The 46027-nt window shown below is 69.7% G+C and carries 43 protein-coding genes and 1 pseudogene; 22 read left to right on the top strand and 22 right to left on the bottom strand.

Translation table 11 applies throughout. The features are described 5' to 3' along the window. Window positions 1–575: 575 nt before the first annotated feature. From ACWJI7_RS13305 to ACWJI7_RS13290, 4 genes are read right to left on the bottom strand one after another with little or no spacing between them, the layout of a single operon-like run. Window positions 576–2216 carry a DUF2079 domain-containing protein gene (locus ACWJI7_RS13305; protein ID WP_479938587.1) on the bottom strand — a complete coding sequence of 547 codons (1641 nt, stop codon included), beginning with the start codon at window positions 2214–2216 and terminating at the stop codon, window positions 576–578. Then, complete coding sequence (locus ACWJI7_RS13300; RefSeq protein WP_479938586.1) at window positions 2206–3876, bottom strand: phospholipid carrier-dependent glycosyltransferase; 1671 nt, start codon at window positions 3874–3876, stop codon at window positions 2206–2208. The genes ACWJI7_RS13305 and ACWJI7_RS13300 overlap by 11 nt, the downstream gene beginning before the upstream one ends. Before the next feature lie 26 nt (window positions 3877–3902). Further along, the gene (locus tag ACWJI7_RS13295) at window positions 3903–5414 is read right to left on the bottom strand and encodes an ArnT family glycosyltransferase (RefSeq protein WP_479938585.1); all 1512 of its coding nucleotides are present in this window, start codon (window positions 5412–5414) and stop codon (window positions 3903–3905) included. 58 nt (window positions 5415–5472) lie between these two features. Beyond that, window positions 5473–7416, bottom strand: coding sequence for a glycosyltransferase family 39 protein (locus ACWJI7_RS13290; protein WP_479938584.1), 1944 nt, complete (start codon window positions 7414–7416; stop codon window positions 5473–5475). A gap of 299 nt (window positions 7417–7715) precedes the next feature. On the opposite strand from ACWJI7_RS13290, the gene ACWJI7_RS13285 reads away from it, so the two are divergent. The 3 genes from ACWJI7_RS13285 to ACWJI7_RS13275 all read left to right on the top strand — a co-directional run bounded on the left by ACWJI7_RS13285 (window position 7716) and on the right by ACWJI7_RS13275 (window position 12189). Further along, window positions 7716–9374 (top strand): iron uptake porin, encoded by a 1659-nt coding sequence (locus tag ACWJI7_RS13285; RefSeq protein WP_479938582.1) that lies wholly within the window; start codon window positions 7716–7718, stop codon window positions 9372–9374. A gap of 311 nt (window positions 9375–9685) precedes the next feature. Then, window positions 9686–11371, top strand: a complete 1686-nt coding sequence (locus tag ACWJI7_RS13280; protein WP_479938581.1) for an iron uptake porin — start codon at window positions 9686–9688, stop codon at window positions 11369–11371. 143 nt (window positions 11372–11514) lie between these two features. Next, the gene (locus ACWJI7_RS13275; protein ID WP_479938579.1) at window positions 11515–12189 is read left to right on the top strand and encodes a J domain-containing protein; all 675 of its coding nucleotides are present in this window, start codon (window positions 11515–11517) and stop codon (window positions 12187–12189) included. A gap of 15 nt (window positions 12190–12204) precedes the next feature. On the opposite strand, the gene ndhO is transcribed toward ACWJI7_RS13275, so the two are convergent. Next, window positions 12205–12456 carry an NAD(P)H-quinone oxidoreductase subunit O gene (gene ndhO, locus ACWJI7_RS13270; protein ID WP_479938577.1) on the bottom strand — a complete coding sequence of 84 codons (252 nt, stop codon included), beginning with the start codon at window positions 12454–12456 and terminating at the stop codon, window positions 12205–12207. Window positions 12457–12510: 54 nt separating this feature from the next. Between ndhO and ACWJI7_RS13265 the strand changes: the two genes are divergently transcribed. Both ACWJI7_RS13265 and ACWJI7_RS13260 read left to right on the top strand, forming a co-directional pair. After that, complete coding sequence (locus ACWJI7_RS13265; protein WP_479938576.1) at window positions 12511–13767, top strand: cation:proton antiporter domain-containing protein; 1257 nt, start codon at window positions 12511–12513, stop codon at window positions 13765–13767. 30 nt (window positions 13768–13797) lie between these two features. Continuing rightward, entirely contained in the window at window positions 13798–14736 is a 939-nt protein-coding gene (locus ACWJI7_RS13260) for a TIGR01777 family oxidoreductase (RefSeq protein ID WP_479938589.1), read from the top strand. Here the strand turns inward: ACWJI7_RS13260 and ACWJI7_RS13255 are convergent. From ACWJI7_RS13255 to ACWJI7_RS13240, 4 genes are all read right to left on the bottom strand, one after another. Next, entirely contained in the window at window positions 14672–14956 is a 285-nt protein-coding gene (locus ACWJI7_RS13255) for a hypothetical protein (protein ID WP_479938574.1), read from the bottom strand. The two genes, ACWJI7_RS13260 and ACWJI7_RS13255, sit on opposite strands and share 65 nt — an antisense overlap. Beyond that, window positions 14949–16181 carry a lipid-A-disaccharide synthase-related protein gene (locus tag ACWJI7_RS13250; RefSeq protein WP_479938572.1) on the bottom strand — a complete coding sequence of 411 codons (1233 nt, stop codon included), beginning with the start codon at window positions 16179–16181 and terminating at the stop codon, window positions 14949–14951. The genes ACWJI7_RS13255 and ACWJI7_RS13250 overlap by 8 nt, the downstream gene beginning before the upstream one ends. Next, entirely contained in the window at window positions 16178–16606 is a 429-nt protein-coding gene (locus tag ACWJI7_RS13245; RefSeq protein WP_479938570.1) for a hypothetical protein, read from the bottom strand. The genes ACWJI7_RS13250 and ACWJI7_RS13245 overlap by 4 nt, the downstream gene beginning before the upstream one ends. 87 nt (window positions 16607–16693) lie before the next feature. Then, entirely contained in the window at window positions 16694–17146 is a 453-nt protein-coding gene (locus ACWJI7_RS13240) for a HesB/IscA family protein (protein WP_479938568.1), read from the bottom strand. A gap of 121 nt (window positions 17147–17267) precedes the next feature. On the opposite strand from ACWJI7_RS13240, the gene zds reads away from it, so the two are divergent. From zds to ACWJI7_RS13225, 3 genes are read left to right on the top strand one after another with little or no spacing between them, the layout of a single operon-like run. Further along, on the top strand, window positions 17268–18752 hold the full coding sequence (gene zds, locus ACWJI7_RS13235) for a 9,9'-di-cis-zeta-carotene desaturase (RefSeq protein WP_479938588.1): 1485 nt from the start codon (window positions 17268–17270) through the stop codon (window positions 18750–18752). Window positions 18753–18757: 5 nt separating this feature from the next. Then, a complete protein-coding gene (locus ACWJI7_RS13230) occupies window positions 18758–19204 on the top strand; it encodes an SRPBCC family protein (protein ID WP_479938566.1) in 447 nt (148 codons plus the stop codon). Between the two features lie 5 nt (window positions 19205–19209). Beyond that, window positions 19210–19761, top strand: a complete 552-nt coding sequence (locus tag ACWJI7_RS13225; RefSeq protein WP_479938564.1) for a hypothetical protein — start codon at window positions 19210–19212, stop codon at window positions 19759–19761. Between the two features lie 11 nt (window positions 19762–19772). Here the strand turns inward: ACWJI7_RS13225 and ACWJI7_RS13220 are convergent, their stop codons facing one another. The 5 genes and pseudogenes from ACWJI7_RS13220 to ACWJI7_RS13200 all read right to left on the bottom strand — a co-directional run bounded on the left by ACWJI7_RS13220 (window position 19773) and on the right by ACWJI7_RS13200 (window position 24136). Further along, window positions 19773–20567 carry a uroporphyrinogen-III synthase gene (locus tag ACWJI7_RS13220; RefSeq protein WP_479938562.1) on the bottom strand — a complete coding sequence of 265 codons (795 nt, stop codon included), beginning with the start codon at window positions 20565–20567 and terminating at the stop codon, window positions 19773–19775. 4 nt (window positions 20568–20571) lie between these two features. Continuing rightward, window positions 20572–21765 (bottom strand): glycosyltransferase family 2 protein, encoded by a 1194-nt coding sequence (locus ACWJI7_RS13215; protein ID WP_479938560.1) that lies wholly within the window; start codon window positions 21763–21765, stop codon window positions 20572–20574. 48 nt (window positions 21766–21813) lie between these two features. Then, window positions 21814–23454 carry a glycoside hydrolase family 3 N-terminal domain-containing protein gene (locus tag ACWJI7_RS13210; protein ID WP_479938559.1) on the bottom strand — a complete coding sequence of 547 codons (1641 nt, stop codon included), beginning with the start codon at window positions 23452–23454 and terminating at the stop codon, window positions 21814–21816. 79 nt (window positions 23455–23533) lie between these two features. After that, window positions 23534–23923, bottom strand: a pseudogene (gene rbfA / locus ACWJI7_RS13205) (30S ribosome-binding factor RbfA); the annotation flags it as partial. Window positions 23924–23926: 3 nt separating this feature from the next. Further along, a complete protein-coding gene (locus tag ACWJI7_RS13200) occupies window positions 23927–24136 on the bottom strand; it encodes a DUF751 domain-containing protein (RefSeq protein WP_479938557.1) in 210 nt (69 codons plus the stop codon). Window positions 24137–24221: 85 nt separating this feature from the next. On the opposite strand from ACWJI7_RS13200, the gene ACWJI7_RS13195 reads away from it, so the two are divergent. Further along, entirely contained in the window at window positions 24222–24962 is a 741-nt protein-coding gene (locus ACWJI7_RS13195) for a glutathione S-transferase family protein (RefSeq protein WP_479938555.1), read from the top strand. Between the two features lie 41 nt (window positions 24963–25003). Further along, window positions 25004–25267, top strand: a complete 264-nt coding sequence (locus tag ACWJI7_RS13190) for a CRR7 family NDH-1 assembly protein (RefSeq protein WP_479938553.1) — start codon at window positions 25004–25006, stop codon at window positions 25265–25267. 17 nt (window positions 25268–25284) lie between these two features. Here ACWJI7_RS13190 and ACWJI7_RS13185 read toward each other — a convergent pair whose 3' ends face one another. Beyond that, window positions 25285–25968, bottom strand: a complete 684-nt coding sequence (locus ACWJI7_RS13185; RefSeq protein ID WP_479938551.1) for a shikimate kinase — start codon at window positions 25966–25968, stop codon at window positions 25285–25287. 81 nt (window positions 25969–26049) lie between these two features. On the opposite strand from ACWJI7_RS13185, the gene ACWJI7_RS13180 reads away from it, so the two are divergent. Both ACWJI7_RS13180 and ACWJI7_RS13175 read left to right on the top strand, forming a co-directional pair. Beyond that, window positions 26050–27000 (top strand): 6-pyruvoyl trahydropterin synthase family protein, encoded by a 951-nt coding sequence (locus tag ACWJI7_RS13180; RefSeq protein WP_479938549.1) that lies wholly within the window; start codon window positions 26050–26052, stop codon window positions 26998–27000. A gap of 36 nt (window positions 27001–27036) precedes the next feature. Further along, window positions 27037–27690 (top strand): RibD family protein, encoded by a 654-nt coding sequence (locus tag ACWJI7_RS13175; RefSeq protein WP_479938547.1) that lies wholly within the window; start codon window positions 27037–27039, stop codon window positions 27688–27690. Here the strand turns inward: ACWJI7_RS13175 and ACWJI7_RS13170 are convergent. Further along, window positions 27687–28136 carry a hypothetical protein gene (locus ACWJI7_RS13170; protein WP_479938545.1) on the bottom strand — a complete coding sequence of 150 codons (450 nt, stop codon included), beginning with the start codon at window positions 28134–28136 and terminating at the stop codon, window positions 27687–27689. The genes ACWJI7_RS13175 and ACWJI7_RS13170 overlap by 4 nt on opposite strands. Window positions 28137–28193: 57 nt before the next feature. On the opposite strand from ACWJI7_RS13170, the gene ACWJI7_RS13165 reads away from it, so the two are divergent. After that, window positions 28194–29375 (top strand): GNAT family N-acetyltransferase, encoded by a 1182-nt coding sequence (locus tag ACWJI7_RS13165; RefSeq protein WP_479938544.1) that lies wholly within the window; start codon window positions 28194–28196, stop codon window positions 29373–29375. A 24-nt stretch (window positions 29376–29399) separates the two neighbouring features. Then, window positions 29400–29819 (top strand): DUF4346 domain-containing protein, encoded by a 420-nt coding sequence (locus ACWJI7_RS13160; protein ID WP_479938542.1) that lies wholly within the window; start codon window positions 29400–29402, stop codon window positions 29817–29819. 23 nt (window positions 29820–29842) lie between these two features. On the opposite strand, the gene ACWJI7_RS13155 is transcribed toward ACWJI7_RS13160, so the two are convergent. Next, window positions 29843–31447, bottom strand: a complete 1605-nt coding sequence (locus tag ACWJI7_RS13155) for a B12-binding domain-containing radical SAM protein (protein WP_479938540.1) — start codon at window positions 31445–31447, stop codon at window positions 29843–29845. Window positions 31448–31588: 141 nt separating this feature from the next. Between ACWJI7_RS13155 and ACWJI7_RS13150 the strand changes: the two genes are divergently transcribed. Beyond that, window positions 31589–31681: a cytochrome B6 gene (locus ACWJI7_RS13150; protein ID WP_479938539.1), complete on the top strand. Its 93-nt coding sequence runs from the start codon at window positions 31589–31591 to the stop codon at window positions 31679–31681. Here ACWJI7_RS13150 and ACWJI7_RS13145 read toward each other — a convergent pair. Together ACWJI7_RS13145 and rimO are read right to left on the bottom strand one after the other, a co-directional pair. After that, a complete protein-coding gene (locus ACWJI7_RS13145; protein ID WP_479938538.1) occupies window positions 31668–32918 on the bottom strand; it encodes an MFS transporter in 1251 nt (416 codons plus the stop codon). The genes ACWJI7_RS13150 and ACWJI7_RS13145 overlap by 14 nt on opposite strands. Further along, the gene (rimO, locus tag ACWJI7_RS13140; RefSeq protein WP_479938536.1) at window positions 32915–34336 is read right to left on the bottom strand and encodes a 30S ribosomal protein S12 methylthiotransferase RimO; all 1422 of its coding nucleotides are present in this window, start codon (window positions 34334–34336) and stop codon (window positions 32915–32917) included. Before rimO ends, ACWJI7_RS13145 begins: the two co-directional genes overlap by 4 nt. A 195-nt stretch (window positions 34337–34531) precedes the next feature. Between rimO and ACWJI7_RS13135 the strand changes: the two genes are divergently transcribed. Both ACWJI7_RS13135 and ACWJI7_RS13130 read left to right on the top strand, forming a co-directional pair. Continuing rightward, a complete protein-coding gene (locus ACWJI7_RS13135) occupies window positions 34532–35392 on the top strand; it encodes a BtpA family protein (RefSeq protein ID WP_479938534.1) in 861 nt (286 codons plus the stop codon). Further along, a complete protein-coding gene (locus tag ACWJI7_RS13130) occupies window positions 35389–36315 on the top strand; it encodes a vitamin K epoxide reductase family protein (protein WP_479938532.1) in 927 nt (308 codons plus the stop codon). Before ACWJI7_RS13135 ends, ACWJI7_RS13130 begins: the two co-directional genes overlap by 4 nt. Here ACWJI7_RS13130 and nadB read toward each other — a convergent pair whose 3' ends face one another. The 3 genes from nadB to ACWJI7_RS13115 all read right to left on the bottom strand — a co-directional run bounded on the left by nadB (window position 36316) and on the right by ACWJI7_RS13115 (window position 39431). Next, window positions 36316–37995, bottom strand: a complete 1680-nt coding sequence (gene nadB / locus ACWJI7_RS13125) for an L-aspartate oxidase (protein WP_479938530.1) — start codon at window positions 37993–37995, stop codon at window positions 36316–36318. A 63-nt stretch (window positions 37996–38058) separates the two neighbouring features. Continuing rightward, on the bottom strand, window positions 38059–38436 hold the full coding sequence (gene psbU / locus ACWJI7_RS13120; RefSeq protein WP_479938528.1) for a photosystem II complex extrinsic protein PsbU: 378 nt from the start codon (window positions 38434–38436) through the stop codon (window positions 38059–38061). Between the two features lie 236 nt (window positions 38437–38672). Further along, window positions 38673–39431 (bottom strand): DUF3120 domain-containing protein, encoded by a 759-nt coding sequence (locus ACWJI7_RS13115; RefSeq protein ID WP_479938526.1) that lies wholly within the window; start codon window positions 39429–39431, stop codon window positions 38673–38675. A gap of 106 nt (window positions 39432–39537) precedes the next feature. Here ACWJI7_RS13115 and ACWJI7_RS13110 point away from each other — a divergent pair, with 106 nt between their 5' ends. Genes ACWJI7_RS13110 through ACWJI7_RS13090 form a run of 5 tightly spaced genes read left to right on the top strand, consistent with a single transcriptional unit; the run spans window position 39538 to window position 45967 of the window. Further along, window positions 39538–40404, top strand: coding sequence for an undecaprenyl-diphosphate phosphatase (locus tag ACWJI7_RS13110; RefSeq protein WP_479938524.1), 867 nt, complete (start codon window positions 39538–39540; stop codon window positions 40402–40404). 34 nt (window positions 40405–40438) lie between these two features. Then, window positions 40439–41827, top strand: a complete 1389-nt coding sequence (locus ACWJI7_RS13105) for a TIGR03279 family radical SAM protein (RefSeq protein ID WP_479938522.1) — start codon at window positions 40439–40441, stop codon at window positions 41825–41827. Window positions 41828–41855: 28 nt separating this feature from the next. Then, window positions 41856–43691, top strand: coding sequence for a TolC family protein (locus tag ACWJI7_RS13100; protein WP_479938520.1), 1836 nt, complete (start codon window positions 41856–41858; stop codon window positions 43689–43691). Between the two features lie 57 nt (window positions 43692–43748). Next, complete coding sequence (locus ACWJI7_RS13095) at window positions 43749–45149, top strand: BCD family MFS transporter (protein ID WP_479938518.1); 1401 nt, start codon at window positions 43749–43751, stop codon at window positions 45147–45149. Beyond that, on the top strand, window positions 45146–45967 hold the full coding sequence (locus tag ACWJI7_RS13090; RefSeq protein WP_479938516.1) for an inositol monophosphatase family protein: 822 nt from the start codon (window positions 45146–45148) through the stop codon (window positions 45965–45967). The genes ACWJI7_RS13095 and ACWJI7_RS13090 overlap by 4 nt, the downstream gene beginning before the upstream one ends. Window positions 45968–46027: the final 60 nt, after the last annotated feature.

Below are 46027 nucleotides of genomic sequence, written 5' to 3'. Positions count from 1 at the left end.
CACCGGCTGACCAGCCGCATGAAAACTTCGTCTTCCCTGAAGAGGTTCTGCCCCGGGGTAACGCTCTCTGAATTATGAGGGAGGCCCGAGCCTCCCTGCCTTCGATCACGGCATCTCCCTCGGGAGGTGCTTTTTCATGGGGTGTTGCCTCCCCGGTCTGGCCAGCAGTCCGACCGGAGAGGGCTTATCATGAATCGTCCCGTCAGCAATGATGTGGGCTCGAAGGTTTCGGCCATCGGCCCGAATGCATCGTCGGCTGGCCATGTCCCCCGAGGAGGAGGTGCCCGTGAGTCACAGTTGTTCCATGCAGGGTCTGCCGATTGCGGAGTACGCCGTCTGATCTCAGGCAGTTGAACCCGATGTCATGCGGTTCCGCGTCCATGCGGACCCGGCGAGAGCCCCCGGCGTCATCCTCGTGGTGATTCCGGGGGCATCGTTCTGAATGATTCAGGCTGAATCATTCAGGCTGAATCGAATCATTCAGGCTGGGTGTTTGCGTGGACTGTGCATGCCGCGACAAATCGGAAACGTTCCGGCTTGTCATTTGTGGGGTCCCCAGATGGCTCGAGCGCCGATCAACCGGGCTGGGGAAATCGTGCCAGTTCCGCCTCCAGCTGGCTGCGCTGGTCCGCCCAGGTGCGGCGTACGGCCGGATCATCGGATGCACCCCGCTGCAGCAGCAGGACCCCATCCTCGAGCGCCACCATGCCGTAGGTACCCGAGAGCTCATCCACCCTGTCCAGGCTGAGGGCCAGCTCGACGCGGTCGCCCCGGGAGACGCTCAGATGCCGGCTCAGGATCTCAAGATCCGCCGCCAGCCAGTCCACAGCTCGGGCCTGCTCCTGCCGGTCGAGGTAGCGCCAGCTGCGGGGGAACCGGACCAGCACCTCCCGCTGGGCCAGCAGCGGGACCAGCGGGGTGCTGGCCGCCACGCTGGCTTCGGCCGGGACGGCGGCCAGCACCCGGCGTGCCGCCCGTCCGTGCTGCCAGAGGCGCACCGGAGAGGTATGGATCCATGGGGTCACGCTGTCGGGAATCACGAAGGAGAGGCTGCGGTTCGGATTGCTGCCGATCGTGAACAGCAGGGAGAGCACGATCGCCCCGACCCAGAAGGCCCGCAGCCGGCGCCCACCGAAGGCCAGCGGGTGGGTCTGCCACCACAGCACCGCCCCCGCGAACAGGCCGGGAACCACCAGCAGGGCGTAGCGCACGTTGATCGAGAAGGGCGACGGTTTCCCCCGTGCCAGTAACAGCCCCAGGAAGGGGAGGCCCATCAGCAGCCAGCTGTCCAGAGAGATCAGTGGAACGAACAGCAGGGGCAGACCCTGAGCCAGGAGATAGCGGATGGTTTCTCCCGGTTCATGCAGCACCTCGCCCAGCAGGGCCGTGGGCTGGGCCAGGATCCTGCCCAGCACGTCAAGGCTGCTGGCCTTCTCGTCCCCGCCCAGGAACTGGCCGAAGTTCTCGACCATGAAGCGCCGGGCGTTGTCCTCGCTGAACAGGGGCATCAGCAGGTTGGTCACCACCAGCACCCAGCCGAGACCCACCACACCCAGGGCCAGGGCCAGCGGCCACAGCTCCCGCCGCCGAATCAGCATCCAGAGCGCCACGCCCGCCAGCAGCACCCCGGTGTCCTCCCGGATCATCGGGAGCAGCAGGGCCATCAGGGCCACCAGCCACCAGCTCCGCCGCTCAAGGGCCAGCAGCAGCAGAAAGAAGGCCAGGGGCAGCTGGCAGAGGTCGGTGAAGTTCCCCCAGGTGGGTCCCAGCACCGCGTTGGCTCCGAAGTAGGAACAGGCGAGGAAGGCGGCCAGCCGGGGCTGGCCGACCTGCTTCAACGCCAGGCTGTGAAGCGCCAGGCCGGCGGCGGTCATCAGGCCCACCTGCACCAGCGGCAGGGCCCAGGCCCCGGCCACGGCCACCAGCGGCATCCAGAGCAGCAGGGCCGGCGTGAAGTGCTGGCCGAGGCGGTGGTACCCGAGGGCAGGAAGCTGATCGGCATGCACCACGTTGGTGGAGAGCTGGGAGGAGAGCGTGCTCTCGAAGGGATGCCCCCGCAGCCCGTTCCACATCACCTGGAGAAAGATGCCCTGGTCGTAGGAGGCGGAGAGCACCTCCAGGCGCCACCACTGCAGGGCCAGCCCCGTCACGGCGAAGACGGTGGCGGCCACCAGCACCGCCCGGTGGCTGGCCCTCTCCTCCCGTTCAGCCCTCACCGGCTCGATCCGCTCCGCCGACCCTGCATCGCCAGCGTTGCCAGTCCTGATCACCGAGCACCTCCAGTCGACAGAGTGAACCGTCGCGAAGCAGTATCCGTGCTGGTGGGTCGCCGGCCCTCAGGAGCAGATCGAACGGTCCGTTGATCCTGCTCTCCGGCCGGTCGGGGAGTCGGTGGATCTTCCGTCCGGCATACCAGCCCAGGGAGGGCCTCTGGGCGGCATCGCCCTCCAGATACACCGGAACGGCCGCCCCCCCGCCGGGCGGCAGCGCACTCCGGGCCAGGGCGGCGGGCGGCAGTACGGACCAGCGCTCGTTCAGTTCCCAGTTCCAGAGCGGACCGGTGACCAGCAGCAGCAGGGAGAGGGCCCACCCGCCCGCCAGCACCAGCAGACCGCTCCGCCGCGCCCCCTGTCCCGCTCGCGCCAGCAGCCAACCCCCGAGCAGCAGCCCGAGTCCTCCCGGCACCAGCAGGAAGCCGAAGGGAGCGAGCCGGCTCGCTCCCCCCGCCCCGGCCACCAGGGAGGCTCCCAGCAGCGCCGCCCCCAGCGCGACCCAGAACCAGGGAAGCCGGCCCAGCAGGCCCCCGCTGCGGTCCGGACGAAGCAGGCCGGCGACGGGAACAGCGCAGAGCAGGGCGAAGGGCAGCCAGAGCGGATGGCTGTACCAGGGCAGCTGGGTGCGCAGGGGCAGGATCGAGGCCGCGATCACCAGTTGCAGCACCAGGCACCAGCGGCCCCAGGCCCGATCGCGCTGCCGCCAGGCCATTCCGATGGCGATCGGCCAGAGAGGCAGCCAGGGCCAGCCACCTTCCAGCATCTCGAGCACGGGCACGCGCCAGCCCAGGCGACTGCCTTCCCCGGCGTCCAGCAGCACCCGGGTGATCCCGTCCCCTCCCCAGAGCCAGAGGGCCCCCTGACCGCGCCTGAGCGCGTGATAGCCGTGCCAGGCCAGCCCCGGCAGGAGGCCCGCCAGCACGGCGCCCGAGAGGACCCACCAGCGGCGGCGTCCCGGCGTCGGATCGAGGCCGAGGCCCAACAGTCCGGCCAGCAGCGTGGGCACCAGCATCGGGGCCTTCAGCAGCAGCAGAACGCTGCCCGCCAGCCCGGCGAGCAGCCCGCCGCTGCCGGCGCCCCTGGCCCCGCGGCTGTGCAGGAGTCCCCACCACAGCAGGGCCATGGCGCTCAGCTGGGCCCCGTCCAGCATGGCCAGCCTCCCGTGCCGGACGACCGGCAGCAGGGTGAGCAGGATCAGGGCGGTGGCTTCCGACGCCGTCCTCTGGCCGGGCCTGAGCTGCCACTGCACCAGACCAGCCAGGGGCACCACCGCCGACGAGAGCACCGCCGGTGCCAGCCGCACCACCCACTCGGGTGGCAGGGCGGTGGCCGGGGCCTGGCTGAGCTGGCGCCAGAGGCCGATCGTGCCGGCGATCAGCAGGTGAAGGCCCGGCGGCTTGTTCAGGTACGCCTCGCCCCAGATCGTGGGCAGCAGACCCTGGGGAAGACCGCGCTGGGAAATCTCCAGAGCCACCCGGGCCACGATGCCCTCATCCCAGTCCCGCAGGGACACGTTGCCCAGGCCGGCCAGGGCCAGCACCAGGGCCAGGCCCCAGAGGGCCAGCAGCGGTCGCCAGGGGGGGGGACCCGGGGAGGTGGGCATCGGGCGGGGTCTCCAGGGCTGGGCCTTCAGCCTGCCGGTCGGCTCGCCGCCGGCGCCGCCAGAGGGAGGACGAAGGACGTCCCGCTCTGGCAACCCGCCGGTTGCGCGCACAGCCAGCGGCGAAGACGATCCTTGCGGCCCCCGTCGGGGAAGGAGCCATAACTCTCGATCACGGCGAAGCTCCCGGCCAGGGCCTCGGCCCCCCGGTCCCGCCACTGGGCGGGATCCGCTTCGAGCAGGCCTTCGGGGGACACCAGCCAGCCCTTGCGGTCGGCCAGATAGAGCGCGGTGGGGTCTCTGCCGGTCATCAGCACCACCCGCGCCCCGCGGGGAGTGGCGGCGCGGATGTGCTGGGCGAGCTCCCAGGTGGGGGAGCCGGCGATCCGCTCCCGGCTCCAGTAGTCGACGCCCAGAACCGTGAGACTGACCAGCAGCAGGAGGCTCAGCAGGGCCCAGGCGCCCCGCCGCCAGGCGCCCCGCCGCAGCCGCACCCACCCCTGGCCCAGCAGCGGAGCGGCGAACAGCATCAGGGGCAGCTGGTAGTACTCGTGGACGGCGCTTGATTCGGGGGCCAGGGCGCCGGCCGCCAGCACGGAGGCCAGCCCGAGGGGCAGCACCCGCACCCGCGGCTCCACCGCCGCTCCGGAACCGGCCCGGGCCGGCCAGAGACCAAGCACCAGCAGGGGAACCCCCAGCACTGCCAGATTCCGCACCGCCACCCGCAGCGCCAGCTCGCTCCAGTAGGAGACACCGACCAGGGCGCTCCAGCTGTAGCGGTTGGCCTGGCCGCCCCAGAAGCCGAAGCTGTGTCCGCTGCTGACCCCCAGCCGATGGGCGTGCCAGTACCAGGCGGCCGTGACGGCCGCCGCCGCCAGCGGCACCACCCAGGTGCCGGGGTGGCGCAGGATCCGCCAGCGGCGCTGCTGGCCCCAGAGCCAGAAGAGGGGCAGCCCGAGCCAGAGGAGGGGAAGCACTTTGATCAGGCAGGCCCCACAGAAGGCCAGCCAGGCCACCAGCAGGTCACGGGGGCGTCCCGTGTCCTGCCAGCGGAGGAACCGATCCAGAGCGAGGGCCGCGAGCAGCATCAGGCAGGCCTCCGGTTGCACGGTGCGTCCGTAGAACACCGGGATCGGCAGCACCGCATAGAACAGGCCCCCCCACCAGCCCGCCCGCTCCCCCACCAGCTGCCGACCGATGGCGATCACCAGCGCGATGGTGAGCAGGCTGCAGAGCACCGAGAGTCCGCGGGCCAGCCACTCGTGCACCCCGAACAGCCGGTACAGCAGGGCCACTCCATAGGGATAGAGGGGGAACTCCGCTTCCACCACGCCGTGGCCCGCGCCGCCCCAGTCGATCTGGGGCATCCAGAAGCGCATGCCCTGCTCGGCGAAATTGCGCGCCATGGCCGCCGTGTCGGCCTGGCGCCAGCTGTGGATCCCCAGGATCGGGGCCTGGATGTGAACCAGCCGCAGGCCCGCGCCGATCAGCAGGGGCAGCCAGAGCGGCAGGCGATGGCCGGGCCCGGGGATGGACGCCATGGCTGGAGCGGTGCCTTGGGCAGGCGGCATCAGGGGCACGCCGGCATGGGTCAGGAGATTACCGAGGGGGTGGGGGCGGGGGCGGAGTGGCCAGGGCCTCACGCACGGCGTCGACCGCCTCCGGCAGGGAACGGCGCAGGGAGCCCAGGCGGCCCAGCTGGCCGCTCAGGCCTCCGGCCAGATCGGCCAGGGCCAGGAGCACCGGGTCCGGATGCCGCTGCTCCGCGGCGGCGGCCACCCCCGCCGCCTGGCCCACCCGCCAGTCCGCGAGCAGCACGACCGACCGGTAGGCCCCCGGCCAGGGATTGGTCGGCTCCAGGACCTCCAGCCGGGCGAACCAGCGATCCGCGTCCATCGGTCGGTTCCGCACCACCCCCAGCAGGGCGAGACTCCAGAGGGCATCGCGGTCGTCCGGGTCGGAGCGCAGCTGCCGCATGGCCCACGTCTCCACCCGCGGCTGGTAGAGGAAATGGCCATCGAGCTGGTGCTCGGTGCCGACGGCCTCAAACACCGCCGCCAGCCCCTCCGGCCCCCGCTCCATCCCCCGGGCCAGGGCGATGAAGCGCCGGTCGAACCGCTGGGGAAGCGGGGCGTCGGCCCGGCGCCGCCACAGCTCGATGCGCCGATCCTCGCTCCAGGGCCAGCTGCGGACCCGCTCGAAGCGCCCGTCCCGGCGGACCTGGCGGCTGAGCCGGCGGGACACCTTGCGGCGGGTGCCCTGATCACGGCTGGCCAGCAGCACCCACTCGGCCTCCTGCAGCACCAGCGGGTGTTCCTCCTCCCGTTTGCCGCTTTCGCGGCCCACGATCCGGCCGCCGTTGCGGCGACCGAAGACGGTGACATTGCTCTGATTCACCTCGACGGTGGTGGGGATCACGATCACCGTGGTGGGCTCCTCGCCCTGGTGCCGTCGCAGCTCGCCGATCACCTCCGCCATCGGAAACGGCGGCTCCCGCTTCAGCTGCTCGGCCCGGGCGGAGGCCGTGGCGGCGGCGGTCCCGATCAGGCCCGCCCCCAGCAGGGCCAGGCCGGCCCGCCCCCCCCAGCGGCGCCGAATCCACTCCAGCAGGATCCACCAGCCCCGGGCCAGCAGCAGCACCACCAGCGGCAACACCGGGCTGATGTACCGGGGATCCTTGTTGGGGCTCAAGGTGGTGAGCAGCCAGCCGCTGAGGGCGCAGCCGATCAGCCAGCCCCACCCGTAGGGGGTCCCGGCGCCGGCTGGGGCGCCCTGGAGGCGCCACCGAGCTGTGACGGCGCCGACCACCGCTCCCGCCAGGGCCGGCGCCGGAAGCACCACGCCGAGCTGCTCCCGCCAGATTGCCGGGTACCAGAGCAGGCTGGCCAGACTCAGGGGGTTGGGATCCCCTTCCCGGGCGGCCGATTCGTTCACGGCCCGGTTCGTGCCACCGATCGTGGTGATCCAGTTGTGCCGCAGCCAGGGCAGGCTCAGGCCGATCACCAGGGCGAGGGCCGCCAGCACCTGGAGCCGCCGTCGCCGCTGCCCCAGGCCCTGGGCGGCGGCCCAGAGACAGGGGGCCAGCAGCACCAGCAGCGCGCTCTGCTTGACCAGCACGGCGGCCGCCACGGCCAGGGCCGCGACGATCGCCCGTGGCCAGGTGCCTCCGCCGTGGCGGTCGGGCGCCTGCCAGCGACCCAGCAGCCAGAGCGCCAGCGCGGCCGTGGCGGTAAGGGGGAGGTCCAGGCTGAAATCCACCCGCAGGGCCGCCAGGGCGGGGGTGAGCGTGGTGAGCAGTGCCGCCAGCAGGCCGAAACCGGGGGAGACCAGCTGACGCCCCCAGAGCGCCACCGCGGCCAGCAGCAACGCCTGCCAGAGCGCCAGCGCCCAGCTGGCCTGATCCGGACTGTCCCCGGCCAGGGCCATGACGCTGCCGTTCACCAGGCTGGCCAGGGGTGGGATCTTCGGAGACAGATCGAGCAGCGCCTCCCAGCCCTGCCAGCCCCCTCCGCTCAGCAGCCCCAGGGCACGGCCATGGTCCACCGCGCTGTTGAGGTAATCGGCCTGGTCCCAGCCCGGAAGTCGCTGGTCGAGCCCGAGCCAGATCCGGTCGGCCAGGGTGCCTGTCAGCCAGATCGCCGCCAGGGCGAGCCACCAGGGCCAGGGACGCTCGGCGCGACGATCCGGAACGCTGTTCAGAGCCTCAGGGCCGGGGCGGAGCGAGTCTGAACCAGCAGGGGTTCTGCGGACGTTGTGCGTTCTGTCACAACCCCGCTGGTCTTGGAGGGGTGGGGGGGTGATTCTTCTGGTTGGCGCATTGCGCCATCTCGTGTGAGGATCCCATGAAACTCTTCCAGCAACTGCTGGTTGCACCTGCTGCTCTCGGACTGCTGGCCCCCATGGCCGTGTCCGCCTCCGAGCTCAACCTGGAAGGCATCAATCAGTACGCCGATTCCGAGGAACAGGTCACCAGCATCACCCAGTTCTCCGACGTGCAGCCCACCGAGTGGGCCTACCAGGCGCTTTCGAACCTGATCGAGCGCTATGGCTGCGTCGCCGGCTACCCCGATGGCACTTTCCGTGGCAAGAAGCCGCTGAGCCGCTGGGAAGCCGCCGCCCTGCTCAACGCCTGCCTCGACCGGATCACCGAAGTGACCGACGAGCTGCGCCGCCTGCTCAAGGAATTCGAGAAGGAACTCGCCATCCTGCGGGGCCGGGTCGACAACCTCGAAGCCAAGGTGGGTGAGCTGGAGGCCAACCAGTTCTCCACCACCACCAAGCTCCGCGGTGTCGCCACCTTCACGATCGGTGGCAACAGCTTCGGCGGTTCCGCCCGTCCGTTCAACCAGAACAGCGGCATCCCCGACAGCCTCAATCCGAAGTTTTCTGACACGGCCGCGGCCCAGCAGGGTGCCGTCGCCTTCAACTACAACCTCGACCTCTACCTCGACACCAGCTTCACCGGCAAGGACCTGCTCCGTACCCGTCTGCGGGCCGGTAACTACTCCTCCAGCCCCTGGGGTGCCGCCAACCCCAACAACCTCGTGGGCCTGAACGCCTTTGAGGTGGCCTTCGAGGGTGCCTCCGGTGCCGACTCGGTTGAAGTCAACCGCCTCTTCTACCAGTTCCCCCTGGGCAAGAGCTTCACCGCCACGATCGGTGGCAAGGTCCGTCAGGACGACATGCTCGCCTTCTGGCCGAGCGTCTACCCGGCTGACACCGTTCTCGACATCTTCACCTATGGCGGCGCCCCCGGCGCCTACCCCCTGACCCTCGGTTCCGGTGGTGGCCTCTGGTGGCAGAGCGGCGGCTTCAGCATCAGTGCCAACTACGTGGCCGCTAACGGCAACAACGGCAGCCCCAACGAGAACTTCGCCAACCCAGGCGGCATCGGCAACGAGTCCTCGGCCCAGACGGGTACCGCCCAGATCGCCTGGAGCAACGAGAACTTCGGTCTCGCTGCGGCCTACACCTACACCTCCCCTCAGGGTGGTCTGGCCGGCCTCTACGGCGGTAACGGCACTCCCCTGGCCAACCTGGGCTATGCCCTGTCGGACAGCGTGAACTCCGTGGGCATCAGTGCCTACTGGCAACCCTCCAACTCCGGTTGGATCCCCTCGATCAGCACCGGCTGGGGTCTCAACTCCCACAGCGCCAGCAGCAGCTCCGCCGGGGCTCTGGAAAGTGCCATCGACGGGGCCACGACCCAGTCCTGGTACGTGGGTCTGCAGTGGACCGACGTGTTCATCAAGGGCAATGCGGCCGGTATGGCCGTTGGTCAGGCCACCTTCCTGACCGGCTCGGGTGATGACGATCTGCTCTCCCCCAACGACGGCAACTACGCCTGGGAGTGGTGGTACAAGTTCCAGGTCACCGACAACATCAGCGTGACCCCGGCGATCTTCTACCTGAGTGTTCCTCTGGGCCAGTTCCAGAAAGCCGACAGCGACGAAACCTTCAACAACTTCGGTGGTCTGGTCAAGACCACCTTCAAGTTCTGATCGGTTGATCGCAGCCATCCAGCAGATTCCTTTCCTCACACGTTGATCTGCTGATGGAATCCTGAGGCATCGCTGAAATCCTCTTCAGCGATGTCTTACCCAAAAGCCATGGCTCAGGCCATGGCTTTTTTGTGTGGGTCTTTGCTGCGATGGGCCCGCCACTTCGGCCCGCAAGCCTGCCATCAGACCCGATCCGATGTTGTCTTCACTACATTGGATGGTGCTCTGGGTTGAACATGTGACATCTGCTGACCGATACAATCCTGCAGTGCCCATTCCATGGGCCTTCCCTCAATTGGTGTGAGGATTTCATGAAACCGTTCCAGCAACTGTTGCTGGCTCCAGCCGCACTTGGGCTGATGGCCCCCATGGCTGCGTCTGCTGCCGATCTCAATCTTGACGGCATCAATCAGTACGCCGGCAAGAAAGCTCAGGTGACCAGCATCACCCAGTTCTCCGACGTGCAGCCCACCGAGTGGGCCTACCAGGCGCTTTCGAACCTGATCGAGCGCTATGGCTGCGTCGCCGGCTACCCCGATGGCACTTTCCGTGGCAAGAAGCCGCTGAGCCGCTGGGAAGCCGCCGCCCTGCTCAACGCCTGCCTCGACCGGATCACCGAAGTGACCGACGAGCTGCGCCGCCTGCTCAAGGAATTCGAGAAGGAACTCGCCATCCTGCGGGGCCGGGTCGACAACCTCGAAGCCAAGGTGGGTGAGCTGGAGGCCACCCAGTTCTCCACCACCACCACCCTCAAGGGTCAAGCCACCTTCGTGCTGGGTGCCGTCAATGCCGGTGGGGATCGCTCCGGCGTCGGCGTTTTCAGTGCCAACCCTGATTTCGTCGGCAAGGATGCGGCTTCGAAATATAATGCTGAGTATGGCGCCACCACCTTCAACTATGATCTCCGGCTGAATCTTTCCACCAGCTTCACCGGCAAGGATCTGCTGTTCACCCGCCTGAGAACGGGTAACTTCGACAATGCCTTTGCAGGGCGCGGAGTCAACCTGACCGCCCTCGACATCGCCAGCAATGGTTTCGGTGGATCTGATTCGGTCGGGATCGACCGTCTCTACTACCGCTTCCCGGTCGGTGATCAGTTCACCTTCATCCTGGGTGCCAAGGCCCGGAACACCGAGGCTCTCGGTGCTTCACCCACGGTGTATGGCAGTGGGAAAGGTGATCGCATTCTCGACGTCTTCGCGTTGCATGGCGCCCCCGGCGTCTACAACAAGGCCACCGGTTCGATGTTCGGGGCCATTTGGAGGCAGAAGGTTGAAAAGGGCAAGGGGCGGTTCAGCGTCTCAGCCAGCTATGTCTCTCCGGTGGGAAACAACGGCCAAGCCTTTGATGGCAACGCCTTCAACTGCTCCTCCAGTGAAGGCGGCATCGGCACGGATTGTTCCCGGGCCAGTGTGCTCGCGCAGTTGGCCTACACCGCACCCCAGTGGGGCCTGTCCACCGCCTACCGCTACGGGCAGCAGGGGTCCAACTTCCGCCGCGGCACCAACTTCGTGGCCTCCAACAGCTGGTTCCTCGCCAATGGCGAATCGAACAGCGTGGCGGTGAGCGGCTACTGGCAGCCCAAGGACAGCGGCTGGCTTCCCTCGATCAGCCTGGGCTGGGGATACAACAGCCTCTCCGGCAATGAGACCCAGGCCAACGGACTGGATTTCGTTCAGCCCTATGTGAGCGAAAGCCAGAGCTGGTTCGCCGGTCTGCAGTGGACTGATGTGTTCGCCAAGGGCAACTCGGCCGGCATGGCGGTGGGCCAGCCCACCTTCGCCACTGCCCTCACCCGCGGCAGCGATCCGAACGGCAGCACTACCCCACAGGACGGCAACTACGTCTGGGAGTGGTGGTACAAGTTCCAGGTCTCGGACAACATCTCCGTGACCCCTTCGGTCTTCTATCTGAGCCGTCCCCTCGGCCAGCAGACGGGAACTGACAGCACCTTCAATATCTTCGGCTGGCTGGTTCAGACCACCTTCAAGTTCTGATTCCCAGAGCCGGAACCCTCTCCTCACACCCCTTCCCAGCCCCCCCTCCGGGGGGCTTTTTCATGGCCTCCCACCCCGGGCCCGCTGCTGCGGGCCCGGGGTGGGAGCTGCGAGAATGGGGGCGGCCGCCCTGCCGCCAGCCGATGGTTTCCTTCGCCGGCACCGACTTCTATGCCGTGCTGGGGGTGGTTCCATCGGCCAGTCCGGCGGAGATCAAGGCGGCGTATCGCACTCTGGTCAAGCAGCATCACCCCGATGCCGGCGGTGACCACCGGCTGATCCTGCAGCTCAACGCCGCCTGGGATGTGCTCGGGGATGGCGACAAACGCCGGCGCTACGACAGGACACGCTCACCGATCAGCTCCCGGCCCGGCCATCCCACGCCGCTGACCTCCCCGCGCCCGGAGGGTCCCGCCCGCGATGGGGAGCTGCAGGGCTGGTTGCGACAGGTCTACGCGCCGATCGATCGACGGCTGGCTCAGGTGATCAATCCCTTTCCAAGCCAGCTCCGCGCCCTGGCCGCCGATCCCTACGACGACCGGCTGATGGAGGCGTTCGTGGCCTACCTCGACCAGAGCAAGGCCCGACTCGAGACCGTGATCGGGCTCTATCGCTCCCAGCCCTGTCCCCCCTCTGCCGGTGGGTTCGGCCTGGATCTGTATCACTGCCTCAGCCTCGTGCAGGACGCCCTGATCGAATGCGAGCGCTACACGCTGGGGTATGTGGACAGCTACCTCCACGACGGTCGGGAGATGCTGCGCGAAGCAACCAGGCGGCGCCGCCAGCTGCAGGCCGAGCGCCGCCGCCTGGATCTCTGAGCCGGTGAACCCCGGTCAGCAGGCTTCGAGCTGATCGAGCCGCAACCAGACATCCGGAACCGGCAGGCGCCAGCGCAGCTGGGCATAGTCCCCCTTGATGCTCAGCACCTCGCCGGGACCTTCGAACAGGTAGGCCGGAGGGGAGGGATCGCTGGCGGCCGCCTCGAGGCTGCCGGTGTAGGCGGCCCGATTCACCTTCACCAGGCTGCCTTTCTTCAGCGAAGGGGCGAGCGGTGGTGCGGCGGGAGCCTCCGTGGGGTCGGCCATGATGGGCGTCCGTGGTCAGCTCAGGCTAGAACCACGGGCCGTTGAAGAGGCGTCGTGAGCACCAGCCTGTCCTTGATGGTGGCGATGTTCGGCGCCCTGTTGCTCGCCGCCGTGCTGCTGGATGACATCGCCTCCCGGCTCAAGCTGCCCGGCATCTTGCTCGTGCTCCTGCTGGGGCTCCTCACCGACAACAACCTCGATGCCCTGCCCGGCCAGCCCCCTCCCCTGCTGAGCCTCATCCACGCCGACGAGCTCGCCCAGGTGGCCCTGGTGCTGGTGCTGTTCTTCGGCGGGCTGACCACCAGCTGGGACAAGGTGCGCTCGGTGCTCAAGCCATCCATCCGGCTGGCCACCGCCGGCTCCGTGATGACGGCTCTGCTGGTGGCGGCTCTGGTGGCGCTCGGGGAGCACGTTCCGGGCGGCTCGATCCCCACCAGCCTGCCGCTGGCCCTGTTCATCGGGGCCATGGTCTGCAGCACCGATGCCTCCGCGGTGCTGGTGGTGCTGCGGCCGCTGATGGGCACCCTGCCGCCCCGGCTCATGCATCTGATCGAGGCGGAGTCGGGCCTCAATGATCCGGTGGCGGTGGTGCTCTCGGGTGTGGCGCTGGCCATGGCGGGAGGAGCCACCTCCACCCCGTCGGAGCTGGTGATCGACGTGTTGCGCCAGTTTCTGCTCGGCGCGCTGCTGGGGTTTGTGGGGGGAAGCCTGGCCCAGTTGCTGCTCGCGCACCACCGGCGCCGCTGCACCCCCTCGCTGCTGGTGGTGATGAGCCTGGCGGAACTGATGCTGTTGGTCGGGGTCACCCAGCTCCTGGGCGGCAGCGGTCTGCTGGCGGCCTACATCGCCGGCCTGGTGGTGGGCACCGGCGCCGGCTCGGAGCGCTCCGAGCTGGTGGAGGCCCACGCCGGCTTCGCCAAGATGGCCGAATTGCTGCTCTTCCTCTGCATGGGGCTGGTGGTGGAGCCCAGCGGGGTGGTGGAGGCCTTCGGCTGGTGTCTGATGCTGTTGTTCGCCCTGCAGGTGGTGCGTTGGCTGATGGTGCAGACGCTCCTGACAGGATCCCAGTTCAGCCAGCCCGACAAAACGTTCGTGACCCTCTCAGGCCTGCGCGGGGCCGTTCCGATCGCCATGGCGATCCAGGCGGCGGCCAGTCCAGTGCCCTGGGGCGTGGAGATGCCTCCCCTGTCGCTCGGGGTGGTGCTGCTGGGTCTGCTCGTCCAGGGTTTCGCCCTGGTGCCCCTGGCCCGGCGGCTGGGCCTGACCCTGCCTCCGGCAGCCGACCCCTCCCCCGAGGGCAGCGCCCCTTAGTCTCGATTCCTTCCTCTGGGGACCGTGGCCGTGCGCTTGCTGCTGCTGGGGTGCACCGGCTTCGTCGGGCGTGAGCTGGTGCCGACCCTGCTGGGGCGGGGCCACCGCTGCACCGTGGTCAGCCGGAGCGCCGCTCCACTGGCGGGTCTGGATCACGCCGGCCTGCAGCGGCTCCAGGCCGATCCGGCCGCCCCCGGCTGCTGGTCGCGGCCCGATCTGCGCGAAGCCCTGGCCTCTGCGGAGGGGGTGGTCAATCTGGCCGGAGAGCCCATCGCCGAGTCCCGCTGGACGCCGGAGCAGGTGCGGCGCCTGATCGACAGCCGGCTGGACACCACCCGCCTGCTGGCTGAGGCGATCGGCGGTCTCGATCCGACACGACCCGCGGTGCTCGTGAGTGGCTCCGCCGTCGGCTACTACGGCACGGGCCTCGGCGGCCCGTTCACCGAAACCTCGCCGGCGGCCGCCGATGTGCTGGGCCGGCTCTGCCAGGGCTGGGAGGCCGCCGCCGATCAGGCGGCGGATCTCTGCCGGGTGGTGAAGCTCCGCATCGGCATCGTTCTGGGCCCCGATGGCGGCGCCCTGGGGAAGATGCTGCCCGTCTTCCGGGCCGGGTTCGGCGGACCGATCGGCTCAGGCCGACAGTGGATGAGCTGGATCCATCGCACCGACCTCTGCGCCTTGATCCTCGCGGCCCTGGAGGATCCCTCCTACGCGGGGGTCTACAACGCCGTGACCCCCGAACCGGTCTCGATGGGGGTGTTCGCGGCGGCCCTCGGGCGAGCGCTCCACCGGCCCAGCCTCCTGCCGGTTCCGGCTCCCTTGCTGCAGCTGCTGCTGGGGGATGGGGCCTCGGTGGTGCTGGAGGGCCAACAGGTGCTCCCGGAACGCCTGCTCGCCCGGCGTTTCAGCTTCCGCTACCCGAATCTGCCCGCCGCCCTCGCCGCTGCCACCAGCCCAGGACCCCACTGAGCACGGCGGCGCCCATCAGCAGGGAGATCGCCGGGGTGAACAGGGGCTCCCACAGCCGCTGGAGCAGCCGCAGCGGCGCTTCCACGTGCTGACTGTGCAGCCCCACCGCCAGGGCGAACCAGACGGCACCCCCGATCACCAGAAAGACATCGGCGACCAGCACGGCATCGATCCAGCGCTTCAGCCGTTGCGGAAGGGACGGGGCGGGGACCTCAGCCATCAAGCACCTGCAGGATCTGCTGGGCCATCCTGCCGGCTCCTCCGGGCCCGCCGATCCGCTCCAGTCCGTTGCGGCGGCACCGGTCCTTCCGCTCCTCCCGCCCCCGCTCGTTCAACAGGGAGGCCAGCAGCTCCGCCGTGCCGGTGAGACTGAGCTCCGAGCCCGGTTCCCCTGGGGCGCACGCCAGTGACGGGCCCAGCAGCCGGCGCTGGGCCTCGGCGAACCGGCCCGTGAACTGGGGGCCGAAACCCACCAGCTGGAGCACCGGCTTGCCGAGTCCCACCGCCTGCTCCGCCGCCGTGCCGGTCATGGACAGCAGCAGGTCGGCCTGCTGCACCACGGCCGGGAAGCGGCCCCAGTGGAGCTGGAGCTCCAGGCCCCCCCGCCGCAGCCGCCCCTCCGTGAGGGCCCAGCCGTGGGGCGCGGCCAGGCGAGCCAGCTGGGAGGGCTCCAGGTCGCGCACCAGGGCGGCATGGAGTCCCAGCCGCTCCCGGGCCCGCAGGGGAGCGGGCAACCGTGCCAGCACCTGAAGCATCAGCTCCAGGTTGCGCAGGGCTTCCGGCAGGCGGCTGCCCGGGAGCAGCCCCAGGCACTGGCTGTCGGGGCGAGACGGGGTGGCGGCCTCGAGGCGATCGGCGGGCTCCAGGGCCCGATCCAGAAAGGGATTGCCGAGAAAGGTGACCTCACGCCCCAGCTGGGAGCTCAGGTCAGTGGCGGTGAAGGCGTCGCGGCTGAACACCCGGCGGAACCGCCCGCTGGCCAGGCAGGGGCCACAGGGCCAGGGAAGGCGCAGGCGCCCCTCATAGTGGCTGGAGTAGGCCACCAGATAGGTGATCACCGGCCGCCCGCTGCACCAGGCCGCGAGCACGGGGATCACGTCGCCGATCACCACCACCAGATCGGCCCGGGGGGCTTCCCGCAGAAACAGAAGCAGCCGCCTGAGCAGGTAGATCACCTGTCCCTGGACCAGTTCGGTCAGCCGCCCCAGCAGACTCGTGTAGCCCAGGCCGCCGGTGCTGAACTCCTGGGTGCGGCCGAGCACCGTCACGCCCGCCAGCCGGTAGGCGGTGCCGTGCCCCACCAGGGGCAGGGCGGCCACTTCGACACCGAGGGCCCCCAGCTCCTGCCCGATCAGGCCGCCGCTGAGATCCTCGCCATGCCCGTTGCTGAGCAGCAGGACCCTCCGCCGCCGCGGGGAGTTCCCTTCCGCTGCGCTGCGGCTCACCCCTGCAGCCAGGCCTTCACTTTCTCCAGGGCCGCCCAGCCCGGTCGCCGCCTGAGACCATCGGCGATCGATTCGTTCAGTTCGGTGGCCAGATCAGGGGCCAGGGCGGTGATCCGGAGTACCACGTCGATATGCTCCCGCACGCCCTTGGCGCCGGTGTCGAGCATGGCCAGGCTGAGATTCAGCCGTGACTGGGGGTCCTGGGGGTTGAGCCTCACCGCCGTCCGCGCCGAACGCAGGGCCGGCTCCGGCTGATCCACCAGCAGCTGCAGCCAGGCCAGGCAGGTCCAGCCGGCCGAGAGTCGCGGGGCCTGGGCCGTGATCGTCAGGAAGTCATCGAGCACGTCCGCGGCCGGGGCGCCATCCTGATAGCGGCGGATGGCCTGATCGAAGAGGGATTCAGCGGACTCGGTGGTGGCCGTCATCGGCGCGGCGGGTCGGAGTGTGCTCAGATTCCCACGCCAAGGAACCCCTGCTGGGGCCGCTTGGAGCGTTCACGGGTGACCAGACGCTCAGACCGCGAAGGAACTGCCGCAGCCACAGGTCTGGCTGGCGTTCGGATTGGTGAAGTTGAAGCCACCGCCGATCAGCGCAGCACTGAAATCCAGCTGCATGCCGTAGATGTAAAGCAGGCTCTTGGGATCGCAGACCACCCGGAAGCTGGGTGTCCCCTCCGGTTCGTAGACGTACTGCTCGTCGTCGTCGCGGATGGCGGCGGCCTCCACGAAGTCCATGGTGTAGCTCATGCCACTGCAGCCTCCGGAGCGCACACCAACGCGCAGGATGGTCTCCTGACCCGGCTGATGCATCAGGGCGCCCAACTGGCGCATGGCGGGCTCGGTGATCAGGATGCCCTTGCCGTCCCGACCGGTGTGGGTGGCCACGGCCGGTGGGGTCCCGGTCTGCGGAGGGGCGGGCTGGGGCGTCGCCGCCGGCGGGGTTGCGGTCAGGGGGCTGCTGCTCATGGGAGGACCTGCGGACGTCCGATCGATGCGTGCGACCACTCTATGGAGGGAGCTCAGGATCCGACGCATCACCGACGGACGGGGCGGCTCCATAGAGTCGTCGCACCTGTGGGAATCAAGGGTGCGCGTCGCCATCGTGGGTGCGGGGCTGGCCGGACTGTCCGCTGCGGTTGACCTCTGTGAGGCGGGGCACCGGGTCGATCTCTATGAGGCCCGGCCCTTCGTGGGGGGCAAGGTGGGCAGCTGGGTCGACAGCGGTGGCAACCACATCGAGATGGGTCTGCATGTCTTCTTCTTCAATTACGCCAACCTGTTCGCCCTGATGCGCAAGGTGGGGGCCTTCGGGAATCTGCTGCCGAAGGACCACACCCACCTGTTCGTGAACCGGGGCGGGGACCTGCGCGAGCTGGATTTCCGCTTCCCGGTCGGGGCTCCCTTCAATGGCCTCAAGGCGTTCTTCACCACTTCCCAGCTCGACGGCATCGACAAATTCCGCAATGCCCTGGCCCTGGGCACCAGCCCGATCGTGCGGGGGCTGGTGGATCCGGACGGGGCGATGGAGGTGATCCGTGCTCTCGACCGGATGAGTTTCCAGGACTGGTTCCTCGCACACGGGGGCAGTCGCCGCAGCATTGAGCGGATGTGGGATCCGATCGCCTATGCCCTCGGCTTCATCGACTGCGAGGCGATCTCCGCCCGCTGCATGCTGACCATCTTCCTGATGTTCGCCTCCAGGACCGAGGCCTCCAAGCTGAACCTGCTCAAGGGCTCCCCCCATCGCTGGCTGCACCAGCCCATTCTCGAGTACATCGAAGCGCGCGGGGCCCGCCTGCATCTGCGCCACCGGGTCAGCGAGGTGCTCTACGAGGAGACCGGTGCCGCCGCCCGCTCCCCCCGCATCACCGGCCTGCGCCTGGGCACTCCCGAGGGCGAGATCCTGGTGGAGGCCGACGCCTACCTGGCCGCCTGCGACGTGCCGGGCATCCAGCGGCTGCTGCCGCCGGCCTGGCGCCGCTATGACCAGTTCGAGCACATCTACCGCCTGGAGGCCGTGCCCGTGGCCACCGTGCAGCTCCGCTACGACGGCTGGGTGACCGAGCTGGGGGAGGGGGAGGCCCAGGCCGCCGCCCGCCGCGATCCCTCCAGGCCCTGTGGACTCAACAATCTGCTCTACACCGCCGACGCGGACTTCAGCTGTTTTGCCGATCTCGCCCTGGCCAGTCCCGAGGATTACCGCCGCGAAGGCCAGGGCTCCCTGCTGCAATGCGTGCTCACACCCGGCGATCGCTGGATCCCGATGAAGACCGAGGCGATCGTCGCGGCCGTGGACGCCCAGGTGCGGGAACTGTTTCCATCGGCACGGGACCTGTCCCTGCTCTGGAGCAACGTGGTCAAACTGGCCCAGTCGCTCTACCGGGAGGCCCCCGGAATGGAGCCGTACCGTCCCGAGCAGCGCACACCCGTGAGTAATTTCTTCCTGGCCGGCAGCTACACCCGCCAGGACTACATCGATTCCATGGAGGGCGCCACCATGAGCGGCCGGCTGGCGGCGGCGGCAATCCTGGAGGAGCCGGCGTGCCTGGCCATGAACACGGCGGTGGCCTGATCGTCATGGGTCGTTGGCTGGAACACAGCGTCACCACGGAGATCGATGCTCCGGTCGATCGGGTCTGGCAGGTGTGGAGCGATCTGGAGGCGATGCCGCGCTGGATGCGCTGGATCGAGTCGGTGACCACCCTGGAGGATCCCGACCTCACCGACTGGACCCTTTCCGCCCAGGGATTCCGCTTCCACTGGAAGGCGCGCATCACCCAGCGGGTGGAGGCCCAGCAGCTGCACTGGGAGTCGGTGGGCGGGCTCCCCACCCGGGGAGCTGTGCGCTTCTACACCCAGACCCCGGAGCTGACCGTGGTCCGGCTCACGGTCAGCTACGAGCTCCCCGGGGCCCTTGCGCCGCTGATGGAACCCTCCATCCTGGGGGGCATCGTCACCCGGGAACTCCAGGCCAACCTGGACCGGTTCCGGGATCTGGTCGAATCCGAGCCCGTCCCGTCCTGACGCCCATGCCGCTGCCCCCCCGCCCCTGGTTCCGGCTGGCTCTGGCCCCGGCCCTGCTAGCGCTGCTGGGGGCCTGCGGCGGATCTCCTCCCGCCGACAGCGGGGCCCAGCCGGCTCCTGCGGCACCACCGCCGGCGGCCCCCGCCCCCCGCCTGACGCGGTCTGCCTCCGCCGCCCCGGCCCCGGCCGGCTTCACCCCCCTGCCGAGTCCCCAGCAGGTGGAGGCGGCCATGCCGCCGGGGCGCCTCGATCCCTTCGCTCCCCTCACCCCGGTGGCGGTGGGGGAGCCCGCGGCGGCGCGAACCGACGGCACACCCCTCGCCCTGCCGGAAGGGTTCCGCTTCAGCGGCGTGATGAGCAGCGGCGGACGACCACTTGCCCTGGTCGAGTTCGGCAACCAGGGCGGTTCGGTCGCAGTGGGTGACACGGGTGGACGCTCCACCGACCTGCTGCCGGGCAACTGGCGCGTCGCCGCCATCGATGTGCAGCGGGGGCGGTTGACCCTGGTGAGCCGCCAGGGCCAGGAGCGGGCTCGCTCGTTGAGCCTGGACCTGTAAGGGCATCGGGCTCAGGCTCTGCCCGCCAGGGCCCGCCCACAGGCCTGCACCAGGCCCTCCAGATCGTGGGGATCCGCCTCCGCGTCGACCCGCCCCAGCACCTCCCGGCAGACGGCACTCGTCTGCGGTCCGATCGACACCATCGCCACGTGCTCCAGCCGCGCGGCCCAGTCCGTCCCGAGGTCCCGCTCGAGCAACAGGGCCGTGTGGCGGACCGTCTTGCCGCTGCTGAAGGTGATGGCATCCACCCGGCCGTCCCGCAGGGCGGCGGCGGTGGAGAGGGGCAGATGGGCCGGGCAGCGCGATTCATAGGCGGCCACCTCCACGACCCGGGCGCCGGCCGCGGCGAAGGCTTCGGCCAGCAGGGTGCGTCCGCCGCTCTGCACCCGCGGCAGCAGCAGGCGCAGCCCCCAGCCCGAGACGGGAAAGTGCTCGATCAGGCTGTCGGCCACGAAATGGGGCGGAATGAAATCCGGCGGGGCCCCCAGCGCCGCCAGCCGGGCGGCCGTCTTGCGGCCCACCGCCGCGATCTTCAGGCTCCGGGGCCGCCCGCCCAGATTGCGGCCGATCCGGCCCAGCCGCTCCTCCACCGCATCGACGCCGTTGCCGCTCGAGAAAATCAGCCAGTGGAAGTCGTCGAGGTCGGCCAGGGCATCGTCGAGGGGGCCCCAGGCGTCCGGGGGGGCGATCACCAGGGCGGGCAGATCGAGCACCACGGCGCCGGCCCGCTCGAACAGGGTCCGCGTTTCGCTCAGCTGGGTTTCGGCGCGGGTGACCGCCACCCGGCGATCCTGCAGGATGGCCATCGTCTCAGGCCTCCAGCCGCACCAGGGCGCCGGCCTGACGGCGCAGTCCCTCGGCCTCCTCAAGGCGCCCCTGCCGCCGGAGCAGGGTGATGGCCCGCCGGAAGCTGGTCCGCGCGGCGTCGATGTGGCCACCCATCAGCTGGGCCACCGCCAGGCTCTGGTGGGTGTCGGCCTGGTCGGGAGCCCGCTCCAGTGCCGCTGCGTAGGCCGCCAGGGCCCCCGCGATGTCCCCCTGGCGCCGGCGGATCAGGCCGAGGTTGTACCAGCCCAGCGCCACCTCCGGCGCGGTGCGGGTCACGGCCTCGCAGAGCTCGCGCGCTTCCCGGTGCTCTCCCCGCCGTAGCAGCAGGGCGGCCAGATTCAGCTGTGCCGCCAGGGCGACCCGGGGCGGCACCGGCAGGGAGAGCGCCTCGCGGTAGCAGGCCTCGGCTCGATCGGCGTCCGTTGTGGCCTTGGCGATGGCCAGATGCAGCAGCAGCTCGAAGCGCTGCGGATGGGCCCGCTCCGGGCAGTGGGCCAGGCCCTCATGCAGCAGGGCCAGGCCCCGCTCCCGGTTGCCTTCGCTGATCTCCAGGCCGCCGAGCTTGGCGGTGGCGTAGGGGTCGCCCGGATGGGCTGCCAGCTCCTGTTCCATCGCCCGTCGGAGGCGCGCGGCCTTGTCCCCCGCCGCGAGCAGCTCGGGGCCGTAGCCCTCATGGAGCAGAGCCGGTTCGGGGCAGTCCACCACGCTCCAGTGGGGTTCGGCCTCCAGCAGAGCGGTGACGCTGTCATCGACCATCGCGTGGTAAGGCCGGCTCCAGTGGATGGCGGGATGGCGCCGGAACAGGCGGCTGACGCAGGAGTAGGGCGACTGCCGGGCCCCCAGTTCGAAGCGCAGCAGCGTGATCAGCACGGTGTCGGGCTGCGCCATCAGCGCCCGCAGCGGCTCCCGCGCCTCCGGACGCAGGGTCTCATCGGCATCGAGCACAAGCACCCAGTCGCCCCGGACCCACTGCAGAGCCTGGTTGCGGGCCGGAGCAAAATCCCCGGGCCAGGGCATCCGATGCACCCGGGCGCCATGGCGCTCCGCCACAGCGATCGTGTCGTCACTCGATCCGGTGTCCACCACGGAGAGTTCGTCGGCAAAGCCCCGCACGGAGTCGAGGCAGCGGCCCAGCCGGGCGGCCTCGTCCTTGACGATCATCGACAGGCTGAGCATGGGGCCGGCCCCGACGCTGAGCGAGGCTAGGTCGCCCGGCCCCCGGGCTCAGTCGGTGAAGCCGGCCTCCAGGGTGCCGGCCTCCAGGCCGATCGCCTCCAGCAGCCGGGCCTGGGCCAGGGGCATCTGGGCCGGGCTGTAGCCGGCGGGGACCCCCTCCGGCAGCAACGGCAGCAGGTCCTCCCAGAGGTAGGGACTGCCCAGCACCAGCAGGGCGGCCAGGCGATTGGCCCCCCTGAGCTGGCGCAGCACGGCGGGCCAGGGTTCCTCGCCGCCGGCCCCGCCCCGGAAGGGGTTGCCCCGCACGAACAGCTGCAGCAGAACCGGCCCGGGGGGGAGCCGCTCCAGGGCCAGGGGCGCCTCCGGATCGCCGCACCAGGGGCTGGGGCCGCGACCGTCGATCAGACAGGGCTGGTAGGTGGCCGCGGCCGGCCGCTGCAGGGCGGGAGCCATGGCGCTCAGGAAGGGGCAGCCCAGGCTGCTGTCGAGCCGGATCAGGTTCACCCCCGGGCCCGGGGGCAGGACCATCCCGGGCCGGAGCCGCAGGCTCAGCCCGACCAGCTCGCTGGCCAGGGCCCCCTCCTCGTCGCTCTCGAGGCCCTCGAGATCCTCCAACGCGCCTCGCCCCGGTGCCCCCGCCCCGCCGACGGAGCGATCCAGGGTGGCCAGGGCGTCCTGGCGCCGCCGCAGGCTCGCCGCCAGGCGTTCGCGCGGGATCCGTCCGCTGTCCACCGCCGCCTCCAGAGCCGCGATGGCGGCATCGGCGTCGGCGGGCATCAGCACCAGGTCGGCCCCGGCCTCGACGGCCAGCACGGCCGCCTCCCCCGCCCCCCAGTCAGCGGTGATCGCCTCCATCACCAGGGCATCGGTGATCACCAGACCCTCGAAGCCCAGATCCCGCCGCAACAGCCCGTTGAGCACCGCCGCCGAGAGGGTGGCCGGGCGCTCGGGATCCAGGGCCGGCAGCTGCAGGTGGGCTGTCATCACCGCGGCGGCCCCGGCGCCGATCGCCGCGCGGAAGGGCGGCAGTTCCACCGACTCCAGGCGCCCGCGTCCGTGGGCCAGCACCGGCAGTTCGAGGTGGGAGTCGGCGTTGGTGTCCCCGTGGCCGGGGAAATGCTTGGCGCAGCAGAGCACCCCCTCGCCCTGGGCGCCCGCGATGAAGGCGGCCGCCAGCGCACCGGCGGTGACAGGATCCTCCCCCCAGGCCCGCACGTTGATCACCGGATTGGCCGGGTTGTTGTTCACGTCACAGACCGGGGCCAGCACCCCGTTCAGCCCGAGCCGGCGAGCCTGGCGTCCCGTGCAGCGTCCGTAGCGCCCCGCCAGGGCCAGGGCCCTGGCGGGATCGCTGGCGTGGAGGCGCCCCACCGCCAGGGGTGGCGCCAGCCAGCTGGCCCCCTCGAAGCGCTGACCCACGCCCTCCTCCACGTCGGCGCAGAGCAGCAGGGGGTGGTCGGACCAGCCCCGGAGCTGCTGGGTGCGCAGGCGGAGGTCCGCCGCGCTGCCACCCAGCAGGATCACTCCGCCCACACCCTCGGCCAGCAGGCGCCGCAGGCTGGAATTGGGCAGCTCCCAGCGGGGATAGCGGCGCTGACCGTCCCCCAGGTGACCACTGCCCCGGACCACCAGCAAGCGGGCGACCTGCTGCCGCAGCGTCGCCGGCCCGTCGTCAGCGGAAGCCGTCATGCTCGTCCCGGCGGCCATCGGCCTGGCTTCGGTTCTCCCCGTCCGGGCTGAGGTCCTCAGGGCCCTCGCTGTCCGCGCTGACGTCGCTGCCGGGCGGCACTTCGCCGCGCACCTCCCGTTCCCGTCCCAGACGGTTGAGCAGGCCCAGCACCTCGCTGCCCTTCTCGAGGCCACGATCGAGCTGGAACGACACCTCCGGGGTCCGGCGCAGGTTGAGCCGCCGGCCCAGTTCCCCCTTCACATAGGGGGCGGCCGAGCGCAGCCCGGCGAGGGCCCGGTCCCGGTCCTGTTCGCTGCCGAAGATGCTCACGAAGATCTTGCAGTGCTGCAGATCCCCGGCCACCTCGACCTGGGTCACGCTCACCATTCCCAGGCTGACCCGCTCGTCCTTGATGCCGTTGACCAGCAGCTCGCTGAGTTCACGGCGGATCATGGAGGCGATCCGCTCGACCCGTCGCCCCTGCCCCATGCCCTACGCCAGCGGTGCTGGCGACACCATCGCACGCAGCACCAGGGTGAGACTGATCAGGGCGCTCACCAGTGCCCCGATCAGGGCGACGGCGGTCACCGGATTGCTGCTGCTGCGCCGCGCCAGGGGCTGGGCCACGGAGTTGAACACACCGAGAACGAAGGCAACGAGATAGCGCGGGTAGCGCGTCACGTTGAGAAAAAACTCCTTCATGGCGGCAACGGGGTCGGTGGGGAAGTCAGTGCTACGGGAGAAGGGAGGCGACGGCTACTCTGCCGCCCAGAGGACCGTGCCGGCCATGCTCGAGCTCCACCAGTTCCGCCATTCGTCCTTCTGTGAGAAGGTGCGACTGATCCTGGCGGCCAAACGCCTCGACTATGGCGTGGTCGAGGTGACTCCGGGCCTCGGCCAGCTCGAGCTGTTCCGTCTCTCCGGGCAGCGGCAGGTGCCGGTGCTGGTCGATGGCGGGGCGATCATCGCCGATTCGAGCGCCATCGCCCTTCACCTCGAAGAGACGGTTCCCGAGCCCGCCCTGCTGCCGGCCGATCCGAAGGAGCGGGCCCGGGTGCTGCTGCTCGAGGACTGGGCCGACACGGCCCTGGCTTCCGGAGCCCGCCAGGCCCTGCTCCTGGCGGCAGGATCGGATCCCGTGCTGCGCGGAGCGCTGCTGCCCGAGGCCACCCCGGCCGCGCTGCGCTCCCTGGTGGGCGCCCTGCCCACCGATCTGCTCGCCCCCCTGGGTGACACGCTCGGCCAGGGGGAGCGCCGTCAGCTGCAGCGCAACCTGGAGCAGCTGGCGCTCCTGGTGTCCGAGGGGGGCCATCTGGTCGGTGACAGCCTCAGCCTGGCCGACCTGGCCGTCGCCGCCCAGCTCTCCCTGCTTCGCTTCCCCGCCTCAGCCGGTGCTCCCCTGGCGGGCCGGGGCGTTCCCGGGCTGGCCGACCATCCGCTGCTGGCTCCCCTGTTCGACTGGCGCGACCGGCTCTACCTCGAGCTGGGTCGGGGCTCCGATCCCTCCGCCGCGGTGGAGGTGATCTGAGCCCTGGAGCCAGCAGGATGGTGGCGATCCGCCCGGAGAGCATGTCCGATCCCCTGCTGCGGGAACTCGATCATTACGTGGTGCTGGAGCCCGCCAGCGGGGAGCGCATCCTCACCGCCCCGGCCACCCTCGACTGGCTGGCGGCCCACCTGGGCGGTCTGGACGCCCCCCCGGCCGACCTGCAGGATCTCTCCGGAGACCGGAAGCGGGCGGAGCGCCTGCTGGACACCGCCTGCGAGCTGGAGCTGGAACCCGGCCTCGTGATCCAGTGGTATGCCGTGCGCCTGGAGCCGCCGGGGCGCTGATCGCACCGACTCCGGTGTCAGTTCAGGCTCGTTCCGAGCGCCCCATCCGGCTCGATCAGGCTCAGCGGGACCTGCGGCGGCGCCTGGCGGGGGCGCAGAACGGCGGGAAGGGCCTCCAGCACCTGCCGGGCCACCTCCGCGGCGGGGCGACCGTCCTGAAGGATGCGCAGATCGGCCTGGGCATAGAGCGGACGACGCTGCGCGAGCAGGCCCCGCAGCCGGAGAGCGGGGCCTGTGGCGGGGTCCTCCGTGGGGTCTGTGGTGGTCATCAGGGGCCGCGGGCCCGGGTCGGCGCTGAGCCGTTCGAGCAGCAGCGTCTCCGGGGCATCCAGCCACACCACCAGCCCCTGGTGCAGTTGCCCCCAGTTCACGGGGCGGGTCACCACCCCGCCCCCGGTGGCCACCACCAGGGAGTGCCAGCCGGCGATCCGGTTCAGCACGGCGGTCTCCAGGTCGCGGAAGCCGGTTTCCCCCTCGGCGGCGAACACCTCCGGAATCGTGCGACCCGCCGCCCCCTCGAGCACCGCATCGGCATCGACGAACCGGTATCCCAGCGCCGCGGCCAGGGGGCGACCCACGCTGGTCTTGCCGGCCCCCATCATCCCCACCAGATACAGGTTCATGCCCTCGAGCCGCCCTGCCAGGGCGGCCGACGGTGGCGGGGAGCCGCCCGGGGGCAGAGGCAGAGACGGGGAGGACATCGGCGGACTCCGCGGCCACCCGGGGGCGCCGGGGGCGAAATCGAACTCCCTAGGATGCATCCCCACGCGGAACCATGGACGATGGCCACCGGCACCCTGGCCCTGTCGGCCGCCGCCCCACCGGGCCGGTCCTCGGCCCATGGACGGGGTCGGGGCTGTCTGATCACCCGCCGGGCCACCTTCAGCTCCAGCCATCTCTACCGCCTGCCGGAACTGAGTGAAGCGGAGAACGAGGCCCGGTTCGGCCGGTGCTCCATCGCCCCGGGCCATGGTCACAACTACGAGTTGATCGTGGCGATGGCCGGCCCCCTCGATGGGGACGGCATGGTCCTCAACCTCTCGGAGGTGAAGCACGCCATCCGGCGGGAGATCACCGATCCCCTCGACTTTCGCTGTCTCAACGACTGCTGGCCGGAGTTCGATCTCCGTGATCCCCAGGGCCGGCTGCCCACCACCGAGGCTCTCTGCCAGGCGATCTGGCGCCGGCTGGAGCCCTGTCTGCCGCTCGCCGGCCTGCGCCTGTACGAGCAACCCACCCTCTGGGCCGATGTCGTCGGCAACACCATGGAAGCCTTTCTCTCGATCCGCACCCACTTTGCGGCCGCCCACCGGCTGGCCCGGCCCGAGCTCTCCCAGAGCGAGAACGAGGGCATCTACGGCAAGTGCGCCCGCCCCCACGGCCATGGGCACAACTACCTGCTCGACATCACGGTACGGGGCACGATCGACCCGCGCACCGGCATGGTCTGCGACCTGGGTGAGCTGAAGGGTCTGGTCCAGGAGTTGGTGGTCGAGCCCTTCGATCACACCTTCCTCAACAAGGATGTGCCCCACTTCGCAGCCTGCGTGCCCACGGCGGAGAACATCGCCCTGCACATCGCCGATCTGCTCGCCGCTCCGATCGCGGGAACCGGCGCGGCCCTCCACAAGGTGCGGCTGCAGGAGAGCCCCAACAACGCGGCCGAGGTGTTCGCCGAATCCCCCCGGCTCGACATGCGCCCCGCCGCCCTCGAAGCCCTCGCCTCCCTCTAGGGAATGCCGTCGGGCCGGCCTGACCCGGCCCCCCCGTTGACGGCCCCCCAGCTGAGACTGGTGCTGGCCATCAGCCTGGACGGTCGCCTGGCCCCGGCCGGCGGTGGCGCCGCCCAGATCGGTGGCCGCGGTGATCGCCGCGTCCTTGAGGATGCGCTCGCCTGGGCCGATGGCTGTCTGATCGGGGCCGGCACCCTGCGGGCCCATGGCACCACCTGCCTGTTGCGGCGCTCCGAACTGCTCGCGGAGCGCCTCCGCGCCGGCCGGCCTCCCCAGCCGACGGCCGTGGTGGTCAGCCGTGGCGGTCCGATCGATCCGGCGCTTCCCTTCTTCCGCCAGCCGCTGCGCCGCTGGCTGCTCTGCTCCGCCGCGGAGAGCCCGGCGCCGGCGGGGTTCGAGCGGCGGTTACTCCTGGAGAACTGGAGGCCGAGCCTGCAGCAGCTGGCCTCCGCCGGCTTGGAGCGTCTGGTGCTGCTGGGGGGCGCCGAGCTGGTTTCGACGCTGCTGGCGAGCGATCTCGTGGAGGAGCTTCAGCTGAGCCTCTGCCCCACGGTGCTGGGCGGCGCCCACACCTGGGTGGGCACCCGGAGCCCCGATCTCTCGGCCGCCCGCTGGGCGCTCAGCGAGCAGCGCGGACTCGGCGGCGGGGAGCTGCAGCTGCGCTACCGGCGCCAGCGGAATGAACCCTAACGGCCGTCGCCGAGCCGCCGCCTCAGGTCCTCCAGGGAGACATCCCGGAAGCTCTCGGAGGGAAGGCCCAGCAGCCGGGCGGCGCAGCGCCGGATCACCACTTCGCCGTCGTCGCCGATGCGGCCGGCCACCAGCTCGGTGATCATCGCGAAGCTGCGGCCGCTGCGTTCGGCCTCCTCGATCAGGCAGGCGCTGGCGGGGGCCGCCAGCCGTCGGCAGGGCTCCCGCAGGCTGCGTTGCAGGCCACGCTCCGCCCCGGCCACCGCGTCGACGCACACCTCGGCGAGCCGGTCCTCCAGTTGGGGGCGGAGCAGGCGCAGCAGGGGGCCGAGCAGGCTGGCCTCGGCCGGCCCCCCCAGCCCGATCAGGGTGACCAGGCTGATCAGGGCGGCGGCGGCTCCACCCCCCCCGCCGCCGCGGTGGCCCGCCGGTCTTCCGCCGCGCATGCGCTCAGTCATCCCGTTAGTTTTGCCCCCTGCCCTCCGCCATCGTGTTCGATCGCCATGGCTGAGCTTGTGGCCCGCTGGCATCGGAGCATCACGGAGATTCCCGAGCAGCGCTGGCAGGAGCTGACCGGCCCCAGCGGCCTCCCCTTCTATGGCTGGCGCTGGCTGAGCGGACTCGAACGATCCGGCAGTGTCGCGCCCCACCAGGGTTGGCAGCCCTGCCATCTGGGACTCTGGGGCGGCGAGCGTCTGATCGCCGTGGCGCCGTTGTATCTCAAGGGCCACAGCTATGGCGAGTTCGTCTTTGACCAGTCGTTCGCCCAGCTCGCCGGCCAGCTCGGGCTGCGCTACTACCCGAAGCTGATCGGCATGAGCCCGCTGAGCCCGGTGCAGGGCTACCGCTTTCACATCGATCCCCAGGAGGATCCGGTCGCCATCACGGCGCGGCTGCTGGAGCTGATCGATGGCTTCTGCCGCGAGCGGCGCATCCTCAGCTGTAATTTCCTCTATGTCGATCCCCACTGGCAACCCCTGGCCGAGGCCGCGGGCTGTGCCACCTGGCTCAACCAGCAGAGCCTCTGGGTCAACGATGGCTACACCAGCTTCGAGGACTATCTGGCCCGTTTCAACGCCAACCAGCGGCGCAACATCCGTCGCGAGCGGCGCTCGATCGCCGCGGCCGGTCTCCAGGTCACACCCTGGGAAGGGGAGGCCATTCCGGCGGCGCTGCTCGGACGGATGCACCGCTTCTATGAGCAGCACTGCAGCCGCTGGGGGGCCTGGGGCAGCAAATACCTCACCGAGGAGTTCTTCGTGATCGCCGCAGGTGAGCTGAGGCGGGATCTGGTCCTGTTCAGTGCCCACCGCGGCGACCCGGCCGATCCGGTGGCCATGGCCCTCTGCGTCCGCGGCGAGGACGCTCTCTGGGGCCGCTACTGGGGCAGTGACGAGGAGATCGAGAATCTCCACTTCGAGGTCTGCTATTACGCCCCGATCGCCTGGGCGATCGAGCGGGGCATCCGCAGCTTCGACCCCGGCGCCGGGGGCAGCCACAAGCGGCGGCGGGGCTTCCTGGCCCAGCCGAGGGCCAGCCTGCATCGCTGGCTGGATCCCGGCTTCGATCGCCTGCTGCGTCGCTGGCTGCCGGAGGCGAATGCCCAGATGCTCAGCGAGATCGACGCTGTCAACGCCGAGATGCCCTTCACACGCCGCGATCTCCCCCTGGTGCGGGGGGGGTGAAACGGGCTGACTACGATTGAAGGCATGAACATCCGCACCTCCGGGCCGGAGTTGCAGCGCCAGAATCTGGCGCTGCAGGAGCGCCGGGCCCTCGACGAGCAGCTCTCCCAACGGGCCATCACCCTTGATCCGGGCGGTTATGTCCTGATCCGGCTGGATGAGTCCAGCGGTGAACTGGTGGCCGAGCACTACGGGAACGGCATCGATGCGCGGGGTCTGGCGACCGATCCCGACACCGGCGAAGTGCTCCGATGCCGCGGCGCCCAGGCCAGGGCCCCGTTGGGTGTCTACCGGGGACGCACCGCCAAGGAACTGGGCATGCGGCTGACGGAACAGCCCGATTCCCCGGCACTGACCCGGCTCGACCATGCCCTATACCTCGGCCGGGAACTGCAGAAGGCCGAAGCCGCCCTGCTGAACGGGCTCCCCTACGTCCAGGACTGAGCCCCGTCGGCGGGGGCTCCCCTTCAGGCCGGCTGGAGTTCCTTGATCTCCGCCCCGGAGGAGGGCTGCTCCGGAGGCAGGGATTGCAGTTGCTCCTGGATCTCCTGGGTAACGATGGCGCGGTACTCCATGAAGTGCTCGTTGTGGGCGAGCACCACCAGGAACTGCTCGACCTGGCTCGGGTTCCGGCGGGCGATTCCGAGCAGGTAGCGCCAGAACCGTCCGCGGGTGTCCCGCAGGATCCCCTGCCGCCAGATCACGATCAGCAGAGCCCGCACATCGGTCCAGCTGGGCAGCTTGGGGAGACCCCCATCACGCTTGGCGAAGGGCTGCCAGCGGGGCTTGCCCACCTTGAGGTAATAGCTGTATACGCGATCCATGTAGGCATTCGGCTCATAGAGCGCGCAGAACGCCTCGACGTACTCGTTGGCGATGTCGCGGATCGGGCGGGTGGGCACGAAGTTCAGCAGATTGGTCTGATTCACCCCTTTCGCGGAGGCTTCGTCCTGAATGAGGCGGCCTTCCTTCTCAAGGCGATGCCAGAGGCCGGTGTTGGGAAGGGCCTGCAGCATGCCCATCATCGCGGCGGGAATGCCGGTGCGGCTCACGAACTCCACGATCCGACGGCCGGCCCCCGTTTTTTCACCATCGAAGCCGATGATGAAGCCCGCCATGACCCGGATGCCGTAGGAGGTGATCCGGTCCACGGATTCCTCCAGGGAGCTTCGGGTGTTCTGCAGCTTCCGGGCGGTTTCCAGGCTGGCCTCGTCAGGGGTTTCGATCCCGAGGAAGACGCTGTCGAAGCGACTCTCGGCCATCATCAACATCATTTCCTCGTCCGAAGCCAAGTCGACCGAGGCTTCGGTGGCGAAGCTGAACGGATACCCATGCGCAATCTGCCACTCCTTGAGCGCAGGGAGAAGCAGCTTGGCATTGCGCTTATTGCCGATGAAGTTGTCGTCGACCAGGAAGATCGAACGGCGCCAGCCCAGATCGTAAAGAGTCTGCAGCTCGGCGATCAGTTGTTCGGGGGTCTTGGTGCGTGGTTTGCGTCCGTACAGCACGATGATGTCGCAGAACTCACATTGGAAGGGGCAACCCCGCGAGAACTGAACAGACATGGAGTCGTAGGCGTCGAGCTCAAGCAGGTCGAAGCGTGGAATGGGAGTTGAGGTCACATCCGGTTTGTCTCCACCGGAACTGAACCGGCCCTGCTGCTCACCCCGTTCCAGCGCTTCGATGAACATCGGCAGGGTGATTTCCCCTTCGTCGAGCACCTTGAAATCGGCCAGCTGCAGCTCGGGGGCGTCCGGGGTGGAGCTGGCAAAGGGGCCTCCCACGGCCACCGGCAGGCCCCGCTGCTTAGCCTTGGCGATCTGGGCGGCCATGTCGGCCTTCTGCACGATCATGCCGGAGATGATCACCAGCTCGGCCCAGTCCCATTCCGCGTCGGTGACCTCCCGAACGTTGCGATCGGCCAGTTTGAACTCCCAGTGCTGCGGCAACAGGGCAGCCACGGTGACCATGCCCAGGGGGGGCAGCAGAACCTTGCGATTGACGAGTTCGAGAATCTTCTCGTAACTCCAGAACGTCTTGGGGAATTCCGGGTAGACGAGCAGGGCGCGCATGCTGTTCCGGCGACATTGGTGATGCCAGAGGGCCTTGCCGCCATCGGCCAGCCCCCGTGCTTGTGGCCGCCAGCCTAAGGGCTCCCCACGGGATCAGGGCCTGTCCTGCTCTAATGGGGGTGATGTGTTCCTTTGGTCACCATGGCGGCGGCTCTGTATCTGGCCCTGATGGCCGCAGGCCTGATCACGGCCTTCCTGCTCTCCACCCTGCTGAGGGGCATCAAGCTGATCTGAGCCCTTCCCCCTCCGGACCGCCGGGATGGAGGGGGAGCAGCCGGCCCTGGCGTCCCATCAGTTCCGCCAGCCCCAGGGCCATGCCCACACTGCCCATCAGCGCGAAGGTGGCCGGCAGGCCCACCCGCAGGCTCAGGGCGGCCGCCAGCAGGCCGCTCAACCCCCCACCGCCCAGGAAGGCGATCTGACCCAGCCCAGCCATCCGCCCACGCAGCACCAGGGGCGAGGCCACCTGGAGGATCAGGCTGCCACCGGCCAGCAATCCGGCGGTCCCCGCCCCGATCAGAAAGGTCATGGTGAGCTGGAACCCGCTGCTCGCCGGTAGGGCCATGCCCAGCTGGCCCAGGCTGGTGAGCACCGTGCAGCCCCCCAGCAGCAGGGCGGGGCGACGGCTCAGCCAGCTGCTGTGGCGCTGGAGCAGCAGCCCCCCGGCGATGCTGCCGGCGGCCAGCACACTGGTGAACAGGCCGAGTGCCTGGGGGCTGGGGCCCAGTACCTGTTCGGCGATCAGCGGCGCCAGCCCCGGATGGAAGAACACGGCCAGGCAGGCCAGGGCCATATAGACGAGCACATGGCGCAGCGCCGCTCCGCAGCCCCGCCAGGCGGTACCCAGAGAGGCGCCCGGGCCATGTCCGCTGCTGCTCTCTAGCCTCCGATTCGGCTGCAGCAGCCAGAGCACCGTGGCGATCGGGATCAGATAGGTGGCCGCATCGATTCCAAGGGCCGTGGCCGGTCCCGTGAGCGCCAGAAGGAGACCACCGATCGGAGGCCCCACCAGCTTGCCCAGGTTGAACACCACCGAGAAGCTGGTCAGGTAGGACGCCAACTGCCGGGGCTCATCGATCAGCAGGGCGCAGTACTTGTTGCGGGCGGTCAGTTCAAAGGCGCTGGCCAGGCCCACCACCAGGGTGCTCAGCAGCAGCAGGGTCACCTGGGCGGCACCCTGCAGCAGGGGAATGGCGATCGCCCCCAGGGCCGCCCCCGCCACCAGCCCCCACTGGGCCCGGATCAGCACCCGTTCACTGCCGATCCGATCGGTGAGCACCCCCGCCGCTCCGCTGGCCAGCAGGCTGGGCATTGCCAGGGCGGCGAAGTGCACGGCCAGCAGCAGCGGATTCTGGGTCGCTTGCATCAGGATCCAACCCTTGGCGGTGATTCCCGCAAAGGAGCCGGTGGTGCTGAGGCCCGAGGCGATCAGAAAGGTGGTGCGCTGGTTGTGGTGAATCCAGCGCCTCAAGCTGATCGCCTCAGCTCCGCCACGGCGTCGCCCACCATCGCGCCGGCGCCCACCACGTCTCCCTCCAGGTCGTAGTGGTCGGCGCCGGTGATCCGAACGGGCACCAGGGTGCCGGGCGCCCCACTGAGACCGAGCGCTCCGGGCCGCACCCGCACCTCCCCGTCCACATCCGGGGCGAATCGGGCGCAACGGCCGATCATCGCGCCGCTGGAGGGGTTCTCCTGCTCAATCAGCACATCCACGATGCGGCCCACCCAGGCGGCATTACGGGCGGCGGCGATCGGTTGCTGCGTCTCCATCAGGCGGTTGCGGCGCTCGTGCGCCAGGGCGGCGGGCACCGGGTCGGGCAGCACCGCGGCGGCCGTCCCCTCCTCCGGCGAGAAGGTGAACACGCCCACATGGTCGAAGCGCTGGGTCTCGACGAAGTGGAGCAGATGGGCAAAGTGATCCCCCGTCTCGCCAGGGAAGCCCACGATGAACGTGGTGCGCAGCACGGCATCGGGCAGCTGATCGCGGATGCGCCTGAGCAGATCACCGGTCACGTCGGCCTGCCAGGGACGGTTCATCGCCCGCAGCACCTGGGGATGACTGTGCTGCAGGGGAAGGTCCAGGTAGGGCAGGACATTGGGCACCTCCCGGTAGGCGGCCAGCACCTCCGGGGTGAGGCCGGTGGGATAGGCGTAATGCATCCGGATCCAGGGGATCGGCACCTCGGCGAGGGCGCGCAGCAGGTCAGCCAGCCGGGGCCGTCCGTAGAGGTCGAGGCCGTAGTTGGTGGTGATCTGGCTGATCAGGATCAGTTCCTTCACCCCCTGGGCCGCCAGTTGATGGGCTTCGGCCAGGATCGATTCGATCGGCCTGGAGCGCTGGTCGCCGCGCAGCTTGGGAATGATGCAGAAGGCGCAGCGGTAGTCGCAGCCCTCCGCCACCTTGAGGTAGGCCACCGCCTCGGACGTGGTGCGGTAGCGCGGCAGATGCTCATCACCCACGAAGGTGGGCACGGCACTCACCTGATTCACCCGTTCGCCGGCTTCCACGCGCTCCAGCACGCTCACGATGTGCTGGTAATCACCGGTGCCGACGATCGCCCTGGCCTCGGGCAGCGATTCGAGCAGCTCCTCCTGGAAATGCTGGGCCAGGCAGCCCGCGATGATCAGTTCCTTGCCCTGCTCGGCCAGTTCCACCAGGGTGCGCACTGACTCGACCCGGGCGTCCTGGATGAAGCTGCAGGTGTTCACCACCACCACGGCCGCATCCCGTTCATCGGCGCTCACGCCGTAGCCGGCCTCCGCCAGCAGGCCGAGCATGTGCTCGGTGTCCACCCGGTTCTTCTCGCAGCCGAGGTGGGTGAAGGCGACCGTCGGTTTCGGCGCCGGCGCCGCTGGGGGCATGGCACGGGTCGCGGCGCGGGGGGACATGGGGGGCGGATCGGGGAGTGGGGAGGGTGGCCGGGTCGGCGCGGGGGCATGGACGGGCCGGATCCAGATGCGTTAGGTCCTGATGGACCCTGCGGGGCCGATTCTTCACCCTATGAGATGCGGGGTGGGCCCGCCGCCGGCCTCCCTCCCCCCCCCACCCCTTCGCTCCCGCGCCGACCCGTGCCTCCAGCCCCCATGCCCACCCCACCCACTCCCTCGTCTGCCCTGGCCCCCTCCCGCTGGGGGGCCCTCTTCCCGCAGCGTTGTCCCCTGATCGGGGTGATCCACCTGAGCCCCCTGCCGGGATCCCCCCTCTGGGCGGGGGATCTGCCGGCGGTGGAGGCCGCGGCGCTGGCCGATGCCCGCGCTTACCTCAGCGGGGGCGCCGATGGCCTCATTGTCGAGAACTTCGGGGACGTGCCCTTCTGGAGGGGGCCGGTGCCCCCGGAAACGGTGGCCGCCATGAGCCGGCTGGCCCTGGCGGTGGTGGCGGCGACGCCCCTGCCGGTGGGCATCAATGTGCTGCGCAACGATGCCCTCGCCGCCCTGGCGATCGCCCAGGCCAGCGGGGCCGGGTTCATCCGCGTCAATGTGCTCAGCGGCGCCACCGTCACCGACCAGGGGGTGATCGAGGGCGGTGCCGCCGAACTGCTGCGCCGCCGCCGCCTGATCGGGGCTGACGCGGTGGCGATTCTTGCCGACGTGCTGGTCAAGCACGGCGCTCCCCTGGCCCCCCTTTCCGTGGCTGATGCGGTGGCCGATGTGCTCGAGCGGGGCGGGGCCGACGGCGTCATCGTGTCGGGATCCGGCACGGGCCGACCCACGGCGCCCCAGGATCTGGATGAGGCCGTCGGGGCGGCCGGGGGGGCGCCGGTCCTCATCGGCAGCGGAGCCACCCCGGCCCTGCTGGAGTCCCTGGGCCCCCGCTGCGCCGGAGTGATCGCGGGCACGGCCCTCAAGCACCTGGGTCGCATCCAGTCACCGGTGGAGGCCCAGCGGGTGGCCGCCTTGAAGCGGGTCCTGCCACAATCCTCCAACTGCGATCCTTCGCTGTGAGCACCACCCGCCTGAGCACCCGTCTGGGCAGCCGCCGCCGATCCGAGCCCGGCCGTCGCTGGGTGCGGATTCTGATGGCCGTGCTGGCCACGATCGGGGCGATCGACACCGGAGCGATCACCCTCAAGCGCTGGGGCCTGATCGGTCCGCTCAGCTGTCCAGGCGGAGCCGAGGGCTGCGACAAGGTGCTCAACAGCGTCTGGGGCAGCCTGTTCGGCCAGCCCCTCTCCCTGTTCGGCTTCCTCACCTACCTCGCCGTGCTGGCCCTGGCGGTGCTCCCGATCGTGCTGCGCAGCGATCCCCGCGGACCCCTCGTGGAGCGCAGCTGGTGGGCGCTCTTCCTGATCAGCGGCGGTATGGCCGTGTTCAGCCTGCTGCTGATGGGCTTGTTGATCGTCAAGATCCAGGCTTTCTGTTTCTTCTGCGTCCTCTCGGCCGTGCTGAGTGTGGCCCTGTTCGCCTTAACGTTGATCGGCTGGGACTGGGAGGATCGGGGGCAGCTTCTCTTCCGCGGGGTCCTGGTGACCCTGGTGGTGGGTCTGGTGGGTCTGGGCTGGGCCGCTTCGGTGGACCGTCCCGCCGTGCTCAGCACCCGCGGGGCCGCCCCTCCGGTGCTGGCGGCCAGCACCCCGGGCACCCTGGCTCTGGCCGAGCACCTCAGCGCCAGCGGGGCGGTGATGTACTCCGCCTACTGGTGTCCCCACTGCCATGAGCAGAAGGAGCTGTTCGGCAAGGAGGCCTCCGCCCGCCTCAAGGTGATCGAGTGCGCCGCCGATGGTCAGAACAGTCAGAAAGCCCTCTGTGATCAGAAGCGGATCGAGGGCTTCCCCACCTGGGAGATCAACGGCCAGCTCGACTCCGGCGTCAAATCGCTCGACACCCTGGCCCAGTTGAGCGGCTTCCAGGGCCAGCCCCCCTCCTGATCACCCCTCCCCCGTCAGCGGGATCGTGCCGATTGGTTCCCCCTGCCTCTGGAGGCTGTGGCGTCGCCAGAACGGCTGGGGGGCCGGAGCGTCGGTGCGGTAGTGACCGCCGCGGCTCTCCTGCCTGAACAGGGCCGCCTCCATGAGCAGGTCGGCGAGCAGCAGCAACTGGCGCAGCTCCTGCAGGGGTCGCAGTCGGGCCACCGGATCCGCCCCGAGCTGGAGCTGGTCCCCGGGCTGGAGCTCCAGGGCCGCCCGCAACAGGGGATCGGTCTCCAGCTCCCGGCGCTGGGGCCGCACGGCGCCGACCGCTTCGCTCAGGCTGGCGCCCTGGCGCTCGACGCCGGCCACGCGCCAGCAGCGATGTCGCAGCTCCTCGATCCGCTCGGCGATCACGGTCCGGGACCCCTGGGCAGCGCCGGCTCCAGGGGTCAGCTGGCGCGTGGGGGTGCTCCCCGGGTCCGGGAGTGCCGCCCCCGGCGGCGGCAGGCTCAGGGTTCGCAGCTGGCGGGCGAAGACCAGGCACTCCATCAGGGAATTGCTCGCCAGACGGTTGGCCCCATGCACTCCGGTGCAGGCCACTTCGCCGATGGCGTAGAGGCCCGGCAGGGTTGTGGCGGCCGACAGATCCGTGCTCACGCCCCCCATCCAGTAGTGGGCTGCGGGGGCCACCGGGATCGGATCGCGGGTGGGTTCCAGGCCCAGCTCACGGCAGCGTCGCAGGATCGTCGGGAACTGGCGCTCCAGCCGCTGCCGCCCGACCGGGCGCAGATCCAGCCAGAGCTGCTCCACCCCCTGGTCCTGCATGGTCCGCACCAGGGCCCGGCTCACCTGATCGCGGGGAGCCAGATCGCCACCGGCCAGCTCGGCCACCGGGCTGCGGCCGGCGGCGTCGATCAGCCTTCCCCCTTCCCCCCGCACCGCTTCGGAAATGAGGAAATGGGGAGCCCCCGGCAGCATCAGCGCCGTGGGGTGGAACTGAACGAACTCCAGATCCCGGATGGCGGCACCGGCGCGCCAGGCCATCGCCACGCCGTCGCCGGTGGATTGGGCCGGGTTGGTGGTCTTCTCGAACAGGTGGCCGCCGCCGCCGCTGGCCAGGACCACGGCCCGGGCCCGCAACCAGCGCACCCGATCGCCCTCGAGCACCTGGAGCCCCCGACAGCGGCCGCCCTCCACCCAGAGTTGCAGGGCCATGGCCCCGATTCGCTGCTCCAGCCCCGGCCGCCGCAGCACCTGCCGTTCCAGGGTGTCCACCAGGGCGCCGCCGGTCCGGTCCTGGGCGTGCAGGACGCGCCGATGGCTGTGGGCCGCTTCGAGGGTGGTGCTGAGGGCTCCGGCTTCGCGATCGAAGGCCATGCCGAGATCCAGCAGGCGCCGCACGCACAGGGGTGCCTGGTGCACCAGCAGATCCACGGCGGCCGGATCGCAGAGGCCCGCCCCCGCCCTGAGGGTGTCGTCCCGGTGGCTGGCGTAGCTGTCGTCGGTGCGGGTCACCGCGGCGATGCCCCCCTGGGCCCAGCGGCTGGCCGACCGGGGGCCCCGTTCCTTGCTGAGCAGCAGCACCCCCAGCCCGGGGGGCAACTCCAGGCAGGCCATCAGGCCCGCGGCGCCTCCACCGACCACCACCACATCCCAGTTCGAGGCCAGGAGCGAGCCGGCTTCGGCCTCATCGGGCATGGATCCACCAAAAAAGCCGCCGGTGGGCCGACGGCTTTCGCCAGGGCTGGTCAGTGTAGGCGGTCAGCGGTACACGCCTGGATTGATCCGGTCATAGCCCTCATTGAGGGCTATGGAAGGGGCTGTGACGATGAAACTGTCTTTGTATTTCTCGAAGAGTTCCTTCTGACGATCTGTGAGATCGAGTGTCAGCACATCGTCTACAACTTGATAGGGCCCCCCCAGCACGATCTTGCCGGCCAAGGTGGGATACATGCCGGGGAACTGCTGAAAGCTGCGAACGGGGGAATTGTTGAGATCAACTTTGCCCTGCCGCTCGGCGATCTTCTCATCAGCCACGTTGCGGAGCTCCTCAGCCCCCGCGCCGGGAGGAACCAGAAGAGAGACGAGCAGACCTGCCACCAGCACGCCGCTCATCAACCAGGCAACCAGCCGTTTCATCGCAATGCTCCGTATCTGTGGATCGGTGTGGATTCGGTGTGGATGGCGGTTGGATGGACGCCCTGACTGAACCTTTGACGGGACCGGAACGTTTGACGGAACCGGACCCGGCCTGTCGGAATGGTCCTGAACGTCAGGAGGATCCCGAGCTGGATCGGCGCTGTCACGTTACAGGCGTGCAGGGGTGGTTCTGCCCGCTCCGCTCCAGGCTTTTGCAGTTCTTCAATCGGCCTGATTCAGATCAGGCCGCTGAGGTGAGGGCTCAGCAGAGCGGCGGCGACAAAGACCGCGTCCACCGCCAGCGTGGTGCCCAGAGCGGCCGCGGCCAGCCTGGCGCGCGGGCCTGATCGGGCCAGAAGCCGGGCGACGGCCATCAGCCCCGCCCCCAGGGCCAGCACCACCATCACCGACGTGGGCTGCATCACCTGCAGCGCCGCCTGTTGCAGCAGCACAGCGGCCTGATCGGCGGGAGCCTGGAGCACGGCCGGCCAGAGGGGCATCAGCCCGATCGCCGCCATGGCGCCGTCGGTGCAGGCTGTGCCGAGCAACGCGGCGAGGTAGAAGGCGGCCCCCAGGCCCCAGCGACCGCGAAGTCCGGCCAGGGCCAGGGGGAGGGCAAAGGCCTCGATCGGCAGATGCCAGCCGGGATGGAGGCGGAACCATCCCCAGAACAGGCAACCAGCGAGCCAGCTGCCGCTGAATCCCACCAGCAGGCTCCCCAGCGGCTGCCAGCGGAGCGGGGCGTGTTGCCCAAGCAGCACACCGACCGCCAGCAGGACGGCGGTGAACAGGGTCGCGCTGCTGGGATGCATACGCACCCAGGGGGCCTGCAGGAACACCGGACCCACCACGAGCAGGCCGGCCAGGAGGGGCAGGGTCCCGGAGTCCCCGGGGACGGCCCGGACCACCACGACGGCGCCCGGAAGGGCGACCTCAGGGGCGGATCGAACCAGCGGCGGGGCGGGGGGGCTGGTCGGGACCGCGATCACCTGCATGTATGAAGAAAGGTACGCAACCTTAAGGGATGCACGCCGGCGGGGTCGCGAGCCTGGAGCGCCCTCCTGGCCATAGGGTCACGGCGACGGAGCCTCGATCCCCCGCATGACCCCTGCCGTGCCTCCGGCCCCTGCCGGCCTTCTGGAAGCGTGCTGGCATGCCTTCGTGCTCGGGGTGGTCCAGGGTCTCACCGAGTTCCTGCCGATCAGCAGCACGGCCCACCTGAAGGTGGTGCCCGTGCTGCTGGGCTGGGGGGATCCCGGCGTGGCGGTCACCGCAGTACTCCAACTGGGCAGCATCGTCGCCGTTCTCCTGTACTTCCGCCACGACCTGGTCGCCGTGGGCACGGGCATGGCCAGGGCCTCACGCCAGGGCCAGTGGAGCGATCCCTCGGCTCGGCTGGGCCTGGCCATGGCGATCGGCACGCTGCCGATCGTTCTGGCCGGGCTGGGAATCAAGGTCTTCTGGCCGGCCTATGAGCAGTCGGCCCTGCGGGGGATCACCTCCATCGCGCTGGTGTCGATCGTGATGGCCCTGCTGCTGGCCGCCGCCGAGACGGTCGGCCGCCGCCGCCGGGCTCTGCCCGCCGTACGGCCCCGTGACGGGCTGTTGGTGGGCCTGGCCCAGGCTCTTGCCCTGGTCCCGGGCGTGTCCCGCTCCGGCAGCACCCTCACCGCCGCCCTCTTCGATGGCTGGCAGCGGGCCGCCGCCGCCCGCTTCTCCTTCCTGCTCGGTATCCCGGCGATCACGCTGGCGGGCCTGGTGGAGCTCAAGTCGGCCTTCGGGGCCGGGGCGAGCCTGGCGCCGGTTCCCCTGTCGGTGGGCATCCTTGCCGCGGCGGTGGTGTCCTGGCTGGCGATCGCCTGGCTGCTGCGCTTTCTGCAGAACCACAGCACCTGGGTGTTCGTGGGCTATCGGCTGATCTTCGGCCTGCTGCTGCTGCTCTGGGTCTGGCGGAACGGGACGGCCTGAGGTCCCAGACTGTTATCAACCGTTCGGACCCGCCGTGTGGCATGAACCCTCCACCGGCCTCCCCCTGGCCAGCGGCGAGGCCTCGCGTCAGCCCCAGCCGGCGGTGGTGGCCAGCGTGGAGCCGGGTTCGATCGGAGAGGAGCTCGGCTTCCAGCCCGGGGATCGGCTGATCAGTGTCAACGGCGTGCGGCCGAGGGATCTGGTGGATCTGCAGGTGCTGGTGGGGGAGGAGGATCTCTCCCTGGTGGTGGAGGATTCCGACGGAACCCTGCATCACCTGGCGCTCGAAAAGGAACCTGATGACGGCCTGGGGCTGGGTTTCACCGAGGCGATCTTCGATGGTCTGCGCCAGTGCAACAACCACTGCGCCTTCTGTTTCATCGATCAGCAGCCGCCCGGTCGTCGCGGCAGCCTCTATCTCAAGGACGACGACTACCGGCTCAGCTTCCTCTACGGCTCCTACCTCACCCTCACCAACCTGACCCCGGCCGACTGGGAGCGCATCGAGCGGCAGCGCCTCTCACCGCTGTTCGTGTCGGTCCACGCCACCGACCCCGAGTTGCGCAGCCGGTTGCTGGTCAACCCAAGGGCGGCGCTCCTGCTGGAGCAGCTGGCCTGGTTCGCGGAGCGGCGTCTGCAGATCCATGCCCAGGTGGTTGTCTGTCCCGGACTCAACGATGGACCAGCGCTGCGCAGGACCCTCACCGATCTGGCGGCCTTCGCCGCCGGGGACTGGCCGGCCGTGCTCTCCGCGGCGGTCGTGCCGGTGGGCCTCACCCGGTTCCGCCCCCCCGGGGATGGGCTCATTCCCGTGGATGCCGGCGTCGCCATCGAGGTGATCACCCTGGTGGAGGCCCTTCAGCACGATTGGGCCACCCGGCTCGGCAGCCGGTTCGCCTGGCTCTCCGATGAGTGGTATCTGCTGGCCGGCAGGGCCCTGCCGGAGCGCGACAGCTATGAAGATCTTCCCCAGCAGGAGAATGGAGTCGGCAGCATCCGTGCCTTCCTCGAGGCGCTGGATCGAGCTACGGCTGATCTGCCGCCGCAGCTCTCCCGTCCCCGCCGGGTCAGTTGGGTGGTGGGCGCCCTGGTGGCCGGGGCCCTCGCTCCGGTGGTGGAGCGTCTCAACGCCGTTGAGGGGCTGGAGGTGGAGCTGCATGGCCTCCCCAGTCCCTACTGGGGCCAGGAGCGGGTCGTGACCGGACTGCTCACCGGCTCCGATCTGCTGGAGGGACTGGCGGGCCTGGACCTGGGGCAGGAGCTCCTGCTGCCGGGGGTGATGCTCCGCCAGGGGGAGCCCGTGTTTCTCGACGATGTGACCCTGGATCAGCTGCGCGGCCGGCTGCCCGTGCCGATCCGACTGGTGCAGGGGGCGGATGATTTCGTGGCCGCTTGCATCGGCATCCCAGCTCAGCTTCTTTAAGCTCCCCCCGTACTACCCGGTGCACGGCGTGCGGCGCTCCTTCCTTGCTTCGGCAGCCTTTGCGGGCCTGGCGCTCCTCCCGTGGGTCTCCGCTGCGGCCCGGGCGGAGGAACCGGGGAGCGAACGGACCGCCCCGGTTGAGTCGGCCCCGGCCCTGGCCCAATCCCAGCCGATCCAGACCCAGCCCATCGAGGGCGAGCCGCTCCAGGGCGAGGCAAACCAGACCCAGGGGGAGACGGTCTCGGCCGACGCGGCCCTGCCGCTGGCCCCGGAGATCAAGGGCGAGCGGCCGAAATCGGACCCCTCGGTGCTGGCTCCCGCCGCCACCGAACTGAAACCGGCCCTGCGGCCCCTGATCGCCCCTCCCCCCCTGGCGCTTCCCACCAAGCCGTCCCAGGTCCGCATCCAGCAGCTGCGCCCCCTGGGCCTGGCCGACGTCGAGAACCTGGCCGAGGTCAACAACCCCAACCTCAAGGCGGTGGCCATGCAGGTCGAGCAGGCCCGCTCGGCGCTTCGGGCCCAGATCGCCGCCTGGTATCCCAGCATCGACCTCAGCACCGGGGGCAACTTCCCGGCCCTCACCAATAGTTACCGCGTCCGCTCCAATTCGGCTGATTCCCGCCTGTTCCCCAATGCCCCCGGCTCGTCATCGACGACCACGACCCAGGGGCAGACCATCGGGGCGGCGATGAACATCGGCATCAACTGGGATCTGATCAATCCGGCCCGGGTTCCCCAGATCGCCGCCGCCAGGGACCGTTTTGAGCAGGCCCAGAATCAATACCTCATTGCCCTGCGGGATCTGCGCCTGCAGGTGGCTCAGGCCTACTTCGATCTCCAGCTCTCCGATGAGAACGTGCGCATCGGCCAGGAGTCCGTTCGGGCTTCGCTGGTGAGCCTCAAGGACGCCCGGGCCCGCTTCCAGGCCGGCGTCTCCACCAAGCTTGAGGTGCTGCAGGCGGAAACCCAGCTGGCCCGCGACCAGCAGCTGCTGACCAACTCCCTGGCCGACCAATCGGTCGCCCGACGCACCCTCGCCGCTCTGCTGGACCTTCCCCAGACCGTGACGCCCACCGCCAAGGAACCCGCCCGGGTTGTGGGTTCCTGGCTTCCTTCCCTCCAGGAGAGCATCGTGGCCGCCTACGCCTTCCGGGAGGAGCTCGATCAGATCATCCTCGACATCTCGATCGCCAACAGCAGCGCCAATGCCTCCATCGCCGCCGTTCAGCCGTTCCTGAGCATCGTCAATACCTTCGGCTGGGACCGCTCCAATGGGGAGACCGGCGTCCCCATTGATGATTCGATCGACATGGGGGCCTTCACCTACGGCTTCGACAATTCGATCGGCCTCAATCTCCGCTGGAATCTCTTCGATGGAGGCCGGGCTGCCGCCGAGTACCGGCAGCAGAAACAGGTTGCCGAAGAGAATCGATTCCTGTTCGCCAGCCGCCGTGATGCGATCCGTCAGGAGGTGGAGGTCAGCTTCTATGAACTGCTCAAGAACAACCGGGACATCACCACCACCTCCCGCGAGGTGATCTCGTCTCGGGAGGCCCTCCGGCTGGCCCGCCTCCGCTTCCAGGCCGGCGTCACCACCCAGCGGGAGGTGGTCGACACCCAGCGCGACCTGACCAACGCCGAAGTGCGCTATGCCCGCGCCATCACCGACTACAACCGGCGGCTGGCCGAACTGCGGCGGCGCACAGGCCTGGATCAGGTGGCGTTCTGCAAGCCTCCTGTCCTGCCGTCCACCAAGCCGGCCACCGATCCTGCCACCCAGATCCCGGTGGAGCCCCAGCCCCTGCTGCCGGCCTGTCAGTCGGAAGAACGGGGCCCGGACGGTCGCGGTCCCCTGGGCCCCTGAGCCCCGCCCCCACCGGAGGCTCTTGATAGCGTCGCTGCGGCACTCAGCCGTTCTCCGATGACCCATCCGCCGCCTCCGCGTCCCGGGCTGTCCCTGGTCAGCACGCTGCGGTTGGGGCTCTTCCAGGGGAGTCTGGGGTTTCTGGCCGTGGTCTTCGCCGGTCTGCTCAACCGGGTGATGATCAGTGAACTGGGCTTCCCCGGGCTGCTCGTCGGCGGTGCCCTGGCCTTCGAGCAGTTCGTGGCCCCCAGCCGCATCCTGTTCGGGCAGGTGTCCGACGCCCACCCGGTCGGCGGTCGCCATCGCACCCCCTACATCTGGCTTGGCGCCGCCCTGTTCTGTTCGCTGGCGGCCCTGGTGGTGCCGCTGATCTTTCGGCTCAACGGGGCGATGGATTCCGGTGAGGGGGGCCCGATCCTGCTCGGAGTCGTGATGCTCTGCGGCCTGTTCGCCGCCTATGGCCTGGCGATTTCGCTGGCCACCACGCCTTACCTGGCCCTGGTGATCGACCGGACCCAGGAGGCGGAGCGGCCCCGGGCCGTCGGCATCATCTGGTGCCTGCTCACCGTTGGCATCGTGATCGGGGCCCTGGTCATCGCCCGCAGTCTGCGGATCCTCGATGGCGTCGACGATCCGGCCGTGCTGGAGGCCGTGCTGGCGCGGTTCATGGTTCGCTCGGCCCTCGTGGTGTTCGCCCTGACGCTGGTCGCCACCTGGGGAATCGAACCCCCAGCCGAGCGGGGGCATCCCTCCAGCGCCGGAGAGCGCGACGATGCCATCACCCTGCCCCAGGCCTGGCGCCTGATCACCTCCAGCCGGGAGGTGGCCGTGTTCTTCGCCTTTCTGGTGCTGTTCACCCTGGCGCTCTTTCTTCAGGACCCGATCCTGGAGAGCTACGGCGCCGATGTCTTCGGCATGCCGATCGGCGCCACCGCTTCCCTGAATGCCTTCTGGGGCATCGGCACCCTGGCGGGTCTGGTGGTGGCCGGCTGGCTGGTGGTGCCCCGACTTGGCAAGTACGCCACCGCCCGGCTCGGTTGCCAGCTGATCCTGCTCTCGATGCTCCTGCTCGTGCTGAGTGGTCTGTTGCGGCAGGTGGCCCTGCTCCAGGCGGTGCTGCTGCTGTTCGGTGTGGCCTCGGGCATCGGCACCAACAGCACCCTCTGTCTGATGCTCGATCTCACCCTGCCGGAAGTGGCCGGCACGTTCATCGGCGTCTGGGGGCTGGCCCAAGCCTTCTCCCGCGCCTCCGCCAAGCTCCTGGGGGGCGGATTGCTGGATCTTGGTCGTGCCATCATCCCTGGAGAGGGACCATTCCCCCCCTACGCGCTCGTGCTCTGTGTGGCGGCGCTGGTGTCCCTGGCGGCCCTGCGGATCCTCAGTCGCGTCAATGTGCACCGCTTCCGCGACGACACCAGCCGGAGCCTCAGCCAGGTCCTCTCCACCGAACTCGGATGACCGCCACTCTCACCAGTCTTCCCCCTGAAGCGTTGCGCCTCACGGCACTGCTGGATACGGTCGGGGAACGGCAGCGTCGGGATTTTGGTCACATGGCCGCCCAGGCGGAAGCCAAGGCCGACGGCAGCCTGATCACCTCTTGCGATCGCTGGAGCGACCAGACCCTGGTGAGTGGTCTGGACGCCCTGTACCCGGGGGAGGGGGTGCTGAGCGAGGAGGGCCGCCAGGAGGTCCCCCCGTCTTCGGCCTTCTGGGTGGTGGACCCCCTGGATGGCACCACCAACTTCGCCGCCGGCATTCCCTACTGGGCCATCTCCCTGGCCCGCTTCGAGGCGGGGCGGCCCGTGCTGGCGGTGCTCGATGTGCCCCCGTTGCGCCAACGCATCGTGGCCCTGCGGGGGCAGGGAGCCTGGCGCAACGGCAAACGGTTGCATCCTCCGGGAGATCAGGCCCGGCTGGCCGGTTGCGCCTCCCTCTGCAGCCGATCGATCGGAGTGCTGCAGAAGCTTCCCGATCAGCGCTTCCCTGGCAAGATCCGGCTGCTCGGGGTCGCCAGCCTGAATCTGGTCAGCGTGGCCATGGGGCAGACAGTGGCGGCCCTTGAGGCCACGCCGAAGATCTGGGATCTGGCGGCGGCCTGGCTGGTGCTCACCGAGCTCCAGTGTCCCCTGTGCTGGCTGGTGCGCAGCCCCGAGCACCTGGTGGCGGGCGAGGACCACGCCACCACGGACTTCCCGGTGCTGGCGGCCAGCAGTCCAGCGGCGTTGCGCACCTTCATGCCCTGGGCCGATGCCTTGATGAACCCGCCTGCCCTCTGATAGGATTTTGGACTGCGCCCAAACGGGAGACCGGATTGGGAGCAGGGCCTGGAGGAGAGG

The sequence above is a fragment of the Cryptocyanus atlanticus LEGE 06306 genome (genome assembly GCF_056633155.1).
The sequence above is the reverse complement of the archived record's forward strand: the minus strand, read 5'-3'. Positions and strand labels throughout refer to the sequence as shown.

Coding starts and splice junctions, on each gene's coding strand:
- ndhO (WP_479938577.1), bottom strand. CDS start 12,456: ATGGCCGACCCCACGGAGGCTCCCGCCGCACCACCGCTCGCCCCTTCG.
- ACWJI7_RS13110 (WP_479938524.1), top strand. CDS start 39,538: ATGACCCCTGCCGTGCCTCCGGCCCCTGCCGGCCTTCTGGAAGCGTGC.
- nadB (WP_479938530.1), bottom strand. CDS start 37,995: ATGCCCGATGAGGCCGAAGCCGGCTCGCTCCTGGCCTCGAACTGGGAT.
- rimO (WP_479938536.1), bottom strand. CDS start 34,336: ATGTCCCCCCGCGCCGCGACCCGTGCCATGCCCCCAGCGGCGCCGGCG.
- ACWJI7_RS13115 (WP_479938526.1), bottom strand. CDS start 39,431: ATGCAGGTGATCGCGGTCCCGACCAGCCCCCCCGCCCCGCCGCTGGTT.
- ACWJI7_RS13185 (WP_479938551.1), bottom strand. CDS start 25,968: ATGTCCTCCCCGTCTCTGCCTCTGCCCCCGGGCGGCTCCCCGCCACCG.
- ACWJI7_RS13190 (WP_479938553.1), top strand. CDS start 25,004: ATGTCCGATCCCCTGCTGCGGGAACTCGATCATTACGTGGTGCTGGAG.
- ACWJI7_RS13275 (WP_479938579.1), top strand. CDS start 11,515: ATGGTTTCCTTCGCCGGCACCGACTTCTATGCCGTGCTGGGGGTGGTT.
- ACWJI7_RS13165 (WP_479938544.1), top strand. CDS start 28,194: ATGGCTGAGCTTGTGGCCCGCTGGCATCGGAGCATCACGGAGATTCCC.
- ACWJI7_RS13215 (WP_479938560.1), bottom strand. CDS start 21,765: ATGCTCAGCCTGTCGATGATCGTCAAGGACGAGGCCGCCCGGCTGGGC.
- ACWJI7_RS13245 (WP_479938570.1), bottom strand. CDS start 16,606: ATGACGGCCACCACCGAGTCCGCTGAATCCCTCTTCGATCAGGCCATC.
- ACWJI7_RS13300 (WP_479938586.1), bottom strand. CDS start 3,876: ATGCCCACCTCCCCGGGTCCCCCCCCCTGGCGACCGCTGCTGGCCCTC.
- ACWJI7_RS13135 (WP_479938534.1), top strand. CDS start 34,532: ATGCCCACCCCACCCACTCCCTCGTCTGCCCTGGCCCCCTCCCGCTGG.
- ACWJI7_RS13200 (WP_479938557.1), bottom strand. CDS start 24,136: ATGAAGGAGTTTTTTCTCAACGTGACGCGCTACCCGCGCTATCTCGTT.
- ACWJI7_RS13150 (WP_479938539.1), top strand. CDS start 31,589: ATGGCGGCGGCTCTGTATCTGGCCCTGATGGCCGCAGGCCTGATCACG.
- ACWJI7_RS13095 (WP_479938518.1), top strand. CDS start 43,749: ATGACCCATCCGCCGCCTCCGCGTCCCGGGCTGTCCCTGGTCAGCACG.
- ACWJI7_RS13240 (WP_479938568.1), bottom strand. CDS start 17,146: ATGAGCAGCAGCCCCCTGACCGCAACCCCGCCGGCGGCGACGCCCCAG.
- psbU (WP_479938528.1), bottom strand. CDS start 38,436: ATGAAACGGCTGGTTGCCTGGTTGATGAGCGGCGTGCTGGTGGCAGGT.
- ACWJI7_RS13225 (WP_479938564.1), top strand. CDS start 19,210: ATGCCGCTGCCCCCCCGCCCCTGGTTCCGGCTGGCTCTGGCCCCGGCC.
- ACWJI7_RS13170 (WP_479938545.1), bottom strand. CDS start 28,136: ATGCGCGGCGGAAGACCGGCGGGCCACCGCGGCGGCGGGGGGGGTGGA.
- ACWJI7_RS13090 (WP_479938516.1), top strand. CDS start 45,146: ATGACCGCCACTCTCACCAGTCTTCCCCCTGAAGCGTTGCGCCTCACG.
- ACWJI7_RS13180 (WP_479938549.1), top strand. CDS start 26,050: ATGGCCACCGGCACCCTGGCCCTGTCGGCCGCCGCCCCACCGGGCCGG.
- ACWJI7_RS13155 (WP_479938540.1), bottom strand. CDS start 31,447: ATGCGCGCCCTGCTCGTCTACCCGGAATTCCCCAAGACGTTCTGGAGT.
- ACWJI7_RS13285 (WP_479938582.1), top strand. CDS start 7,716: ATGAAACTCTTCCAGCAACTGCTGGTTGCACCTGCTGCTCTCGGACTG.
- ACWJI7_RS13220 (WP_479938562.1), bottom strand. CDS start 20,567: ATGGCCATCCTGCAGGATCGCCGGGTGGCGGTCACCCGCGCCGAAACC.
- ACWJI7_RS13160 (WP_479938542.1), top strand. CDS start 29,400: ATGAACATCCGCACCTCCGGGCCGGAGTTGCAGCGCCAGAATCTGGCG.
- ACWJI7_RS13255 (WP_479938574.1), bottom strand. CDS start 14,956: ATGGCTGAGGTCCCCGCCCCGTCCCTTCCGCAACGGCTGAAGCGCTGG.
- ACWJI7_RS13210 (WP_479938559.1), bottom strand. CDS start 23,454: ATGACGGCTTCCGCTGACGACGGGCCGGCGACGCTGCGGCAGCAGGTC.
- ACWJI7_RS13230 (WP_479938566.1), top strand. CDS start 18,758: ATGGGTCGTTGGCTGGAACACAGCGTCACCACGGAGATCGATGCTCCG.
- ACWJI7_RS13280 (WP_479938581.1), top strand. CDS start 9,686: ATGAAACCGTTCCAGCAACTGTTGCTGGCTCCAGCCGCACTTGGGCTG.
- ACWJI7_RS13295 (WP_479938585.1), bottom strand. CDS start 5,414: ATGGCGTCCATCCCCGGGCCCGGCCATCGCCTGCCGCTCTGGCTGCCC.
- ACWJI7_RS13195 (WP_479938555.1), top strand. CDS start 24,222: ATGCTCGAGCTCCACCAGTTCCGCCATTCGTCCTTCTGTGAGAAGGTG.